This is a genomic window from Alkalibacterium subtropicum, from assembly GCF_900112455.1.
GTDB classification, from domain to species: Bacteria; Bacillota; Bacilli; order Lactobacillales; family Carnobacteriaceae_A; genus Alkalibacterium; species Alkalibacterium subtropicum.
Genome location: NZ_FOLT01000009.1, coordinates 1 through 57,671 on the forward strand (window position 1 = coordinate 1; position 57,671 = coordinate 57,671).

Consider the following 57,671-nt stretch of genomic DNA (forward strand, 5'->3'; position numbering starts at 1 on the left):
CCAAATGTTTTCTGGATTTTTTTGGGTCGGTTTGTATCTAAAGGACCATCCAAAATACAACAGACGATGGTTTTCTGATGCACATCGATACCACAACATGTTTCAATCATTACTTCCATGACCATAACCTCCATCCATAAATTAGGAAACAGACCATCTTATAAAATGTTGTAATTTTATTTCCACATTCAATGATGTATTCGGCTTATCGCAAAAGATAAGACGGTCATCCAGTTTTTTGTACAGGTTCGGCAAAACCCATTAAGAGATCGGATTAGTGTTTCCTGATTCGATTATAGAACAAAACATTTTTTCTGTCGTGGTTTAGATTGTGAAGCAATCATAATGTTTTTTGTGTCAATTACGTTCTGGGACGCATTCGGGCCCTTTCTGTTTTGTTTGAATAGCAGACTCAGCATGCCTTTACCGGTCTTCTTCACTTTTAAGGCAAGTGAGCCGTACAAGGTAGAGTTTATTCGGTCTAGTTGGTTCCATGGTTTCTGGTTCGACAGTTAGGAACAGGAGGCTCGCTCCTAACTGTCGAACAGGATGAACTTCGACAAGTAGGTTCGCTAGGCCTGTCTCTAAGTGTCGAGAGTGCAGCCTATTCGGTAGAAAGTAATGGATCAAAACGTCCTACTTACCGAATGCGCCCTTCTTCGGCAAGTAGAACGACCGATTTTTTTCAAAGTGTCGAACCGGTGCTTACTTCGGTAAGTAGTTGAAGGATTAGGCCGGCTAGTTACCGAAGATGCCCGACTTCGACAGTTACAGTTCAAAAGACTGATCTAACTTACCGAACCCGTAGAAAAAATCTATAAAACATCCAAATAATAGGACCCTTTAGCTGGTCAGCACGTGCATCAGCAGCTTCTGTCCAGACTCTCTCCTATTCGTGTGCTTCCCACACGCAAGGGCCGATCGTCATCTCACTGAAAGTTGCTTGAAAGGAGCCTTTTAAAGGGCTGCAGGCGTAGATGCCAAATGAAATCGTCTCGTTACCTTTATCCATATGGCAGATACGGATCTGCTTGAAATCCTCGCCATTCAGGCTGTATTCGATCCGGAAGTCCGGTCTCCTGCAGCTGAGCCGGTACCAAATCGTATTTATCTTAGCATCGATATCCTGACTGGCCCAGTCCGAGTATCCTTTATTAGTCACGACGCTTCCCAGGCGCTGGTATTCGGCATTTTCGTATTCTGAAGACGCCTTGATCCAGTTATCTGAATCCAGATACACCACGATTCCTGCCTGGTCAAAGCGGTGGATGCTTTCGTTTTCCACTTTTGTAACGAATGAAAAGTACGGTTCGTCGGTCTCGGTCTGAACCATCGGCGCGTTGTCGTTCTGAAAACCGTAATAGGTCCGCTGCCAGAGATCCGTCCCCGCTTCGGTATGGATCACGAGTTTTTCCTCGGTCTGGTTCATTTTTTCCGGCGCATTATGTGTCATTAGGTCTCTATCCAGGAAATATTCTGTCATGCGTTTGTTCCTCCCTCAACTTGTTTCAAAGTAATGATAGTATTATTGTAGCGTGAGTGGGTGGAAAAATAAAAGAATCACACTTTCAAATGATGAAAAAAGCAGAGCGTCTGCTCTGCTTTCCTTTTTATCTCAAGCAGTTCAGTCGAGAAGCAGCGAAAGTTCTGAAGATCAGCAGGAAACTTAAGGAGTGGCGACTATAAATCAGCTCACTCCTTGAGTTTACGCCCAAACGTAAGGAGTTTGATTAGAAAATGCCCCTACTCTGAAGATCGAACCCAAGCTCTTCAAGAACAAAAAACAGAACCTGAGCTCTGTTTTACTTATTATCTTAACAAGTCACGGATGGAATGGGCTTCACTTGTTACGATTACTAAAAAACGTGAGAAGTGGGCCCTCGTATCTACCAAACTTGTTCCATTAAGACAGCAACGTGACAAGTGATCGTTACACTCCTGCTCGCTTGTCACGTTTAATGCCTAGAGTCCCCTTATAATGAAAAAAGCAGAGCCTGAGCTCTGCTTTCCTTATCATCTTCTTTAATAAAAGACCCAGTACAGATAGCCGATGATGAAAATAAAGTTGCCGGTCATCGCGGTGATGATGGCGTTGAAGGTCAGCTCCAGGTGAGAGATGTCATCCAGGACACCGGATTCTTTAATGACCCCATTATATAGGCCCGTCCCGGCCAGCAGCATAAGGAGGTACACGAGGCCTTTTTCAAAGTAACCGGCGGTGAAGATCTCGGTTTCATAACCGAAGATCCAATCCACTGACAGTGGACCGAAGACGCCGGAAATAAAGATGAACAGGCCCATCACTAACAGCAGGATCTCTGAGAGCTTGTCTTCTTTCGGCGGCTTCTCCTCTTCTGCCCGCTCGTCCTTGCCGAACAGGATGGTCGAAAACTTCAGGAAGTAGGTGATGGTCCCCAGATTGATCAGATTTAGACCGAACTGGATCAGGGGGTCTTTACTGCCGTATGCGATCATGTACTTGGAGATGCTGCCGTTGAAGAACGGCGCGCCGGTCACACCCAGCACACCGAAAAGAATCGCGGCACCGACCAGCGGCATCGCTTTTAAGACCCCTCTTATTTGCCGTATATCCCGGGTGCCGTAATAATGATAGACAGTTCCGGCTGCCAGGAACAAGGTCGATTTGAAGATCGCATGACTGAAGATGTGGAACAGGGATCCCCAGTACGCTTTCTCGGCCCCCATCGTCAGGCCGATCATAATCAGGCCGATTTGAGACACGGTCGAGTAAGCCAGGATCATCTTGATGTCATTCTGCCCCAGTGCCATGACAAAGCCGAAAATGGAGGTCGCGAAACCGATCACTAGAAACAGCTCCTGGATAGCAATGGCGGCAGAGAACATGGTTGAGAACCGGATGAACAGGTAAACGCCTGTTTTGATGTAAAGCCCGCTCAAGATCGCTGAGACGACAGGCGGTGCACTCGGCGTCCCGTGGGCTTTCGGCAGCCAGCTGAACAGCGGCACGACGGCCGTCTTCAGACTCAGCGTCGTCATCATGAAGGCGAAAGCCAGGAACAGCGACCTTGAATCCTCCACCAGCGGCAACACTTCTGCAATGGCGTTCATCTCTAAAAGACCCGTCGTCCGGTAAAGCATTCCGATCCCAAACAAGAGGAAAGCCGTCCCGATGACGTTGACGAAGAAATAGATCATCCCGTCATAGATCGCCTGCTTCTCTTTGTTGATCATGATCAGGATGGATACGGTCACGGTCGACACTTCTAAAAGCACATACAGGTTGAACAAGTCTGTGCTTAAAAACAGGCCGGTGATCAGCGCCTGCAGGACTAAAAACAGGAAGCCGAACGTCGTGGTGAAGTAGACTTTGTGATAGGCATAGATCATCATGACCAGAAACAGCGTCGAGGTCATCAAGACAAAAACCGTCGAAATCGCATCAGCCATCAAGGTAATGGCCAGGCCTTCGGGAACGTGTGACATGTAATTGAACAGGGTGCCATTGAGCCGAACATCGATAAAAATATGTAAGGCATAGAAAAGTAAAGCCAGTTGAATGAGTATGGTGAGTAGACGTGTGTCTTTTTCTTTGAATAAGAGCGTTAAAACGCCGGCCACGATGGGCCCCACGATTAATAAATACAGCAACGTTATCCCTTCTTTCTCAAGTTAAATGATGACTGCCATATAGGCCGCCAGTGCAATGAAAAAACCGACGAGTGCGGTGATCATGGCGTTAAAGGTCAGTTCGATCCCTCTGATACGCGAGACGACATGCGCCTCTTTGATCCAGCCTTTGTAGATCGCCCAGGCGGCAACGGCGAGCAGGACATAGATTCCTGCCTTTTCAAGATAGGACGTCAGCGAAATGTCAAAAGAGTAGCCGTAAAGGATCTCGATGACCTGATTGCCTAGTAGCCCGGTCAAAAGTGTCAGGATACCGAAAGCAAATGTCACCCACTGGGCCCAGTCTTTTTTCAGACCGGCTTTCTGCTTGGCCTCGCTCAGCGTGGTCGGACCGGATAAAATCGACGCGAATTTGATGCTGTACAGGATCGTTCCGAAATTGATCACATTGAGTAGGACCTGCACGTACGGCGAGTCGCTGCCGTAGCTGATCATATATTTGGAGATGCTGCCGTTGAACAGCGGGGCTCCTGTGATGCCTAAAAGCCCAAAAATGATGGCCCAGCCGGTGACCGGCAGTTCTTTCAGGCCCCCTTTGATATCCCGCATCATCCGGCTCTGGTAATGACTGTTGATCGTCCCGACAGCCAGGAACAAGACGGTTTTGAAGAGGGAATGCGCGAACATGTGGAAGATGCTCCCCCAGTAACTCTCCTCCGTTCCCAAAGCCAGACCGACGACGATGAGTCCCACTTGAGAAATAGTCGAATAGGCCAGCAATACCCGCAGATCCTCCTGGGCGACAGCGAAAACGAATCCCAGGATGCTTGTGGCAAAGCCGATCACTAGGAACAATGGCGATAAATCGATGGCCGGCCGGAACATCATAGTGAGACGGATGAACAAGTACAGTCCGGTCGTTTCGTACACACCGGACAAGATCGCCGGGATGACTGAAGGCGCGCTCGGTGTCCCGTAAGCGATGGGCAGCCAGCTGGATAAAGGAAACAAAGCAATTTTGAGACTGATCGTCGTTAAAATAAAAGCGAACGGAATGATCATCGTGCGCGGGTCGTTTACTCGTGCCATCGCATCTTCCAGCGCATAGATATCGAGTGTGCCGAAGGTTTTATATAAAAAGCCCGTCCCTAAAAGCCAGAAGCCGGAGCCGATGACACTGACAAAGAGGAAAATCATCCCGTCATAGATGGCCTGCTTATCTTTCCTTAGCATGATCAGCAAGGCGATGATCACGGTCGACACTTCGATCAGGACGTAGATATTGAAGAGATCGGTCGATAGGAACAACCCGATGATCAAAGACTGCAGGGACAGATACAGAAAGCCGAATTCGCTCGTAAAGTAGGTTTTATTATAGGCATAAAGCAGCAGCCCGAAAAAGAGCAGCGTCGTCAGCCAGACCAAAACGATGGCGATCCGGTCGCCGTAAAGCGTGATCGCGATAGCCCGGTCGTAGCCCCCTAAATGATCGATGAGGGTCCCCCCGTTGGCCACCCGTCTGAAGAGATCGGTCGCATAGACGCCCATCCCCAGCTGCACGGCTAGAATAATGCGACGGGAATCGCGGTCAAAATACATGATATTGATGATGGCGATCACGATCGGAATCAGCACCAGCCAGTACAGCATCACGAACGGTCCTTTCTCTTTAAATGATTTTTGTATAAAAAAAGAGAGAGCCTCTGACTGACACATCCTGTGACTGTTTCATTAAAAGGTTTAGACAAACGGTTTAATAAAGCGCGTATACGTTTTTTAGGCGTAACGGTTCAAGAATGTATAGATCAGTGGCTCTCCCACTTAGTTAGTGTAGCTTTTATAAAATGATATTTAAGCACAAGACTAAAGCAATAAAGTAACCGGCCATCGCCGTGATGATCCCGTTAAAGGTCAGCTCGATGTGACCGATACGCTGGATAAGCCCCCCGTGTTTGATGATCCCGTTATAAAATCCGATACCGGCAACGATCATCAGGAGATAAACGATCCCTTTTTGGGTGTATTCAGAAGCGTTCACGTGGAGTTCAAAGCCGAACAGGAACTCGGACAAGGCTTCACCGAAGATCCCGGTCATGAGAGACGTCACGCCAAGGAACAGAGCGGCTCCTATGGCATAAATGTCAGACTTGACACGCGCGCCTTTGGTGTTTTCACCAAACAGCATGGTGGCATATTTAACGAAGGACATCGTCGTCCCGATGTTGATGATATTTAAGAGGATCGTCGTCCCATAGTCATGCGTGCCGTGGGCGATCATGTACTTGGAGATGCTGCCGTTGAAGAACGGCGCACCCGTGATCCCCAGCATGGCAAAGGTCGTAGCTAAAGCCACCCAAGGCATCCGTTTGATGAGTCCTCTGATCTCGTAAACGTCGCGCGTGCCGTATTCATGGTAGATCATGCCGGCAGTCAGGAACAGGGTCGATTTGAAGATGGCATGGTTGAAGATATGGTAGACCGCACCCCAGAAGGCGTAGTCAGAAGCCATGTTCAGCCCCACCATGATGAGTCCGACTTGCGATACCGTATGATAAGCGAGGATCAGCTTGATGTCGTGCTGGCCGAGCGCCATGATGAAGCCGATGACGGACGTGAAAAAGCCGACCCAGAAAAAGAACTGGTGCATATCGATGACGGGCGCATACATTTCATTGAATCGGATGAACAGGTATACCCCACTCTTGATGTAAAGGCCACTCAACACGGCCGATACGACGGGTGGTGCACTCGGTGTCCCGTGGGCTTTTGGCAGCCAGCTGAACAGCGGAGTGACGGCGGTTTTCAGAGAAACGGTCACCATCATCAGACCATAGGGTAAGATCATGGCCTTGGGTCCTTCAAGCAAAGTCATCGCTTCGCTGACGGCACGGATATCCAGAAGACCGAACGTACGGTAGATCATCCCGGCGCCGAACAGCAGGAAAGATGACCCGATAACATTGACGAAGAAGTAGATCATCCCGTCGTAGATCGCCTGTTTCTCCTTGTTGATCATGATCAGGATCGCGACCACCACGGTAGACACTTCTAAAAAGACAAAGATATTGAATAAATCACTCGATAAATACAATCCCATCATGAGCCCTTGGAGGACCATGAACAGGAAAAAAAACTTGGATACAAAATATTCAGCATTGACTGAATAGATCAGAAAAGCAATATAGATCACTGCGGTCATCAGGACCATGAAGATCGAGATGGAATCAGCATACAGACTGAGCGCGATGCCATCGGTGTAGCCGCCGGTGTTCCATACAAGCGGACCTGATTCTTTAACAACTAAAAACTGACTGAAAGCATAAGCCGCATACCCGATCTGGAATATAAAGAGCAACGGTTTTGCCCACTGATCGCGGATGATATAGGCGATCACGCCGACGAGTATGGGTGCTAATACGAAAATACCTAACACTTAATGTCCACTTCCTTGCTGATTTCTATTTCTTGACCAGTGTGTGATGCCATGTTTCTGTTTATAGTGCATGAACATGGTCAGTCCGATCGCGGTGACCCCGATACCGATAACGATCGCGGTGATCATCAAGGCTGAAGGGACAGGATCGGCAAAGGCTGCTTCACTTGTCTGGCCGATCGGTGGCACACTGCCTTCAGTGTAATTGATGGTGATATAAAATAAAAAGATGCCGGATTCCATGATCGACATGGACATGATCGTCTTAACGATCGTTTTCTTCGTCATCAGGCCAAACAGACCAATGAAGAACAAAAGAATTCCAACAATCTCTCCAGTTAAAAAATCCATTGGTTTCAACTTCCTTCTTTTGAATTGAGTGTGATGGGTGTCTCGTCTGTTTAAAGCCCTTCGTAGAACACGAAGCGGTAGAATATGATACTCAGACCGGAGAACACTTTCAGACCGATCAGTGAGTTCATGAAGATCATATAGATCGAATGAGACAGCACGGTATCTGCCGGCTGAAGCTGCATGAACACATACAGGACCGGTGTCGTAACGATAGCCAGGAAGAGGAATTTCTCTAGTCTTTCAAGCATATCCAGGTCCAGATCAAAGTTCGGATAAACCAGATAACGCGTGATCAGGGCTGTGGCTAAGATAGCCCCACCCTGGAACCCGCCGCCCGGAGAGACGTGTCCGTTGATGATGATGTAAAGTCCGATAAGTAAAACAAACGGATAAATGATACCGACCATGCGGATAACGATTTCCGAGTTGTTCTTGCGGTTGAAGTCAGCTTCTTCAAAACGGTACTGTTCGGCATGTTTGTTGGCCCAGGATACATTGATGACCTCCATAACTGAAACCATCAGCATCAGTGCTTCAAACAAAGTATCGAAGACTCGGTAATTTAAGTAAATAGCGGCGACAGCGTTCTGGGCGCCTGTTTCTGCCAGAAAGTCAGCCGTAAAGTAATCCATCAGCGGCGTGTCGATTTTTTCTGAATGATTCAGGAAAAGGAAGATAACGACAAAAGCACCGAAAACGGCAAAAAGGATACGTAAAATGTATATGGCCTTATTCGTCTCTTTCATCGTCTGTCACCTCGTCTGTATAGATTACACGGATGTCAGATATATCTCTGATGACTTCATCCATGTTTGCGATAATGTCCTGAAAAACAGGATCTGTTGATTCACCGTATAAATACGTCAGCTGACCTTTACGGTGAATAAAGAAGTCGTGAGCGTCCTCACGCATGATCTTCTCGATCGGGTGGTTGGTATACGCCAGCTGTGGCTCGATCTCTTCCGTACGTTCAAGGAACAGTTCCAGTGGACGCACAACGTTGTTCATGATCTCATCGATGCTCTTGTCATCGAAGACTTCAACGTCTTCGTTCACATAACAAATATCGTAGACCGATACTTTTTTCGTCGCAACCAGGTACATGACCGTTGACAGTCCAACGCCGATCGCCGCTTCAGCCAGCGCCACATCCGGTGCATTGAAGTGCAGGTAAGTGATGGCCATCAGGAGCGAAAAGACGCCGAGGTAAATAACTGAACGTTTGATATTATCGGAAAAGACAGAGTAGCTCGCAAAAATAAGTAAGGCAATGAGTAAAAATGCTTGAAACATACTGCTTATCTCTCCTTTTTGATTCGGTACCCACTGATATGGGCAGAGCGTGTGATCGCATGGGTCGCGATCGGGTTAGTGATGACATACAAGGCTAATACCAGCAGGAGTTTGCCTGAAAAGAAGTCAAATCCGTGCTTGAGGATCAGTCCGAGCATGATGGTGATGAAGCCGACGGTATCCACTTTAGCCGAAACGAGGATACGTGAAAAATAATCGTTGAACTGATAGATACCAAATACTCCTAGTGCCATAAAAAGGAGACCAATGATGATGATGGTATTGGCGATCCATATTATAATCTGTGCCATTAGATATCTCCTCTTCTTTCAATAAATCGTGACAGCATGATAGTGCCGATAAAGCCAAGCACCCCGTAAATCAGTGCGGCATCGACCATGTAGGAACGGTCGATGATGATGCCGATCAAGACAGCCATGACGATGACTTTGGATGAGAAAAGAGCATAGCCGAGCATGCGGTCCCATACGGTCGGTCCGATCAGAACGCGTCCTAACCCAAATATCGAAAAAGCTGCCACAATGGCTAAAACAATTTCATCAAAATTCATGAATTCTCCTACTTTCTTTTAGTTCATGTGCAGTCGCTATGCTTTTCCTTCGATCGTACTTTCGTAATGCATAAGGATCGCTTCCAGTTTTAATGGGATCACGTCCCGTGCATCTTCGTCTTTAGCCGGCGCATTCAAAGCAAGGACACGCAGCTGACTGCCGCTTTTCTCTACCGTGACTGTACCAGGGGTCAACGTAATGGAGTTTGCCAGCAGATCGATCAGCAGTTCGTCCTTCAGTTTGGTCTCGCATTGGATGATCTGCACGTCTGCTTTTCCCGTAATGATGTTCGGGATAACATCGATACCAGCCATAATTATTTCCACAAGCAGGCGCAGGGCATATTTGAAGAGGGTGAACAGACCGATCATATAAGAGTGTTCATAGTTCCCTTTCAGCAGGAACCGGTCGGTAAACAGCACCACTAAAACAGCCATCAGCAGTCCGACAAATAACGTCGCGAACGACAGTTCTTCAAAGAGAACCACCCACACAACGGATAAAATAATAATGACTTCTTTATTCTGTACAAGGTCTTCCCACATAGTTTTTATATAAGTTTTCACAAAAAAACCTCCCTTCCGACATGAGTAGAGTAATCTATCTCGAAGTGAGTCGATGAGCGAGTTTGAATCCCGGCTTTTCAACTGTACTTCGATTGTAGCATGTTTCAAATCATATGCAATGGATTTTATGAAAAAAACCACGGTCTCTCCCATTGAAAGCGATTTTATTTTACAATCCGACTATCCCTTTCTCTTTTTTTTCTTCTTATTTAATAGTCTATCAAAATTCACAGGTATCTGAAACAATTATCCCCCACCGCTCGTCTCTCTTTTTAAATGCGCATAAAAAAAAGAAACCGCCGAAAATTTCCCTTCAGCGGTTTCTTTGAGCAGCGCTCTCTAGCGCGCTTTAAAGCTTCGGATGTGCGAGTCATTCGGTCTTATTTGACTCTTTTCAGGAAAGACCCTGGGACTTCTGACGTGTAGCGGACCAGTTTGTTCGTTCCAGGATGGACCAGCACGAGCGTCGTTGCGTGCAGGCCGAGACGCTTGATGGGATTGGTTTCAGCATCGTAAAGTTTGTCGCCGGCGATCGGATGACCGATGTCTTTCAGATGCACGCGGATCTGATGCTTGCGCCCCGTTTCCAGTTCCACTTCCAGAAGAGAATAATTCTCGTTGCCCAGGACTTTGCGGTAATGGGTCACGGCATGTTTCCCGCCATTATCTTCCTGGTTGGAATACATTTTGATGCCCTTGCTTTCTTTGAGCCAGGACGAGATCTCGCCCTGTTCCTGCTCAACAGCACCTTCTGCCAGCGCCGTATAGATACGCTCTTTGACGGTGTTTTTCCAGTCGTTCTGGAGTTTCTGCTGGATCTCTTCTGATTTCGCGTAAAGCATGACACCGGATGTGTCTCTATCCAGACGATGGACCACGAAGATCTTGTTTTCCGGATTCTCTTTTTTGACGTAGTCGCTCAGCTGATTATAGGCTGTCGGTTCAGTCGGATCATCTGCCGCTACAGACAGGAGGCCGGCTTCTTTATTGATCACGATGATGTCTTGGTCTTCGTGCAAAATCGTCAGGCCGGAAAGCTCAGAGCGTTTCTTGCTTTCTCGGTTACTCATGATGCCGACTACTTGACCGGGTTTCAGCGGATGATTGTGCTGGGTGACTTCTTCCCCGTCGACCGATACTTGCCCGCGGGTCAGGATGGATTTCACTGCATTGCGGCTCTTGTTGGTGATGGTTTGTAGAAGAAACGGCAGCAGGGTCGTTTCTTCTTCGATCGTGTAGTTCGTGACCCCACGTTTATCGATCTGGGTCGTGCCCTTGCGAAGTTTGTCTGTTTTTTTCTTTTTATGATTCGGACGGTTGCTGCGCTTTTTTTTCATCGTTCTTCACTCCTATAGTTGTTGACTCTTTAGTAGTATAACAGAAAAACTGTTTAAAATAAGCGCGAAACTTGCGTAAGGCAAGAATTATTGGGCGTGACCGGTCAAGAGCAATCAAAAAAAGCCGACTTCGACTGGTGATCGAAATCAGCTTTCTGTACGGATTTTGAAGTGTCGGTCTTATAAAATCTGACTCAGGAAGGCTTTGGTCCGTTCCTCTTTCGGATTTTCGAAGAATTCTTCCGGTTCGGCCATCTCAATGACTTCCCCTTTGTCAAACAGGACCAGGCGATCCGCTACTTTACGGGCAAAGCCCATTTCGTGCGTGACGACGATCATCGTCATACCGGATTCGGCCAGATTCTGCATGACATCCAGGACCTCGTTGACCATTTCCGGATCGAGTGCGGAGGTCGGTTCGTCAAATAGCATGATCTTCGGCTGCATAGCCAGCGCACGGGCGATAGCCACACGCTGTTTCTGACCGCCGGACAACTGTCCCGGGTATTTATGAGCCTGTTCCGGGATACCCACCCGATCTAAAAGATCCAAAGCGATTTGCTCCGCCTTGTCTTTCTTCCATTTGCGTACCCAGATCGGTGCCAGAGATACATTTCTTAAAATCGACATGTGCGGGAACAAGTTGAACTGCTGAAAGACCATCCCGGTTTCTTTGCGGATCTCTTCCACATTTTTCAAGTCATCGGTCAATTCGATCCCGTCGATCACGATCTTCCCGCTCTGAAACTCTTCAAGAGCATTAAGCGTGCGGATAAAGGTCGATTTCCCGGAGCCGGACGGGCCAAGGATAACGATCACTTCCCCCTGCTTGACCGTAAGATCGACGTCTTTTACGACATGAAGATCCCCGAACCATTTGTTCAGCTTTTCGACTTTGATGACATCCTCTCGTTCTGCCAGGGGTTGGGTCGGTTTATGGATTTCTAGTGTCTGTTCCATGTGACTTCCTCTCTTTCTCTCGTTTACTAATAGGTTGTTATCGATTTTAAAAAGCGATCAGCCGTTGCCTTTCGCTAGACTTCTTTCCAGATATCGGCTGACATGCGCCATCAAGTAGCAGAATACGAAGTAAAAGGCAGCCACAAAGAGATACAGTTCCATGTATCTGCCGAGGTATTCCGGATTATTGGAAATACGTCGTGCTGTCCCCAGAAAATCGGCCAGACCGATGATCGCGACTAAGGATGTATCTTTCAGTATCGTGATAAACTGACCGACCATGGCCGGAATGACAGCCTTCAGCGCCTGGGGTAGAATAATGAAAAAAGTCAGCTTGAATTTATTCAGTCCCAGAGCTTGTGCCGCTTCATATTGACCCGATGGAATAGATTGCAGTCCGCCACGTATATTTTCAGCCAGATAAGCTGCTGCGAAGAATGTATAGGCGATGATCGCCCGGCTGACATTATCGATGCCGGTCTCGCCGCCTAAAAAGAGCGGGATCAGCAGCTGACCGATAAAGAGCACCATGATCAGCGGAATGCCGCGGACCAGTTCGATATAACCGATACAGAAATACTTGACGACCGGCAGACTGCTGCGGCGTCCCAGGGCCAGGAGTACGCCCAGCGGGAAGCAGCCAATGATGGAGATCATGGCGATGATCACCGTCAAAAGCCAGCCCCCCCATTCCCGACTCAAGACGGGGTCGAGCAGTCCTCCGAAACCGGTCAGGAGACCGAGTGAAAACGGAATGAACAAGGCCCACAACACTAAGGTAGGCAGCTTGAGTTTAGCTACTTTATCTCCGGCAGCATAACCGACAGCGATGAGTGCGATGGCTGTAGCTAAATTAAGCGACGTATTCAGGGTGGTCCATGGAATCAGGGCAAAAACAAGATAAACCGTTCCGAATGTAAATGCGACTGATTTGCCTGCGCCCTTCCATAAGCCGTAAGTCAACCCGATCAGCAGAGAGGCTAAATCAAGTGACAGCCATAGGCGCCAGACTTCATCAACCGGGTACTGGCCGATCATCAGCATCCTCAGGTTGTCGTAAACGACATCCCAGCTGTTGGCCAGTACAAATGTCACGACCTGATAGACAAGGAACAATGAGAAGATGGCTGTGAGTAAAGTCAGCAGTGTATTTTTCCAGCCGTCAAACAGATTTTTTCTCAGCGTTTCAGCAAATGATGAATCATTTACTGGCTTCAGACGGATGCCGTCAGCGACTTCCAGTGACGTATTATAGTCCCCTTCCTGCTGGTAATTGTTCATATACATGGTTTACACCTACCTTTCGATCAGTTGGAATTTTTTATTAAAGAGATTCATGAACAGCGACAAGGTCAAATTGAAGAACAGATACACGCCAATGATGACGATAATCACTTCAAGCGTTCGTCCTGACTGGTTCATGACTGTGTTTCCGACGCCGACGATTTCCTGAAACCCAACGGCCATGGCCAGTGACGAATTTTTGATCAAATTCAGATACTGGCTGGTCATTGGTGGAATGATGATGCGGACGGCTTGAGGAAAGATAACAAGACGCATGGCAGTCGAAGGTTTGAATCCCAGGGCCTGAGTCGCTTCTGTCTGTCCGTTTGGCACTGCTTGGATCCCTCCGCGGACGATTTCTGCAATGTAGGTCGACGTGAAGATCGTAAGAGCTAGTAGAATAGATAAAAACGGCGTCGACAAGAGCAGTCCGCCCGTAATAGCTGTTCCGGTCGTTTCAGGTGTCACCAGTTGAACGGGACCTTGTCCTACAATGAAGAAGGTGGCAAGGTTCAAAAGGATGAATGCGCCTGCTGAAGATAAGAAAGGATGCATCTGCTTTCCTTCCGTCACTGCTATATTCATCAGCCATTTGAAAACGATAAAGCTGAAGATGGCATATGCAACAACCAGGATCATCCATAACCAGGTGGTGGCATGGGTGGTGTACCATGGGATAACGGCGCCGCGGTTAGACAAGTAAAACGGGCCGAAACTAAGGGCTTCCTGAATAGTTGGCAGTGACAAGAAAACAGCAAAGTTGAAAATGAATATCTGTAAAAGCAATGGGGTGTTACGGAAAATCTCGATATAGACCGACGCGACTTTACTCAACAGCCAGTTGTCCGACATTTTCGCGATCCCTACCAGCACACCTAAAACGGTAGCTAAAATGATCCCGAACACTGAAACCCTCAGGGTGCTCAAAAGGCCAACGATCAGTGCCCGGATATAAGGGTCACTGGTGCTGTATTCGATGAGTGATTCATTGATGTTAAAGCCCGCTCTCAGATTCAGAAAGTCGAAACCGAAACGGATCCCCATGCGATTCAGTCCAATGATCGTGTTATGAACAAGGATCCAGATCAGCGTCCCCATGATGATGACGAATAGGATCTGAAAGATGACAGGAACGACTTTCCGGTTACGCCATAAAGGGGTCGTTTTCTTTTTGTATGATTCCAAAATGTTTCACCTCTTTTTTAAATGTGATCATCTGATAAAAAGATCTGAACGTCTAAAACGAGCAGGTCTCTTTATCAGATGAGCGGTCCCATGAAAATACAGAGTTGGTACCTTCATGGGCTCACTTATCTATGATGCTCTCCTTATCTGAACGGCATGGAATACTGCAGACCACCGTTTTGATACAGTGCGTTCATGCCTCTAGGAAGATTGAACTCGGTATCCGGGCCCAAGTGACGGTCATAAATTTCACCATAGTTACCTACTTGAGAGATTGCCTGATAGGCAAAATCATCTTCAAGTCCCAGCATGGTACCCAAACCGCCTTCAATGCCCAGCAGACGCTGAATGTCCGGATTGTCACTATCCATAAAGTCATCGATATTGTCCTGAGTGATCCCGAACTCTTCAGCCTGGATCAGAGAATAAACGACCCAGGTCACGATATCGTTCCACTGGTCATCCCCATGTAAAACAGCCGGAGCTAACGGTTCTTTGGAAAGGGTCTCTTCCAGGATCACATGGTCAGACGGATTCGACAGTACAGCGAAACTCGAAACCAGTCCGGAACGGTCTGTGGTCCAGGCATCTACTGAGCCTGCTTCATAAGCAGCAATGAGTGCATTTCGGTCATCATATGTCTGAGTATTGTACTCTATGCCCAACGCATCCATCTGATCGGCAAGGTTCAGTTCGGTCGTGGTCCCTGTTTCGACACCGATCGTCATACCCGACAGGTCCTCAAGTGTGGTGATATTGGAAGCAGCCGGCACCATCATGCCCTGACCGTCAAAGAATGTGACTGGGCCAAAATCAAGACCGACATCAGTGTCTCGGCTGGTTGTGAGTGTGGTGTTTCTTATAAGGACATCCACTTCACCAGTCTGTACGGCGATGAAGCGTTCCTGAGAAGACAAGGGTCTGTAACTGACAGCTTCTGCATCGCCCAATACAGCCGCGGCGATGGCTTTCCCCATATCGATATCAAAACCTGTATAATCACCGTCGCTATTAACATAACCAAACCCAGGCAGCGAATCGTTGACCCCGAGATTTAATTCTCCGCGGTCCATGACAGCATTAAGCGTTTCCCCCGAAGCGGACGTCCCATTGCCGCTTTCTGCTGCTGTCCCCTCTGTTTCTGCACTGGCACAAGCAGATAAGCTTAAAACTGCCGCAGCACCCAAAATATACTTAACGTATTTGTTCATCTTCATTCTCCCCTTTGTATGTGTTGACTGGATACATTCAGCGTCCCCATCAGATCATGTCTTTTTTTGTGCCTGAATTCACAAAAGAAGCAGGAAAAAGTCACTGCATGTAAGTGACATTGCGGGTGGATATTCAGCGGATGTATCTTTCAATAAACTTATTGTACCTATACCATTATAAAAAATAAAGTTTTTTATTAGAGTTTTATCATTTATAACTCATTTTAAACTTACTATTTTTTAATAAAAAGCGGGGATAAAGCTGTTTGAAATCGTTTCCTTTAAAATGTGAACATTTTGTCACTTTTATAAAAATCATATCCTTTAACGTTATTTTTTGATTTTATCGTGTTAATCAGTGACAGAAAAAGTAAAAACGTGTGACCCCTCTTTAAAAGGATCACACGCTGTCTGATTTTGTGCTTGAACTATACCACTTTCACTATTTTTTGAATGGACGATGGTCGTCAATAAATTTCCCGACTGTCCGCGTCACTTTTTTTACAAAGGGGACGGACAGGTTGGTCTCCTCCATTTGTGAATAGGTGCTGTAGGCATCGTTGAGTGCATCGTCATTGTCGAATTCCAGTTCTTTCGTTTTCAGCTCTTTTCGGTCGAGCTTGAGATTCTTCTTGAACTGGCTGCGCATCAGGCGCTCTAGAAGGCCCAGGTCGATGCTTTCGCCCTCTTTTTCCTTGGTCGCAATGATGCTCAAGACTTCGATGTAACTGAGCGCCAGTGCACTGGTCACGATGGATGCCGTCGTGCCGCTGATGATCCCGCCGATGATCGTTCCGGCTCCGGGAATGAACTTAAAGGCATTGGCGACCAGCGTTTTTCCGATCATCGTGGCCGATCCGGTCCCGCCGACTGCCGCAATGATGCTGACGATGGTCGTCTTGTCCATGGATATACCAAAGATGGCCGTGATGTGTGCCAGCAGGGTCACCTGCATCGGGACCAGGACAGACGCATCTGAAAAAGGAATAGGTGCGAAGCCGACACCGAATGTCGTCGCGACATAGCGTGAAGCCCAGCGTCTGGCGGCCTTGGCCTTGCGTTCGATATCGGCCTGCTGGGCATTGTTAAAAGCTTCTCTACTCTCCTTTGGGATGAGCTGCAGCGTCTTTTCTATCAGCTGTTTCAGCCCGAAACGCGGGATGACATAGTCGTCTGATATTTCATAGGGTTCCGACATCACGTTCTGAACAGCAGCCACCGGAAGATTCATTTCCTCCAGATAACGACTGAATTCATCTGCCGGCTTGCCGATCGACTGCGTCAGTACCAGGATCACAGGCAGGATCTCTGAAATCTCTTTGATCAGCTCGACCTCCGTGTCTTCTATCCGTGACGAATTCGCCTGGATACAATAGTAGACCGCGTGGATCGCCTCTCTGGAATCTTTCTTTTCCTGAACCAGATCAAAAATCTCTTTCATCACCTGCTTCTGTATCTTCTGCTGAAGTTCCAAGCCCCGTGTATCATACAGAACGATCGGGATGCCTTCTTTCGTGATGCGCCTTAAATGCTTCGTGACTGGCTTGCCAATACCCGTGTCTGCCAGCTTTTCGCGGAATACATTATTGATCAGCGTACTCTTCCCCACCCCGGTCTTCCCCGCGATCAGGATATTGACCGGATTCATTTTCTCGATCTCTGCCTCCGTTTTCTCCAGGATCTCCTGAATCATATTATATTTACTCTTTGATTGTTTCATCGTGCCCCTCCTAGCTCGTTTAACACTAGTTTACCATGAAGGGCCCGATTTGACGAAAGAGAACAGTCTTTCGCTGAGTTTGGATAGCGGCTTTCTGTTAGGTTTGTGGCCGTTCGACCTGTTGGGATAGAAATGAGGAAGGAACAAGCCGAAAAGCTCAAAGTTCGGCTTGTTCCAGCAGGCCAAGGCGTAGAATGAACCGAAGCTGAGGTAACTTCGACGCCTTCGCTTTTGAAAAACGTTTATACCGACCGAACTTACCTAACTTCAACACTTACGATGAATCAAGTTGTTTGAATAAGCTGAAGCTGTATCCGGTTCGGTTCTTACGTTTGTGAAAGCAGTCTGAATCGACCGATGTCGCCAAACTTCGACACTTACCTTTTGAATAGCTATGCCTAAGAGCCGAACATGGTCCCTGTTCGACACATAGGATGGAGAAAACTGTCTCTATTTACCGAAGAAGCACACCTTTGACACTTACGTTTGGACAAACAGTTCCTATCAGCCGAAGATGTCCGAACTTCGACACTTACGTTTGAAATATCTGAGTGAACCTGCCGAACATACCGAACTTCGGTCGTTAGGATTACTTTATCCGCACTTAATGACCGAACTAAAAAAAAATAAGGATATCAAAATGAGCAGGCTCATTTTGTTCCTTTTAAATCAATAAAAAAAGCTTCTAAAGAAGTCACCAGCCTGACTGGGGTCTTTAGAAGCTCATAACGTATAATTCTTTGGGTTAACGGTATTCTGAAGGGACGCTGTCGAGTTCTTCGGCAGCTGTGATGTGCCATTCGCCTTCACCATACTGGAGATAAACACGGTAAACGGTATTGCGTCCACTGTCAGAAACAACTGTAAAGGCGCGTCCGGGACCATCGTTCCCTACCCACCAGGTGATCATGTCGCCCTGGCTGATGCCGCTGACTGCGCTGGCATTTTGCGCGATGGCATTGCGGTCACTGGATCCGTCGCTGAAGTTGATGTTGTAACTATCGTTCAGCGGCGCATCGGCATTGATATCGGCATCGGAGGGCTCATCTGCTGCCTCTTCTTCCGGTTCGTCAGTTTCTGCCGGTTCTTCGGTCTCTTCTTCTGCCGCTTCATCGGTTTCGTCTTCGACGTTTTCTTCCGGTTCATCTTCGGCTTCTTCAGTGGCTTCCTCTGCTTCCGTATCGACATCCTGATCAGCTGTTTCTTCATCTGCCGCTTCTTCAGTATCCTCTTCAGCCGGTTCTTCGTCAGTACCCTCTTCAGTTGCAGTGTCTTCATCCGTGTTGTCTTCGTCAGTTTCTGAGACCATTCCTGACTCTGGGTCGCCGTTCGGTTCTTCATCCGTCACCACATCATCCTGATTGGCAAAGATAAAGATGACCAGCCCGCCTAAAATGACCAGCAGCAGTCCAATGACCACATAATAGATTTTTTCGATCTTGCTGTTGTTTTTTGGAGTGTTTGGGTTGTTTTTATTCGCGCGTGTTTTTTTCATCGTGCTCTTCCTTCCTTATCTTATGTAACAAACTCTGTTTAGAGTGTACCATATTATAACGATTTTAGTGAGTAATTCAGATAACAAAGTAAAGACAAACATTTCGGAAGTGTTTCTGTTCGCCCTTCCTATATAGAGCTTGTATATGATCTGACTGTTTCTTGAGCAATAAAAAAAGCTCTGTGCCGCTTCCTTCTATCGAAGAAAGAAATGACACATAGCTTTGTCTGCCTTTATTTTTGATAGGTGATTTTTCTGAGCGGGATCGTGATGAGCGGTGCGATAATTGCAGCAGCAATGGCTTCTGCCACCCCGTTCGTTCCGACGATCACACCAAGCGCGCCGATCAGATTACTCATGTCGACATCGATCGCCTGTGCATAAGCCTCTCCGTAAAAGAGATAAATGAACAGCAGGACGAAAACGGTGTTCGTAAAGGAGCCAACGACAGATGCACTCGCCAGGGCCAGTTTATCTTTTTCCGAGAAGAGACGCTTAAAGAAGGCGTACGCCCAGCCGGTAAAGAGACCGATCAATATGCGCGGAACCACCGCGATCATTGGATTGGTCCAGAGTAAAAGATCCAGTGGTGAGGCCGGCATGGTATAGGCCCGGATCATTCGGGTCACGCCCCATATGCCCCCAATGATCATGCCGTCGGTTGTGCTCATGGTCAACGCGGCCACGATGACCGTGATATGAATGATCGTTGGATTAAGCGGTGGGATCGGGATATTCCCTAAGAATGGCACAAAATTCTGAATAAGAATAATGGCGGTCAATATACCAAGTAAGGCAATGCGACGCGGTTTAGATTGTTTACGGTTCAAAGTCATAAAAAGTTTCTCCTTTTATTTTTTATATGGGCACGATCAGTTCATGCGGTTGGTCATGCTGCGGTTCAGCCGTCCGAGAAGAACGGTCAGCATATGCGCTTCTTCTTCTGTCCATCCGGAAAGGACGTTCTGGAATTTCTCCTCCAGCTGGGTATGATAGTTTTTAAAAACATCACTGGCCTGAGCGTTCAGTTTAAAATAAACATAGCGTTTATCGGTCCCTGACGTTTTGGTCACCAGATCCTTGCGTACCAGAGCGTTCATCTGACGGCTGACCGTCGACTTGTCCAGACGGCTTTTCTTCGTGATCTCTTTTAAGGTCATTTCATCTTCACCAATAAGTTCGATCAGGTTGATTGTAGAATGAGACAATCCCAGTTCATGCAGCAAGTGATCCGTTAAGTACTTGTAGTGATGATTGAATTCGGTTACTTTATCCAGTAGTTGAAGTGCTTTTTCTGTGCTGTCCATGTTACCCCTCTTTCATTCGCTGTTTATTTGCATAAGTCAACTATAGCACGATGTCCCTGAATGAGCAACGAAAAGATGAAAGTTGGTACGACCCTTTATTTAATGCTATACTGAAAAAGAGTTTTTTATAGATAGGAGTGACACCTTATGTCTTTTGACGGTTTATTTGTCCATGGTTTAAGAGATGAACTAGAAGAAGAACTGAACGGCGGACGCATCACAAAAATCCAGCAGCCTTATGACAACGAAGTGATTCTGCGTATCCGTGCCAACCGAAAAAACAAATCCCTGCTGCTGTCTGCCCATCCACAGTATGCCCGTGTCCAGTTGACGGATATCCCTTTCGAGAATCCTGCTCAGCCCCCGAACTACTGCATGGTCCTCAGGAAGTACTTGGATGGCGCAATCATAGAAGCGATCGAGCAGAAAGAGAACGACCGTATCCTGACCTTCACCTTCAAGCGACGCAATGAACTCGGTGATACAGAATACCTTTCCCTTATCGTAGAGATCATGGGTCGACACAGTAATGTCCTACTTGTCAACACTGAAGATAACAGGCTGGTGGATGCGATCCGTCATGTCCCGGCGAGTCAGAATACCTACCGTACCCTGCTTCCCGGAGCTGAATACAAAGAAGCGCCCAGTCAGGACCGTAAAAACCCGTTTGACTATGACGGCCCCTTCCCTGTAATGGAACTGGATCATAAGAACAAAGTAAAATGGATCCAGCAGACATTTCAAGGCTTCGGTAAAGATTCGGCCCATGAACTGGCGTATCGCATGGACACGCATAGTGACGATGCCCCCAGTGTTGTCTTCCAGCATTTCATGGCGTCATTTAAATCTGGCAAGCTGGAACCGACCCTGACGAGAAACGGACAGAAAGAAACCTTTACCCCTCTTCCTTATCTGCATCTTGAAGGCGAAAAGCTGCCGTTCGACTCACTGAGTGAACTGATGGACCGCTATTATCAGAATAAAGCGGAACGCGACCGTGTCCACCAGCAGTCCAATGATCTGAGCCATCTGGTCAAAAATCTGTATCAGAAGGACAAGAAAAAGATCCAGAAACTGAAGAAGGAACTGCAGCAGACCGAGAAAGCCGATGAGTATAAAGTCAAAGGGGAAGTCCTGACGGCGTATCTCCATGAAGTGGATCAGGGCGACGAAAAAGTCACCCTTCCCAATTTTTATGAGGACGAAACACCGCTTGAGATCGATCTGGATCCGCAAAAAACACCGGCTGAGAATGCCCAGTATTACTTCTCGCGTTATCAGAAGCTGAAAAGTGCCAAGACGCACGTGACGAAACAGCTGAAGTCGACCCGCCACGAACTGAATTACTTCGATACCCTGCTCACGCAGCTGTCCATCGCCTCCATATCGGACATCGAAGACATTCGGGACGAACTGCGGGAAGGCGATTATCTTAAGAAGAAAAAAAGCAAGAAAGACCGCCGAAAGAAAAACAAGAAATCGAAACCGGAAGCCTTTGTTTCCTCCGACGGCGTCAGTATGCTGGTCGGCAAGAACAATACTCAGAATGACGAACTGACACTGAAAAAGGCGCACAAAAAACACTGGTGGGCGCATGCCAAGGATATCCCAGGTTCCCACGTCATTATCGAGGACGAAGATCCTTCAGAAAAAACCCTCGAGGAAGCCTGTGTGCTGGCTGCCTACTACAGCAAGTATCGCCTGTCCTCTTCCGTTCCGGTGGATGTGGTTCAAGTCAAGCATATCAGAAAACCGAACGGTGCCAAACCCGGCTATGTCATTTATGAAGGTCAGTCGACCTATTATGTGACCCCGAGTGATGAGAAAGTTCGCGAACTTAAACCGAAAAGCTAAATAGTGAGGAAAGCCGTATTCAGGCTAGCGAACCTGAATACGGCTTTTTCCTTTTGTTCGAATTTATAGGGATGAAACTGGCCCGGCCAGTTTCGACATAACATGGTTTCATATGTACGATACATGCTTCACGCGCGTATCGGCATTATAGAGAGCAAGTCAGCGGTGTATTCGACACGTAAGATTTGATTTAAGCGTTCAACCTGTCGAAGGTGCCGGTATTCGGGAAGTAGATTTAGGAAGCGTTCTTCTACTTACCGAAGTCGGCATGGGTTCGACACATTGGGATCAAAAACACACCCTACTTACCGAATCAGCGTCTATTCGGTAACTAGCGCGTTACCATGAAATCCTATCTACCGAACAGTGCCCGACTTCGACAGTTAGGGCGATTTAACGCTTCTAACTTACCGAATAATGCTCTATTCAGCACTTAGGTCACCGAACTGCTGCCCTACTTGTCGAATACAGACTTTAATACTGAAAATCGGCTATCATAAGCAAGCATTGCTTCTCAGTCTCTCAAAATAATGCCTGTTCCCTAGCTTTCTGATGGATGCGCTCCATACAAGAACGTGAGCCACAAAAAAAGCAGCAGTCCCGTCATGGTTAACTGGACTGCTGCTTTTATTTATCCATTGTTTACTTAGTGATTTATTTTTCCTGTTTAAGTGGTTTGTAGACTAAGACGAAAGCAAAGGCTGCTGCAGCTGCGATCATACCAAACAGTAAGATCGAGTTGGATTCGATACCTGTTGCAGGCACGTCATCTTCTTCCATGTCTACTTCCTGAAGTTCAAAGTTTTCAGGAACGAGGACTGTGTCGATCACGTGAATGACACCATTTGAAGCTTCGATGTCTGTTTCTACGATCATGGAGTCGTTCACCATAGGGTCACCGCTTAAGTCGAATGTCAGCATTTCTCCATTGACTGTTTCGGCTTCCATACCGTCAGTTAAGTCACCGGCCATGACAGCGCCAGGCACGACGTGATAAGTCAGGACGTTTGCCAGATCTGGTTGAGCCAGCAGTTCTTCCGCTGTAATGTCTAAAGCGCCCAGCAGATCTTCAAAGGCTGCATTCGTTGGGGCAAAGACTGTAAAGGGTCCATCGCCTTGCAGGGTTTCAACGAGTTCAGCTTTCTGTAGTGCAGAAACTAAAATACTGAAATCATCATTTCCTAAAGCGATCTCGACGATGTCCTGTTCTTCATCCATATGGTTGTCAGCGAATGCGGTTGGGGCTAGAGCGAATGTGAGTGCGAATGCGGTTACAAACGACAAAATGCCTTTGACAAATTTTGACATGATGAATCTCTCCTTCTTTGGTATAAGATTGTAAAATTGACTCATCAACTTTACAACCCTATAATAAAGATATACGATAAAAGAATCAATTATTAACACCTCGAATTGACGATAATTTGTTTATTATTTCTTAAAGGAGGGACGACGATGAAAAGAAAAGCACTGCTGCTTGCCTTGGCCACAGTGTTTCTCCTGCTGCTCAATATCAGTATCCGTTCTCACCTGGAACAGTCTTCCACGGCCGATGTCCCTTCCCTGTCAGCTGATTTCAATGAAGCGCCATCCGTTGAATCCTCGAGTAGTTTAGTAGTAGACCAGGATCTTGACGATCCGGGATCAGAAACGGACGCCTTTTCCTTTCTAGCCAATCCGTCAGCTGATTATTATGAAATGAATGCAGATTATGTCGGCTGGCTCAAGATTGGCGGCACAGTCATCGACTACCCTGTCGTGAGAGGTCAGGACAATGAATTTTACCTTGAACATGACTTCTACAAAGAAGAACACATTTTAGGCTCGATTTTCATGGATTACCGGAACATCGGAATGGGCCTGGACGATCACACTATTTTATATGGTCACTATACTCAGACCGGTCTGATGTTTGCGGATCTGGACAAGTTCCTGTCGGAAGACTTTACCAAAGAAAATCCGACGATCAGTTTCCAGGATCCCTATACGAAACGGACCTATAAAATCTTCTCGGTGCACGTCACGCCTGCCGGTTCCGATTATATCCGGACTTCTTTTGATGGTAACGAACTGAAAGCATACTATGAAGAGTTGAAAGCCGATTCAGTCTATCCGATCGAATCCGAATTTAAAGCCGACCAGAAACTGCTGACCCTGATTTCCTGTAACTATTCAGTGGATGACGGACGTGTGTATGTCCATGCGTATGAAGTCACCGAAGAATAACGATATAAAGGCACCCCTTGGAGCATCACTCCCGGGGGTGCCTTTTTCTGAATTCATGATTCGGCACATTCTCATTTCAATAAAAAAAGAGCCGTGTTCAAGTGACCACTCACTCGAACACGGCTCGATCTTAATACTCATATTTTTTATACCTGTGGATCGGTTATTTTTTCTGTTTAGCAGGCTTGGCCATGACAAAGACGAAAGCTGCTGCCGTAGCGATCATTCCGGCTAGTAACAGTGTATTGGATTCAATACCTGTTTCAGGGACCTCGTCTTCTTCCATATCGACGTCCTGAAGTTCAAAGCCTTCCGGTACCAGGACAGTATCGATCACGTGAATGACACCATTTGAAGCTTCGATGTCTGTATCAACGATCATGGAATCATTGACCATTGGATCGCCACTCAAATCGAATGTGACGGTTTCGCCGTTGACAGTTTCTGCTTCCAACCCGTCAGTCAGGTCGCCGGCCATGACTGCGCTCGGAACGACGTGGTAAGTCAGTACGTCTGCCAGGTCAGGCTGGGCCAGTAATTCCTCGGCTGAAATATCCAAAGCGGCAAGCAGATCCTCAAACGCTGCGTTGGTCGGTGCGAAAACAGTGAAGGGTCCGTCGCCCTGTAGCGTTTCGACCAGTTCGGCACGCTGCAGAGCAGAAACGAGAATACTGAAGTCGTCGTTACCTAAAGCGATCTCGACGATATCCTGTTCGGCTGCTTCATGATTATCTGCGAAGGCGGTCGGAGCGAGGGCAACTGTGAGAGCGATAGCGGTGACAAACGATAAAAATGCTTTGACAAGTTTTGACATGATGAATCTCTCCCCTTGTTGATGTATTGTAAAATCGAATGAACGACCTTACACCCTTATAATAAGTAAGCTGGATAAAAAAGGCAATCAATAAAACTTCGAATTCAAAATATTTTTTAAAAAAAGATTTTTACGTGGCGAAAGGATTACTGCTTCGGGATGTGACCCTGTCATATCCGTTAGTAACATTGGCTAAGCAGATTTTTTGTCAGTATGGATTGCAGAACGTCTGGAATGATTGAAGACCAGCACGCTTTAGAGAAACACAACGATCCGAACGGATTTCTGTCAATAAGATACGGCAAAATAAATAAAAAGCTGACAGTGAGAACCGAATCCTCACTGTCAGCTTTATCTGTTACTCCGGTTTGATGATCTCTACGGCATCTTTGCCGTCATATTCTTTCATGGAGACTTTGACCTGCTCCTGCTTGGACGTGGGGATATTTTTTCCGATAAAATCAGCTTTGATCGGGATCTCGCGGTGTCCTCTGTCCGTGAGCGACGCGACCATGATTTTTTCCGGGCGTCCCAGGTCGATGACGGCATCCATGGCCGCACGGATCGTCCGTCCGGTATAGATGACATCGTCAACTAAAATCACGACTTTGCCTTTCACATCAACAGGGAAATCCTGTCCTTTGACTTCCGGGTCTTCCACCTCTTCCGGGAAATGGCGGTCATCACGGTACAGCGTAATGTCCAGTTCCCCTACAGGGACAGCAGTGCCTTCGATCTCTTCGATCTTCTCGGCGATCCGTCTGGCGATATAGACCCCGCGGGTTTTGATCCCCGCCAGGATAAGGTTATCGGTCCCCTTGTTCCGTTCGATGATTTCATACGAAATACGGGTCAATGCCCGGTTCAGTGCCACGGCATCGAGGATAGATACAACTTTTGACATCAGTCAGTCTCCTTTCACTTTTTTAACGTCGTCTTACCCAGTCAAGTGTCTCATTGAATGCATCAGGCAAGGGTGCAGTGAATGTCAGACGTTCGCCGCTTCTCGGGTGGACGAATGACAAGGATGCAGCATGAAGGAACTGCCCTTCCCCTTCCAGTGTTTTTCGTGGACCATACAAAGGGTCGCCGGCCATACGGTGACCGATATATTCCAGATGCACGCGGATCTGATGTGTGCGTCCGGTTTCCAGGTTCAACCGCAGCAGTGTATATTCGCTGAAACGCTCAATCACTTCAAAATGCGTGACGGACTCTTTGCCGCCTTGAATGACGGTGAACTTCTTACGGTTTTTCGGGTCTCTGCCGATCGGGGCATCGATGGTCCCTTTGTCGTTTTCGATAACACCGTGGACCAGTGCGATGTATTCGCGTTTTGCCGTCTTCTCCTGCAGCTGTTCAGCCAGCTTTTCGTGCGCCAGATCGTTTTTAGCCACCATCAGAAGGCCTGAGGTGTCTTTATCGATGCGGTGAACGATGCCGGGGCGAATTTTTCCGTTGATCCCTGATAAATCTTTGACATGATAAAGCAGCGCATTGACGAGGGTCCCGCTTGCGTGACCGATGGATGGATGGACGACCATTCCGGACGGTTTATTGACGACGACCACATCGGCATCTTCATAAACGATATCGATAGCGATGTCTTCCGGCTGGGCGTCGATCTCTTCAGGTTCTTTCACCGTCACATGAATGATGTCCCCGTTTTGCAGCTTGTAGTTGGCCTTTGCTTCCTCGTCGTTGACAGTGACCAGGCCGTCTTTGATCCAGGACTGGACCTGACTGCGTGAATGTTCGCTTAATTCTTCGCTTAAATATTTATCGAGGCGTCCAGTTTCATTTGATACATGAAATGTTTTTGTCTTATCCATTTATTTCGTTCCAACTTTCTTCTGTCTGTATTCTTTCCATTCGTCAAAGAACAGGTAAATCAGCATCAAGGCGACGCCCACGGTCAGTGACATATCCGCCACATTGAAGATCGGGAAATCGATAAATTCGACGCGGATCATATCGACCACATACTGCAGGAACAGCCGGTCGATGAAGTTACCGATCGCTCCGCCCAGGATCAGACTCAGTGAGAAAGCAAAGAACTTGTCATTCTTACCTTGGGTATGCATATAGTAAATGATGACGCCCACAACGATCAGAGTGACGATATAAAAGAAAATCATCTGGCCTTCCAGTATGCTCCAGGCTGCACCTGTGTTCTGATGATAGGTGAAGGATAATACAGAAGGGATAACTTCCAGTGTTTCATGTAAGGGGATGTTCTGAACAGTCAAATACTTCGTTAACTGATCGATCCCGACAATAATCAGTGAAATAATATAATATATCAGCATAGTGAACTCCTTTGTTAGTGTACCTTCTATTATTGTACAATATTTTCGAGTCAAAACCTACCTTGATTTGCTTATATCCATATAAATACTGGGATAATCAGCCATTTCTTTTACATTATTATTAGATTAATACGATTTCTGTATAAAAGCGTTTTATTTATGGTAAAAATTTGCTATACTCTACAGGATACTTTAAATTATAATTATGAGACTAAAATGTTAAAGGAGATTGCTATATGACAACTAAAAAGTGGGTCCTTTTCACACTCTCAGCGGTACCTTTAGTACTGGCTGGCTGTGACTCAGAGAACTTGGGCGAAGTGCAGGAAGCGACGAATGAGATCGAGAGTATAACAGATGAGGCTGTGGAAGATTTGAACCAGCTGGCACAAACAGAAACGGAACTGCAGGAACTGTTCAGTGAAACACTTGAAACAGATGAAGACCTGGCTACGCTGCAGGATGAGTCCTCCCCTGTCTTTGAAAACATCACAGCCAGAGAAGAGATCTTAGCCGAGCTGGAAGCCGTGGAAAATGATATGGAAGTCCAGCAGGAGATCCTGGGCACCTACGACGGGGAATCTCTTGAGCAGGAACAAATCGTACAAGTCGATACGGTCGTGGACGATTTTGAAGCGAGTCTTTCTACTTATATCGATGCATACTATCAGACTTTAGAAAGTGAAAGAGACTTTTTTACTGAGATCGCTGATGAAGAAGCCACTTATGACGACTTTGTCAATGGCATCGAAACACTCAATGAGGAACGCGAAAGCTTGAGAGAACCGGTGATGAACCTGGATGAGATCTTGGTCGATCTGGATGAAAACTTGACTGAACTGCAATCATCTATTGAAACAGAACTCAGCGAAGAGTAAGGAGACTGACCGATGAAAAAACTGATACTCTCTACCCTGCTTGCTTCCACACTCGTTTTGACAGCCTGTGAAGCGGCAGAAAGTGAAGAAACCCCAGAAACAGAAGAAGAAACTGTGCAGGAAGACACGAGCGATCAAGAAACAACGACGGAAACCGATGACACTTCTGAAGAAGAAACTGACGAATCCGAAGAAACTGTTGATGAAGAGGAATCTGAAGTGGCAGAAGCGCCTGAATACTTATATGAAGTAAGTGACAATTTTGCCTACATCAATGTGCTGGATGGGAAAGAAGCAAACAAGCAAGTCGCCCTCTTGACCTTTGATGATGGCCCTAATGAACATACTTTGGGTATTGCTGAAATTTTAGCTGATAAAGACGCCCCGGCTATCTTCTTTGTGAACAGCATGTATCTTGAAGATGATGAAGGTAAGGACATTCTGAAAGAAGTCCACGAAATGGGCTTCACAATAGGTAATCATACCCATACGCATGCAAGTCTGCCTTCTATTTCTGAAGATAAACAGACCGAAGAGATCATTAAAACAAATGACATGGTCGAAGAAATCATCGGCGTACGCCCCCGTTTCTTCCGGGCCCCATTTGGACAAAATACTGATCATTCGAAACAAGTTGTTAAAGACGAAGGCATGGCGCTGATGAACTGGACGTATGGTTACGACTGGGAAGCCGACTATCAGAATGCAGATGCTTTGGCTGATATCATGGTCAATACGAATCTGCTCGTATCAGGTTCCAATCTGCTGATGCATGACCGCGAATGGACGAAAGAAGCTACCCCGGCGATTATCGACGGCTTGAGAGAAAAAGATTACGAACTGCTGGATCCAGAATTGATCCAGACTGGAAATAGTGAAAGTGAGGAAATGACCAATGACTAAAATGCTGAAAAAGACACTCATGGGTTCTGCGGCTGTTTTAGCCTTAAGCGGAATCGCCAATACAACAGTCAATGCAGACGAACACGAAGAAACAGAAACAATGGAAACCACCTACTTAACGGTCAATACAGAACCTTTACTTAGGGTACCTGAAACATTCCCGAGTCAGTTCAAATATGACAGCGGTGTGGACATCGCCTATCCTGAAGACGGTGTCAAAGGTGTCTTCGTAACGGCCCACTCTGCCGGCGGTGCACGCATGGAACCGCTGACGAACTTGCTCAATACCACCGACTTGAACGCGATGGTCATTGACGTGAAAGAAGACAATGGCGATATCACGATGCCACTCGAATCTGATCATGAACTCGTCAATAAGTTTTCCAATAACTGGATCGATCCGGAAGGTCTGATGTCTCATCTTGAAGAAAACGAGATCTATCCGATCGCGCGTATCGTCGTCTTCAAAGATTCTGAGCTGGCTAAGGAACGCCCTGATCTGTCCTTTAAAAATCCCGACGGCTCTGTCTGGTCAAACCGTGCCGGTCACAGTTTCGTCAACCCGTTCCAGAGAGAAGTCTGGGACTACAACGTTGAAATTGCTAAAAAAGCTGCCATGATGGGCTTCAAGGATATCCAGTTCGACTACGTCCGTTTCCCAGAAGGGTTTGAACTGCGTGATGAAGAACTCGATTATTCCCGCGGGGACTATGCTGACAATGATATGGATAATGTCCAGCAGCGTGTCGAAGCCGTCACGGACTTTGTGGCGTATGCCAGAAAAGAACTGGAAGCCTTTGATGTCGATGTCTCTGTCGATATCTTCGGTTACTCAGCAACTGTACCGGAAGCGCCCGGCATCGGTCAGAACTTCTCACGTATTTCTGAGAATGTCGATGTTATTTCATCCATGATCTATCCGAGTCACTGGGGACCAGGATCTCTAGGCATCGCCAAACCGGATCTGGAGCCATATAATACTGTTGCCAATTATATGGAACATGAGAACAGAGTCCTCGGCGAATTAGGCGAAAACGCCCCTGTCTCCCGTCCATGGATCCAGGACTTCACTGCTTCCTATTTAGGCTCGGGCTGGTACAAGAATTATGGTGCTCAGGAAGTGAGCGACCAGATTCGTGCCTTAAACGATCATGGTGTCAACGAATTCCTTCTATGGGATGCTGCCAACACTTATTCTGAAGGTGCGCAATACAGTTTCGACTAAACTTGATACTATAAGGAAAGCTGGGACCGCGGTCCCAGCTTTTTTATGACTACACGTACAGCGCGATGTTCATGATTCTTCTGAACTGGCGCCAAAACACGTGGGTGACCTTCCATGCGGTCCTGATTAGACCGCAGCCTGATCATTCATTTTAGAATGGGTAAATATAGTGACTATAGCAGCAACTCGAGGCAATTTTGGTCTGTCGAGTTCGAGATATATGCCTGTCTATTTCTAAAAAGGTATAAAGCGAGCAGACTCTTATTCCAAAATAGTCTGCTCGCTGTTTTCATACTTTTCAATTAAAACAATTAATGCACTTGCACCGTTTCGCTGATGTCCAGCATCACAAGACGGGACTCCAGTACAGGCTTCTGAAGGATCGATTCCAATGCCCGCTTGTAGAGTGTCAGCTGGCCGCGATACTTTTTGAGCATCTCGTCCCCCGCCATCTGGCCTAAATGAGCGACCCGGTCCGTTTTGTAGTCGAACAGAATGATGCCGTCTTCCCTTTCGATATAGCCGTCAATGATTCCGTGGATAAGCACGTGATCATCCAGTGCTTCCATATCGTGGAAGATATCCTGTGCTTCCATGAGCAGCGAGAAGGGCACTTCTCGTTTCATGTCTGAAGCGTGTGCAATAATGTACTCTCCGAATGCTGTCCTAAAGAAACTGAGGATCTCTTCTGTACGTATCAGTTTCGCCAGTTCAGGCGTGAAAACCTTCTCCTTTACTAAACGATCGATGACAGCATAAACGGAGGCTCTCGCCGGTTTCTCACTCAAGTCAAGCGTCTGCAGCACCAGATGCGTCGCCTGACCCACTTCTGCCGGAGTCGGCTTAAGATCTTCCTGGATGAAGGACGGTCGGCTCAGCTGATCTTCGACATACCGACTCACTTGTCTCGGTTTGGTGACATCGATCTTGACCATCTGACCATCGTCCGGTTCTTCAAACAGGCGTTTGATTTCTGAGACCGACTGATAGCTGGTGGTCTGTGTAGCGATTTGATAAGCATACGGCTTGTTCATCACCATAAGCGCTTCGTCGACCGCCTGCTTGATTTCCTCATCGGCCTGCGCTTGGATGGTGCCTTCTTTCAGCTTCGGATACCAGTCAGATGTTTCTGACTTCTGATGTGACAACAAGGCTTCTTCCAGCTCTTCCTGTGAATAGAAATGCACACCAAAGGATGTATCATAATGATGGATCTCATCATTTTGAGCAGCGATCGGCCGTGATTCATCCATCTGTTCATGCCGGATGATGCTGAAACCGATCCAGTCCATAAAGCCGCGGGCACCTAAACGCATGTCTGAAGGCAGGACACGTTTGGGATGGCCGCCGACCAGTCCCCACCGTTCAAGAGCAGCCGCTTCATTCTTGTATGATCCAACCAGCAGGAGTTTCTGTTCAGCACGCGTCAGTGCGACATAGAGCACACGCATCTGTTCAGACAGCAGTTTGGTTTTCTTTTTATATTTCAGCGCTTTTTCAGGCAGTGTCGTTTTCTTCTCACGAGTATTCAAGTCACGGTACTCTGCCCCTACACCATATTCTTCGTCAAAAACCGTGGCCCCTTGTGCATCTCTGACATTGAACCGTTTTGTCATGTCCAGTACAAAGACGATCGGGAATTCGAGTCCTTTACTGGCATGGATCGTCATGACGCGCACCGCATTCTCACTGTCAGAGATTGCCTGCGGTTCCGCCAGATCCTTATCTTTCTTCTGCATTTTTTCTATGAAGCGGATAAACTGAAACAGGCCCTTGAATGACGTCTTCTCATACGCGGCTGCCCGTTCATACAAGGCATGCAGATTGGCCTTACGTTGTCTGCCGGAACTCATCCCGCCGACATAATGCAGAAAACCCGTATCTTCAAAGATCATCCAGATCAAGTCGATCAGTGAACGACGGTGTGACTGTTTGCGCCAGTTTTCCAGCATGGCCAGAAAAGTCTGGACCTTCGCCTGCAGTTCGATATTTTTAATGTCCTGCCAGTCATCTTTCGCTGCAAACTGACTCAACGCATCGAAGTAAGACGACTGTTTATCGATGATCCGGATGCGGGTCAGTTCCACCTCGTCCAAGCCGACGATCGGCGAACGCAGCACAGCAACGAGCGGAATATCCTGCTGCGGATTGTCGATGATTTTGAGAATGGACATCATGATAGTTATTTCAGTGGTCTGGAAGTAGTTCTGTGTATCTTTCACTGCAGTTGGTATGCCCAACTGTTTGAAAATATCCTGGATATCCAGATTATTTTTCTTTGTAGGTGTCAACAATACGATGTCTTTTAGTCCCAAAGGCCGCATGACTTGGGCTTTCTTGTCGTAAATCTCATATCCTTCGGCCAGCATTTCCAGGATCTTGTTGGCGACCATAAAGAGTTCGCCTTTCGTTTTCGTATCGATATTGAAAGACGTCGACAAGGCTTCCGGTTCGTCCTCTTCTTCAGACTCTTCTTCTTTCGATTCGTAGATCAGGATCTCCGTCTGAAAATCTTCGGAGTCTGGAAAGGCAATAAAGCCATTGATCAGTTTGGCCGAGTCATCATACGTCAGGTCCCCGACCTCTTTATCCATCAGCTGATCGAAGACGAAATTGGTGAATGACAGGACATCTTGGCGTGACCGGAAATTTTCAGCGAGAATGATCCTTTCGCCTGCTTCTTTCTCGGCATAGCGTTCATACTTATCGATAAACAGACTTGGATCTGCCAGACGGAAAGAATAGATCGACTGCTTGACGTCGCCGACCATAAACTGGTTCCCGTTTTTCGGGTCCGGTTGTGTGACCCAAGTCAGTATTTCTTCCTGGATCTGATTGATATCCTGGTATTCATCGATCATGACTTCTTTAAACTGATGACGGTAATGTTTGGCTGCTTCAGAAGCTATTTTGCCTTCCGCCGTCTGCTCTGACAATATCCGGAGCGTCAGGTGCTCGAGGTCGTTGAAGTCCAGCACTTTCCTCTCAGCTTTAAAAGCCTGATAGCGTTCGTAAAAGAGCGTAGTGACACGAGCCATTTCTTCTACCAATCTGCCGACCTTCGACATGCTTTCCAGCTGTTCATCCGGAGAAAATGCGAACACATCATTGACCATGTCGGTATACAAGTCTTTGGCCTTGTCCCTGAAAGGTTTCATCTCTCTACCGATTTCCTTCACCGCTTCGGGCGTGTCTTTTTTGTTGGGTGCATACCATCTGCTGTGACTGAAATCATTAATAAGCTCATAGGCTTCCTGCAGATTATTGTCTTTAACAAGTAACTCAAGCTGGCTGATGTGATTGAGATCCTTTTCTAATATCCCGAGGGTTTTACCTAGCGCTTCTTCACCGTTGGCCATAGCAATGGCATCTTCCAACAGTTCTCTCACACTGTACACCGTACTGAGGAGCTGTCCTTTAATGAGCTGCTGAAAGACAAAGCTTTGGCCCAGATCATTATTTTCCACCGAGTACATTTGACTCAGTCCCGACAGCCATTCCAGCGGATCCGGATTGGCCCGTGAGAACTCATATAATGACAGGACCAGGTCAGTCATGCCATCATCGTTTTTGTCACTCGAATAAGCCGCAGCCAATTCTTCGAACAAGGCATGATCGTTCCCGTAAAGCTCTTCACGCAGTTCGTCCCAGACGTCCTCTTTCATCAGAGCGATCTCGGTATCATCCGTCAGTAGTCGGAAGACGGGGTCAAAGTCGATCAGATAATAATAGCGTCTGATCACTTTCAGGCAGAAAGAGTGGAGCGTTGAAATATCTGCATGTCCCAGCATAGGGATCTGTCTGATCAGATGATGTTTCTGATCAGGATCCTTGCACGCGTTGATTTCTTTCTGGATGGCCGACTGGATGCGCTGTTTCATCTCTCTCGCCGCTGCATTGGTGTAGGTGACAACTAATAGCTGATTGATATCTGTCTGGTTTTTTATCTTTTCGATCACACGCTGGACGAGGACAGTCGTTTTCCCCGATCCGGCCGAAGCAGAGACCAGAAGGTTTTTGCCTTCATCATGGATCGCCTGCCACTGAGGATCGGTAAATTGGGTTCCTTCCGGTTTTTCAGGTATTATTTTCATCCGGCATCGTCCTCCTTTCCAGGTTCGATAATCTGATATTTCACTTTGAGCTTGTCGATCAGTTCATTCTGGTCTTTGATCTTAGGCAGATTGCGGTAATAGTTCTGGTTGTCAGGAAGCAGCACATCGAATTGCGAGATCGGATGATACACGCCGCCCACAGTTGTTGGCGTATGTCCCTTCTTCTCGTAAAACGGCGCCAGCTGATTTTCACCGGACAGGATCAGGTTACCTGCCTCTCTGATTTTGGTCCGGTGGTGTCTCAAGAGCAGCTCCAGGTCATCCAGTGTGATGAACGAGCCTCGCAGCTGGCCTTTCACCAGTTTCTTCAGCGGATAGACCAGCGAGGAGACCCCGTTATCCAGTGTCTTGTCTATACTGGACAGCAGATCGTCTTCGTTCAGCAGGATGCCCTTCATTTTAAACTCTTTAAGCATTTCTTCCAGCCAGTTTTTATCTTTCACTGAGCGGCCGTCAAGCAGGGGATTCTTCACTTGGGCGTAAAAGGCCCCGGCCGGTTTGGCTTTTCTGCCGAATAATTCTTCTGAATGCTCGACTGCTGTATCCAGATAAGTCAGCAGCTGCATCATCAGACCGTGATATATTTCATCAAATTCAAGTTTTTTGGCTCCAGATTTATAGTCGACCACACTGATGTAGAGCTGATCATCGATTTCCAGAGTATCCAGACGATCGATCTTGCCCCTTACATGGAGTTTGCCGCCGTTGTTCAAAGGGAAGGACAGTCCGGGAACGCCCTGTTTTGCTGCGATACGTCCGAAAAGCACTTCCGATTGCTGCGGGGTCATGCGTGAGCGGCGCGACTGATTGGAGATCGCCCACATCATCTGTCTGATGGTGTCACTCAACTGTCTGCGGATAAACTTCATCCGGTTCGACATGGAAAGCAGCCGGAATTTATTTTTCTCATACAGTTCCTGCAGCACCTCATCGGTCAGCTCATTCAGTTTCTTGTCATTCAGGTCGCTCACATTCAAATTCCGGTTCACGATCGTCTTGAATACACTGTCCAGAGCATCATGGAAAAAGGTCCCGGTTTCAGCCGGAGTCAGTTCCTGAACGGTCCGTTCTTTCAGTTTCAGTCCATAGCGCAGGAAATGACTGTAGGGATCAAGGTAAAAACTCTCAAGCTGAGAAACGGATAGATACAGATCCTTCCCGTAAAGTTCCTCCGCCAGTCCGCGGTCCAGGCGCTTGGGAATATTGGAATACTCTAGACTGCTCAATATTTTCCGTTCGATCGGATGCGCATCTTTAAAGAGCGACTGATACAATTTCATCCAGAAAAGTGACGGCTGGTGTTCTTTGTCGATGCCCTCACGCAGGACATTCACCAGATGGCCCATCGTCTCCCGCCGTGAACCGACAAAGGAAAGAAGGGTCTCTGGAGGTTCCTGTCTGAGGTTCCCTGGTTCAGCTTTTATCTGCTTCACAGGGACAGACAGCTGGCGGCTGATCCGTTCGATGTAGGGGCTCAGCTGGTTGTCACCCGAACCGTCGTTCTTGACCGGATAGCTGAATATCAGTCGTTCCGAGGCATTCATGAAGGCTGTGTAAGCCGCAAAAGGTTCACTCGCCAGGCGCCCGCTTGTTGTCGGAGCCAAATATTTGTCGTCAGGCAAGTAGGCCGACAATGCCTCCCTGTCTTCATCCGTCAATATCGAGTCATTCTCCTGACTCATCGGCAACTGGGTATCGGTCATCCCAAGAATGATCACGACTTTTTTAGTGTTGATCCGTGATTTATCGAAGGTGGTGAACATGACCTGGTCGATGCTCGGCGGAACGATACTGTAAGTCGCCTGTTCGAAGCCTGTTTCCAGAATAGACAGGAAAGTATCCAGATCCCAGGGTTCATCTCCCAATACATCGACGAATTCATCGAGGAGCTGGATGAACGTCTGCCATACCTGTTCGTGTTTTCTAGCCTCTTCCAGTTCGCCCTGTTCGATGGCCTGGTCACGCCAGTAAAGCAGCTGATCATTGAAGCCCTGCTCATCAAGAAACTGATACAGCAGGCGGGCAGCCTCGCGGTTTGTTTCTAACTTGGACAGCTTCTGATAAAATGGCAGCAGGATCTTTCGCACCTGATCTTTAGCTTCGTTGGCCTGACGCTGCATCTGTTTGTCCGCATCCAGCTGCTCATCCATTTCTTCCAGATGGAAACGGGCATAGATCCATTCTTTATCTTCGACCCATTCCCGTCCTTCATAGCCATAGGCCAGCATGACATTCTCTAAAATATCCAGTCGCGTCCGCCAGTCTTCTGCTTTGTCGTTCCAGAAAGCCAGTTTCTCCAGATTATCTTTCGGCAGCTGTTCATTTTCGATTAAAGGAATAAAGAGCTCGGTTTTTAAGAAGCGCATGATATCATCATAACGCCAGTAGCGTTTGTGTATCAGGAACAGACTTTGGATCGCTTCGACCAGTGCATGTCCCGACATATGATCAGCCTGATCCACGAACAGTTCGATTTCGTTTTCCGCAAAGGTCGCTTCAAGCATCCATTTATAATCATCAAGCACCCGGGACACCACGAGGATGTCTTTGTATCTGTAATTGTCTGTTGCAACTAGTTTCTTTATCGTAGTTGCTGCATGCAACACTTCAGCTTGTTTGTTCTCTGCTGCCCTTATTTCAATGCATTCCTCCATGGAAAAGTCTTTAGGCAACGGCTTTTCCGGCGACAGGTCAAAACTGTCGACCCAATATTTTTCCAGTTTATTCAGTTCGCTACAATGCTCGCTGCTGGCTTCATCCAGCACAACATCATACTGGATCTGAAGATCTCTCTCACGTGCCTGCTGGTACAGACGATAGTAGGTCATGCCTGTTTCATAAAAGAAATCCGTCAGGTCAGGTGGTTCGACGGCATGTTTTTTATCCAGGATCAGAGAGACTTTGACATCCTGCGCCTGCTCGACGAGTTCCAGAATCAGCGCCTGTTCCTGAGCAGAGAAACTGTTGAAATGCTCGATAATGATCTGCGTCTGAGACAAGTCTCTCTCTTTGACTTCCTGGATCAGTGCTTCGAGCATATCTTCTTTTTCGATATATTTACCAATAAGCTGATCCATGAACGCTTCATATAATCTCTTTATATCTGTTAATTTTAGTTTCAGGTCACTGTTCACTGCTTCATCGGACCATTGATCGATAAAAAGCTCTCCCAGATCTTCGGGATGCACACGCCCATTCCTCATTTCCATGAATAAGGTCGTGGTTTTATCAACGAATCCCTGCTGGTGGCTTTCTCCTCTGAATATGGTCAGATCTTCTTCATTTTCTTTCAGTATCTTGCGTATCAGCATGGACAGCCCTGTCTCTGTCAGCTGAGAATGACTGAATACAGCCGTATCCTGAAGGTAATACCAGGCCAGCCGACTGAAACTGAAGACCTGCAGATTGATCATACCGGCGTAGTGGTCATGCTTCTCCGTATCTGACTGACTGGCTTTGATGTATTCCAGTATATTCATCTCAGACTCAAATTTGATGTGATCCGGGACGAGATAAAAGACCTGGTTATCACTGTCTTCACGGGACCACTCGACAAGCTGGCTGTAAATGTGCGCTTTCTTGTTTGTATGTAACCGTCCCAGTATAAACTGCAAACTCATAGCCGCACTCCTTTCTCTATCCTGATGGGTCTATCATCACTGATCGTGGATCGACTCCTGTAAGCATAAAAGAAGAAAGGAAAGAAAGCCTCTCAGCTTTCGATCCTTTCGACCCCTTATTCAGCTGCCAGACGTGCGATTTCAACGAGGACATCTGTCGCTTTTTCCATACTTTCGATGGCGACAAATTCATAGCGGCCATGGAAGTTTTCTCCGCCGGCAAAAATATTCGGCGTCGGCAGACCCATAAATGAGATTTTCGAGCCGTCTGTCCCGCCTCTGATCGGTTTGACGTCTGGTTCGATATCCAGGTTCTTCATCGCTTTATCAGCCAGTTCGACTGGTCGCATGTCTTCTTCGATGACATCACGCATATTGTAGTAAGAATCTTTCATGATCACTTTGACACGTTCTTCTTCAAACGGTGCGTTCAAGCGGATCGCGATATCACGCATGAGCTGTTTGCGCTTGATAAACAATTCTCTATCATGATCACGGATGATATAGTTCATTGACGCCCCTTCAACTGTGCCTGTCAGTCCCATGAGATGGAAAAACCCTTCACGACCTTCAGTTTCTTCCGGAACATCCTGACTGGGCAGGGCTTCGTCAAAGGCAATAGCCAGTTTCAGGGCATTGACCATTTTCCCTTTCGCCGTACCGGGGTGGACGTTTTTGCCTTGGATCAGTACATTGGCACCTGCGGCATTGAAACTTTCGTACTGCAGTTCGCCGACCGGTCCGCCGTCGATCGTATAAGCAAAATCTGCGGCAAAGTGATCCACGTCAAAACGGTCTGCGCCGACGCCGATCTCTTCATCCGGGCCAAAAGCAATACGGATCTTGCCGTGCTTGATGTCCGGATTGCTGATCAGGTGTTCCATTGCGGCAAAGATCTCTACGATACCTGACTTGTCATCGGATCCAAGCAAGGTCGTGCCATCTGTGGTGATCAGGGTCTGTCCGATGTAGTTGTTCATATTCGGAAAATCTTTCGGTGATAGTTTGACCCCCAGTTTTTTATTCAGAACGATCTCTCCGCCGTCATAATTTTCATGTATCTGGGGATCGACGTTTTCAGCATTGAAATCAGCGGTGTCCATATGTGCGATATAGCCGATGACCGGCACCTCTTTGTCCGTGTTCGACGGCAGGGTCGCTGTGACAAAACCGTTGGCATCATTGTATTCCACTTCTTCCATACCGATCTCCTTCAGATCTGCCATCAGTTTCCTGGCAAATGCGACCTGTGTCTGCGTTGAAGGAACCGTAGTTGATGAGCTGTCTGACTGTGTTTCGATTTTGACATATTCTAAAAAACGATCGACTAAGTTCTTGTACATGTTATCCCGCCTCTATTTGATATAAGTAAATACGTCTTTCTGTGTTTCTGCTTTCAGTATTTCTATGTCCCACTGATTGTACTCTTTACACTGGTTCAGATATTCATACAGTTTCGGTACAGCGATGGCTTCCATATAATGGCCGGCATCGATAAAGTCCAGACCGTACCGCAGCATATCCTGAGCGCCATGGTAGGAAATGTCTCCGGTAATATAAAGGGTCGCCCCTTTTTTGAGCGCTTCTTTGTAGTACTTTTCACCGGACCCTCCTAGAACTGCTATTTTGGTGTGCTTTCTGTCGGCATTGACCGACCCGTACCTCACGCCGTCAACATCAAACTGCTCTTTCACTTTTTCGGCCAGGTCTGATGCGGAAAGGGGCTCCTTCAGCACACCTACACGTCCAAACCCAAAGGGCTCTGACAGATACTCGAGAGTAAAAATATCGTACACGGGTTCTTCATATGGATGGGCTGCTTTCAAAGCTGCGATACTTTTCATGACATCAGCATCTTTGACCATCATTTCGATACGCTCCTCATGGATGCGCGCTGCTTTGCCGATTTCGCCTTCTGCCGGGTCTGCCCCCTCTTGTGGCGTAAAACGGCCATAACCACTCAGTGTATAGGAAACATCCGTGTACGCGCCGATTTCACCGGCTCCGACAGCATGGAGGGCTTTGCGGACATCATCAGAAGCGTGATCCGGGACATACACAGCCAGTTTCTTGAAGCCACGCTGCAAACTGACTGACATGACCTGGCGATCGTCTTCACTGATACCCAAGCTGTCCGCCAGCCAGTCGTTCATCCCGCCGGCTGCCGCATCCAGATTCGTATGGGCAGAATAAACGGCAATGTCCGATTTGATCAGGTCGATGTACTGCTTTCTTCTTTCATCTTCCTGATTCAGCGTTTTCTGAGAGGTGAAAATTGCCGGATGATGGGTCACGATCAGGTCAGCCTGTTTCTGTTTGGCTTCTTCGATCGTATCTTTATCGACGTCCAGGGCGACGAGCACGCGCTTGACTGATTGTCTGACGCTTCCAAAAGATAAACCGATGGGATCCCAGCTCTCTGCCAAGTCCGGGGGCGCAAGCTGATCGATCTGACTGATGACATCTGATACATTCACGTTGTTCACTTGATCATCTCCTCGATTAACTTCAACCGTGCATTCAATTCTTCCAGTTTTTCTTTATTTTTTCGTTCCGCCTTTTCCATCTGTTCCAGGACGTATCTTGTTTTCCCTGCTTCGCCTTTCCATTTCTCTTTAAAAACGGACGATTTTTCCTGACGAAGGAAGGGGCCGAACAAAAGATCCTTCTCATCGTAAGCCGGCTTGTCAGCTGACGGTTTCGCTTTGATTATTTCATAGCGCTTCCCGTTTTCTTCCAGGATCGTTTCTGCTTCGATGGCATAGGACTCATTCATCAGATACTCACGCACTGCCCGTTCATTGACGTTCGGCTGCAGGATCAGCGTTTCCTGACCCGTTCGTTTACCCAACTGTCTGCCTTCTTCCAGTATACGCACGATCAGTGGGCCACCGACACCCGCGATCGTTATAGTGGTGATTGCGTCATAGTCATTTAAGACCTGCAGGCCATTGCCCAAACGCACACTGACGGTTTCTTCCAGATCCAATCGGGACACTTCGTTTACGGCATTTAAAAACGGTCCTTCAACGACTTCGCCGGCAACAGCACAGTCGATCTGCTTGTTCTGTGCCAGATAACACGGCAGGTAGGCGTGATCGGAACCGATATCGGCCAGCCTTGCCCCTTTTTCAACGTAATCAGCAACGACTTGGAGCCGTTTGGATAAATTTACTGAATTCATAGGTCACCTCTTCTGTTCTACTCTCTTTATTTTACCAGTTTTTTTATAGAATTGAAAAGAGAGACTGATTTTTTTACAGTAAAGGTGTTTATGTAAAAAAAGTCTATTGCCCGCATCAGAAACCAGGCAATAGACTCAACCACCGTCTACTGGATTTTATTTTTTGTAAGCGTCCATGTCTTCATCTTCACGTGAAAAGTCACGTCCGCCAGTCAGCGGATCATTGATATCTCCGCTCGTATTGTCATCTTGTTTGGTCAGGTCACGCTTGCCGCCACTCGGATTCACTTTTGTATCCGGATCTGTGTCCCTGACGCCTTTGTAATTGTCCAGATCAGCTTTCCCGTTGGCTGTATCCGTTTTGTCTGACGTATTTCTATCAGTCTTACCCAACTTGTCGTGATCTCTGTCTACGCTGTGAGTCGCCCGGTCGTCTTCTGCTCTATTGACAGGCGTGGTTCGCGGTGTTCCTCCGTCCGTATCATGGACTGCAGCTGCAGAGTTGTATTGGTTCAGATCTTCCCCTTTATAGCCATCCAGCACCACAACGACTTTACCGCTTTTGATGTCGTCTCTGTATGGATAAAGCAGATCGTCTTCCTGATTATAGCTGGCATCTCTGCGCCGTTCATCGTGATCATAAGTGTCTGATGAAAAGGCATCTTTAATCTGCTCCCATAAGGACTGATCGTCTTTGTTCGTTTCTCTGGTTTCGCGTGTCGGGGTCGTATCTGCTTCAACGTTTACTGCCTCATAATCACTCTGGGTCTGGGTCACGTTTTCATTTGCATAAAGTATGATGTTTTCTTTCTGATAGCCCGCATCTTTCAGCTTGTGGACAATATTTAAGGCTTCATCACGTGTGTCATAGCTGCCTACAACCGTTTTATTTTTCTCCTGCATAACGATTCCTCCTGTTGTGAATTTAAGTGAGGCCATCTCTTTTCCCACTTGTTTTTATTATAAGTCACGCCTGCTGATAATTCTAGAAATAGCCCTTATACTAACCCCTGCAAAGGACTGCCCGTTAATATAGAGCAAAAAAATCTATTGCCTGCTGTTTAAATCAGCAGGCAATAGACAAGGGGGAACGAGTGATCATTTTTTGTAGCGGTCTCTGGTTTCCTCAGAACGGTTAAATTCTCTGTTCTCAGTCGTCTGATCTTTGTTCAGATCGGTCGTCCTTCCGGTGTCAGAAGGCATGGCTGAGGTGTTGCCCGGATCATCGACATTACCTGTATCCGAAGGCATCGCGGCAGTATTGCCTGCATCTGCGGCTCTTTCTGTTGGCTGACCGCGATAGTTTTCGACCACCACGACAAAATGCCCTTTGGCAATGTCATCTCTGTACGGATAAAGGATATCATTTGATTGATCGTAGTTGGCACGCTTGTGTTCTTTTTCGTGATCATAGGTATCTGTCACAAATGCATCTTTGATTTTGTCCCACATGGACTGATCTTTTTCATCTTTATACTTTTTCGTTTCCGCTGTGTTATCCGGATCGACCACCACATCATGGGCTTCGTAATGCGTCAGAGCATTAGACTGTTCTTCGTTGGAATACAGGATGATATCGTTTTTCGGATAGCCTTCATTTTTCAGTTTGCTGACAACATCCAGCGCTTCATCCTGAGTGGGATAGCTGCCTACCACTGTCTTGTTCGCATTTACCATCAATATAACCTCCTGTTAAAGTTTAAACTCTCAAATGTGTCTCTATACTCATTATAAGAAGTATGCGCTTAAAAAACGAATAATACGTCTTTTCCCGATACATGACATTACTCGTAATGCGTCGCTGCCGTTTTTTCCTTCTGACTGAAATTGCGCTTTAGGATCTGGCGTATCCGCTTGGCTGTGAGTTGCCCCCCACACCACTCATATACCGAAGCCGTGGTCACTTTTTTCTCCGGGAACAAGTACTTCAGTTCACTGATATTGTGAAGACAGCTCTCTTCAATAGTCGTTATACGCTGACATTTTCTGCACAGGCAGCTCCTTTGGGTCAGCTTTAAGTCGGTACTGCCACATTCCTTGCAGAAAAGGCTTTTTTTCAAGGCGCTGTAGTCACAGGAAGGTAATTCTTTTTTATATGAAACGTTTTTTCCATGCAGTTCCAGAAGCTTTTCTGCCAGTATTTGGTGGTTCTTGTTTAAATGCGTTGCTATACTGCTCAATTCTGAAAAGTGTCTTTCAATCTGATTTGAAAAAACGATTGGATCAGATTGCGAGGCATGATAAAGAAAAAATGAAGGATCGACAAAGACGGCCGAACCCTTTACAGCCTCATCGCATTTCAGTTCTTTGAACAACTGACTGAATTTTATCAATGAACGACTGATCTGTGACAAAGGATTAAGCACTTCCTGACCACTCATCGTCAGTAAACGTCCCGCCTGCATATCATAGTTCCCCTGATAATTCTTCACTTCATAAATCCTTACCCCTTCTGCCGTAATGATAAGTGTATCGATCTGAATCATCGTTCCGTTGATTACCAGCAGTACATCATTGAGGATCAGGCCTTCGCCGCTAAAATACTGTTCGACTTGATCATCAAAATAGCGCTCACCTTCGAACCCCTTTTCCAGATTATACAATGAACGCTTCTGATCGATGGGCAGAATCATCCGTTTATTCAATAGCTGCAGATAATGCAAAAGTTCTGGTTTGTCACGTTGCTTTAGTATTTCCATTGTTTTCTCCTCCTTAGTTAATACTATTTACCAAAGATGAAAAAACTCACGAAATTTGCCACATTTTTTATTTTCACCTTCAGTAGAGATGGTGATAATGGGAAGAGAGGTAGAAGTTAGACTAACTCGAGGAAGAAAAAAACAGTGAGTCATCATAAAAGAAAATGCTTTTGACCAGTCGAAATCAGCATCTGCTGGGTGGGTCATAATTAAGGTGTGTTCTATCTTCTCTTATTTTGATTAACCAGTGAGTGGTCAAAACAAAGCCCGTTTAGTGACCACTCACTGGCCATACCTTTACGGGTAGGCAACAAAAGACCATTTTGATGCCTACCCGATATTGAATGTGTTACTGACTGGTCACTATCTGCCTCATATAAGACAAACCCCATCTTATATGAGACATGAGCAGGTACAAGTGAGACCTTATAGTGACTAGTGTGAAAAGAATAGTGTCGGGTAGGCAGAAGGTATATTCTTTAAGCTATCTGAACATCCTTTATAAGCTGAGCAGACAGAAGTTCACCCGCACTTGACAAAAAAGTTGAGATAAGAACCCGACAGGTCGTGATCAGGCGCTCCGCCTGATCTTTCATCTTCGCTTCAAGCTTTATGAAGGGACAGACGCGCTTAAAGGCGCGTCTGGTCCAATCAAATCTGCTCAATGCTGACGAAACGGGACGATCGGCCCGTTTCAACATAACAAGAAGACCGAATGCTCTATGTAAACACATAAAACACTCGGTCTTTTTAAATTATTCAGTTAAATGCTGATCGGGAGAATCTTATTCTTCTGAATCGTCTTCGTCTTCACCGATAACTTCTGGTTCAGGCATTTCGTCGTCAGCAGTTGGTTCAGGCTCTTCTTCGATTTGAGGAGCTGAAACAGATACTACTGTTGAGTCTGTGTCTGAAAGCAATTCGATGCTGTCGTCGATCGCGATATCAGAAACATGTTTCGTGTCGCCGATTTCCATTTCTGAAACGTCAACAGTGAATTCTGAAGGAGCTTCAGCAGGCGCCACGTTCACTTCTAATTCAGAGATAGATTGTGATACGATACCTTCTTTGATTTCTTCTTCGCCTGTGATATAGACTGGGATCGTCATGTTGACTTTTTGACCTTTAGTAAAGGCTAACAAGTCCACGTGATAGATTTCAGGTTTCAACGCCGCGTTTGTTTTTTCTTTAACGAAAACATGGTAAGTGTCTCCATCCACTTCGACGTCGAATACGCCGTTTGCGCCAACTTCACGCAAAGTCATTTCGAATTCTTTTCTGTTCAATAAAACAGCTACGGTTTCTACTTCTCTCCCGTAGATCGCTGCTGGGATCATGCCTTCTTCTCTTGCTCTTCTTGAAGCTGAACTTCCTGTTTCGGTACGTTTTGTCGCTGTTAATTTCATAAAATTTTCACCTTCCACGATTTTATTTTAAGTAAATAGCATATTTCATTAACTGAACAAGCCAGAAATCAGTATACCAAAATTGTGAACAGATTGCAAAGAAAAGCGACAAGAACTTTTACTTTACAGTCGATTTCCCGCTTTTCCTGCTTCTCTGTCCTGACATTTTTATTCTAAAAAGTCTTTCAGTTGCTTGGAACGACTTGGGTGACGCAGTTTTCTCAAGGCTTTCGCTTCGATCTGACGGATACGTTCACGTGTAACACCAAAAACTTTACCCACATCTTCCAGTGTACGCTGACGCCCGTCATCCAGACCGAATCTCAGACGCAAAACGTTTTCTTCCCGGTCCGTCAAGGTGTCCAGCACATCTTCCAGTTCGTTCTTCAACAGTTCATACGCCGCATTGTCAGCCGGACTTGTAGCACCGTCGTCTTCAATGAAGTCGCCTAAATGTGAATCGTCTTCTTCACCGATCGGCGTTTCTAAAGAAACAGGTTCCTGTGAAATTTTCAGGATATCTCTGACTTTTTCAGTCGGCAGGTCCATTTCTGCACCGATTTCTTCCGGCGTCGGTTCTCGGCCCAAGTCCTGCAGCAATTGTCTCTGGATACGGACCAGCTTGTTGATCGTTTCGACCATGTGCACAGGGATACGTATCGTACGGGCCTGGTCGGCGATCGCACGGGTAATGGCCTGTCTGATCCACCATGTCGCATACGTGGAGAATTTGAAGCCTTTTTCATAGTCGAATTTCTCGACGGCTTTCATCAGTCCCATGTTCCCTTCCTGGATCAGGTCCAAAAAGCTCATCCCGCGGCCGACATAACGCTTGGCGATCGATACGACCAGTCTGAGGTTGGCTTCAGCCAGTTCCTGTTTCGCCAGGGTGTCGCCGGATTCGATGCGCTTGGCAAGAGAGACCTCTTCGTCGGCTGACAACAGATCGACACGTCCGATCTCTTTCAGATACATGCGGACAGGGTCATTGATCTTCACACCAGGAGGAGCGATCATTTCTTCTTTCTTCGCTTTTTCAGCTTCTTTTTCCTGTTTCTCGAGTTGCTTCGTCAACGGATTACCCTCTTCGTCAACGACCCCGATCCCTTCATCTTCCAGTTTCTGAACCAGGTCATCCATCTTTTCTTTTTCCAGTCCGAAAGGTTCTGCCAGTTCATCTGTGATCTTGACGTAGGAAACGGTCTGTTCTTTCTTTTTCTTCAAGTCTTTAATAAAACGGACAACTGCGAGTTCGTATTTTTCTTCAGGCTTTTTCTTGTTGTTCTTCGTTGTTTTTGCCATAAAATGACATGCCTCCTGATTTATTCTATTTATTTATTTTTTAATTGACGGTATAAGTTGATGATCTCGATACTTAATGACTGCTGTCTCTGTTTGTCCCCGGCTCTTTGGGCATCGACCAGTTCTTCCCGCTTGTTCTTGATGCGGTCTTCCAGCGGCTGGCGATTACAGATCAGATTCAGATAATCTTCGATCTCACCTGGCGCGATGTCTTCAGATAGGGACAGCCACATGATTTCAGATGCTCGGCTTTTCAGCTTCTCGTCCGGAAGGAAATCAATGAAAGACTGCACATTCGGATGATCATGTGAATGATAAAATTCTTCATAAAGAATAAATAAGAGCTGGTTCGATTCCACTGAAAAAGCCAGTTCCTTGTCTAGGGCATTCAGTTTCTGCCAGACGTCATTATCGGTGAACAGACGATACAGCAAGGCGTTTTCAGCTTTCATGGCCGCTGTCTGCTTCGGTTTGTTCTGACGAAGCACCACGGTCGGTTGTTCAGGTGTTTTTACCTGCTGCCGCTCAGTGCGCTTCTTCTGCTGCTTGCGGCGTTCTTTCTGATTTTCGATGATATGTCCGTGCATCTGTTCTTTTAAAGATTCCGTGGACAGATCGAAGGTTTCGGCCAGTTGATTGAGATACATTTCCCGCTCAACGGCCGATGTGACCCGTGTCAGTTCATTTAATACCGTATCGATATATTTCAACCGGTCACTTTCATTATTTAAGTTGACTTCTTTTTTGTGGTATTTCATCAGAAAACTCATTAGGGTGTCCCGGCCGTGTGCCAGGAAATCCTTGAAAGCCTCTGCGCCTTTTTTCTGAATAAAATCGTCGGGATCCATTTTTTCCGGAAAAGCGGCGATTTCAATAGAGAAATGCGTTTCATTGGTAATGAAATCCGTCGCTCGCTTGATCGCGTCCAAACCTGCCGAATCTCCGTCATAGGCGATCACGACATGATCCGTCACCTTGTCCAGTGTATGGACCTGTTCTTCTGTCAGGCTCGTCCCCATCGTGGCAAGGCCATTTCTAACCCCTGCCTGCCAGGCTGAAATGACATCCATAAAACCTTCGAACAGGAGGACTTCACCTTCACGACGGATGACCGGTCTGGCTTTGTCATAGTTGAACAAAACCCGGCGCTTGTTGAACAATTCCGTCTCCGGGCTGTTCATGTACTTGGCCGTCCGTATCTGTCCGTCTTCATTATCCATAAAGGCCCGGCCAGAAAAGGCTACGGTATGACCTTTGTCATCTTTGATCGGGAAAAGGATGCGGTTCGTGAAGCGATCGTAAAACGTGTCATCGTCCCTGTCAGAGAATAGACCTGTTTTTTTCAGGATCTCTGCTTCACTCAACCCTTCATTTTCCAGATACATTTTTAAGGCTTCTCTTTGCGGGGGAGAAAACCCGATTTTGAATGTGTCGATACTTTCTTCAGTCATGCCCCGGTCCAGCAGATACTGGTATGCCGCTTCTCCGGCTTTTGTATTCACTAGGACATGATGATAGAAGTGTTCTGCTTTTTCATAGACCGAAAGCAGCTTCCCTCTGGTTGAATCGGCATTCGGCCGGTTCTTTACTGCCTGATCAAACAAGGTCTGGTCGACAGGGATTTCGGACAGTTCGGCTGTTTTACCGACGGCTTCCACGAAAGAGATCCCTTCGATCTCCTGCAGGAAACTGAAGACGTTCCCGCCTCTGCCGCAGCTGAAACAATGATAGATCTGTTTCTTTTCACTGACCGAAAAGGATGGCGTCTTATCATCATGGAAAGGACAGGAAGCAAAGTGATTCTGCCCGGACTTTCTTAACTGAAGATATTGAGAAATGACTTGAACAATGTCTGTCTGTTCTCGAATAGAATTAATTGTTTCATCAGGTATTCTACTCATTCTTCATCCCCCTTCGTGTCCTGTTGCATTATAGCAGTTAATGAAAAGGCACACTAACCCTATAATAACCAATCTTTAGTATACCAAAGTTTCTATATTATGTAAATAATTCAGCTTCCAAGTTGCAAAAGAATGCAGAGATCTTCACAGTACTGAGACATTGTCTCGGTAACCTATAAAGTGGAGCGGCTTTGACACCACTTCCTGTGCTAGTAAGCACTTAACGAGTCACTCAACTTTCTTTGACACTACTTCCTGAGAAAACATCTGACGAACTAGTCGCTTAAGCTCCTTTGACACTGCTCCCAGTGACCGAAGCATTCAAAGTTTTTCCGCTCCCTTATTACCACCAGATAAAAAAGGAAAAGGCTGGAACAGGAATTCCAGCCTTTCTCAAATTATTCTGATTCAATTATCAAGCTTTGACTTTTCTGGCGAGCTGAATCATGCGGCTGCCCATACTCTTCCACATAACTTGAGCAATCAGGAAGTCGACCATGCTGTGAACAACAGTCCCGACACCGACCAGTAAAAAGACAGCGTAGAAAAAGCCAGCCTGGTAATCTCCGCTCCCGATCAGTCCAAAGAAGAACAGAGAGACAACGGCAACTTCTGCTAAGGCATGGAGGATCCCGATCGTAAAGGAAAACAGTTGGCTTTTAAGCGGTGAGGCAAGGACCTCTTCGCGTCTGTACTGCAGATAAAGTGCGCCGATGAGTGCAAAGACGACATGGCTGAGCGCCCGAAGTGTGATGACGATCGGAAAACCTGCAAGCAGAAAGCCGACTGCCGATCCCAGTGATACCATCACAGCAATGAATGGCGACAAAAACATGGCAAAAAAGATCGGAACATGGCTTGCCAGCGTGAACGAAGCCGGTTCGATCAGCACTTTGATCGGCATGACCATAGGGATCATGATCGCTATGGCTGTCAGCAATGCGGTGAGGGTCAGTCTGAGTGTGTTGGTTTTTCTTAGTGCGGTTGTCTGTTTGATAAAAAACATCTCCTTGTCTTATGTATATATAGGTGTCTTTACACCTAATAATTATACGGAGGATCAAGGAGATGTCAATAGGTTATTCGTAAATAAAGCCTTTTTCTTTCAGCTTCGCGATCAGTGTATCACGGGTCGTTTCATCTTTGGCCCGGATCGTATGCGTATGGATGCCGTGTGTGAGTGTCGAAAGCAGGGAGGTATCTGTCTCGTTCAGTCTTTCGATAAAATCATCCGCTTCCAGTCGGCTGGATATATTGAGATCGCCCCGGATCATGCCATAAAGTGGATGCTCGACGATGACGTCCAGGACTTCACAACCCGTGTCCACGATCGTATAGAGCTCTTCTCTCGTTTCTTCACGGCTGTGCACGCAGACCAGCTGTGTCGTTACGCCTGGTGCAGCTGCCTTTCTCATCATATATCCTTTGGGGGTGGAATATATGTCCTGCCCGGCAGCACGGAGCAGCGCGATATCACCGACAATGACCTGGCGGCTGACATTGAACTGCTCTGCGAGTGCACGCGCGACGATCGGCTCGGCACTGTTTGTTAAAAGCATAAGAATCTCTTCGCGTCTTTGTTCTGCTTCCATAGTGAACCTCCTTCAAAAACATTCTAGGAAAACTGGGCATCGTACAGCGCTTTATAGGCGCCGTCGCGTCCGATCAGGTCATCATGGCTCCCCTGTTCAACGATGCCTTTTTCAGCCACGACAACGATGCGGTCGGCATTTTTGATGGTCGCCAGTCGATGGGCAATGATCAGGGTCGTTCTGCCTTTGGACAGACTGTCTAAAGCTTCCTGGATCGCCTGCTCGGTCTCTGTATCCAAAGCCGAGGTGGCTTCATCTAAAATAAGGATCGGCGGGTTTTTCAGGAAAATTCGCGCGATAGACAGACGCTGTTTCTGGCCGCCGGATAATTTGACGCCCCGTTCTCCAATGATGGTGTCCAGTCCTCTCGGCAGCTGACTGACGACGTCTTCCAGATTGGCCATTTTCACGGCTTCAGCGATTTCAGCATCTGTTGCATCCAGTTTACCATATACGATGTTTTCTCTGATCGTTCCCGGGAAAAGGAAAACGTCCTGCTGGACCACACCGATCTGCTCGCGCAGGGACTGCAGTTTGATCTCTTTAATGGAATACCCGTCAATGGTTAACTGTCCGCTGTCGACATCATAAAAACGCGGCAGCAGATTACAGATCGTCGTCTTCCCTGCCCCGCTTGGACCGACAAAGGCAACCGTTTCGCCTGCTTTGATCGACAAATCGATGTCTTCCAAAACGACCTGGTTTTCTTCATAACTGAAGTGGACATCCTTGTATTCGATTTCCCCTTTTAACGCGGTCACATCATGGGCATAGTCGGTATCTTTCACCTCAGGGCTTCGTCCCATTTCTTCAAGCAGACGTCTGAAGCCGGCGATCCCTTTCGGGTAGCTTTCGATCATGTGATTCACTTTTTCGATCGGCCGGACGAATACATTGGCGAAGAGAATGAAGGCCACGAGATCCCCGTAGCTGATTTCGCCCTGTATCGTGAAGTAGGCGCCGAAAAACAGAGTGAACAGACTGATCAAACGGATGAAAAAGTAGTTGTAGGAATGGCTGATGGCCATCGTTTTGTAGAACAGATACTTTGATTTTTTGTAAGCCTGGTTCAGACGGTCGAAACGTCCCTGCTCGAATGCTTCATTGGAAAAAGCCTGAACGACACGGATCCCGCCGACAGAGGCTTCGATCCCTGCTGAGAAGTTTGCCAAATCATCATAGATCTGCGTGTTGACCTGCGTCATGCGCTTGTTGAAGAAACCCAGAGCCACCGCTATAAAGGGCACCAGGAAGAAAGTCATCAAGGCTAGCGGGACATGCACGTTCAGCATCAGACCAAAGGCCCCCAGTAACGTAAAGATCGTGATGAACACGTCTTCCGGCCCGTGATGCGCCACTTCGGCGATCTCGAACAAGTCGGAAGTGAGCCGGGTGATGAGTGTTCCCGTCTCCCGGTCATCGAAATACGAAAACGACTGCTTCTGCAGGTGATCGTATAAGTCCTGACGCATGTCTGTCTCAATATTCGTCCCCAGCTTGTGTCCGTAATAGGTGACGACATAATGCAGGGCCGTATTGAGCATATAGACGAGGAGGAGGCCTAAAGAGACCCAGATGATCAGAGGCCAGTCTCCACTCGGGAGTATTCGGTCAACGACCTGCTGGACCATGATGGGAAAAGCAAGCTCCAGTACGGCCACAACGGTCGCGGCGGAAAAGTCCAGGGTGAACAGTTTCCCATAGGGCCGGTAATAGGAAAAGAATTTTTTTAACATAAGATGGAACTCCTTCATTTTATTTCCATATAACCTTCCTGATAAACGAAAGAAGACAGTTCGCCTGCCTTCTTTGTCTGTTTATTTTATAACGAGTGTGCTGAACTGGGCAAAGGGTCGGGCCAGTTTATGGATCCGGTCCAGAAGAGCCAGGCGATTCGCTTTAACTGCCTCGTCATCGGCCATAACCATGTTTTCATCGAAGAAGGCATCGATCAGCGGATGAAGCTGGACGAACTGCTTCCAGGTCTCTTCGGCACTGATTTCTTTTTCATTCAGCATTTGTATAGCCGTCACGGCATCATAAAGCTCGCGTTCAGAGTCGGATTCGAATTTTTCAGCATCCACTGATACATTGGGATCCGCTTTTTCAGCCAGATTGGCGACACGGGTCAGCGACTCGACGACCGGCTTGAACTGCTCAGTCTGCTTCTCTGCTTTCAGGACTCTGGCCTGATCGATCAAGGCAACGAGGTTGTCATGAGACGCATTCAGAACGGCTTCTCTGACATCATAGTCTTTTTCCAGACCGGCATATTTTGACAGCCATAAATCCAGACGGTCCAGAATGAACTGGCTGACATTCTCTTTGTTCTGTTCATATAACGCTTTGGTTTCGATGTTTTGAACATGATGAATGATGGCGTCGATCCACTCGCTGATAGACAACGGGAGGTCGAAAGCTTCGACCATGCGCACGATCCCCATGGCTTGTCTTCTCAAGGCGAACGGGTCGTTGGAACCGGTCGGGATCAGTCCGATGGCGAAGAAAGACATCAGAGAATCCATTTTATCAGCAAGCGAAAGGATGGCCCCGACCTTGCTTTCAGGCAGGCCCCCTTCCATGCTGTCCGGCAGATACTGCTCAGCTAAAGCCTGGGCCACGGTATCTGACTCCTGACGTTCACGGGCAAAGATGCCGGCGATCTGACCCTGAAGTGAGGTGAATTCTGTAACGGTCTGCGTCACCAAATCGAATTTGCAGATGCGGGCAGCGCGTTTCACGTCCCCTTCCTGTTCCGGTTTCAAAGTAAAATACGGAACAAGGCTGTCTGCGATCCGTTCGATGCGCTCCTGTTTCTCATAAAGCGACCCGATTTTTTCATGGAAAGAAACCTGTTTCAGTTTTTCAACGAAATAGTCGATGGCATGCTTGTTGTCTTCTTCATAGAAGAACGCCGCATCAGCCAGTCGGGCACTCAGCACTTTTTCGTTCCCTTTGCGTACAAAGCCGAGCCCTTGGTCATTCCCGTTTCTCACAGCAATGAAATACGGCAGGAATGAGCCGCCTTCGCCTGCCTCGCGCACAGGGAAATAACGCTGATGGTCGGCCATGGCCGTTTCCAGTACGATCTCAGGCACCTTCAGATACGCTTCGTCGAAGGAACCGGAAAAGACCGTCGGGAACTCCACCAGATCCGTGACTTCATCGACTAAAGCCGCGTTAGCTGTCGGATCCTGCCAGCTGTTTGCCTGACACATCTCCTGGATTTGTGTGACGATCATCTTTCTGCGCGCGTCTCTGTCCACGATGACGGCTTCCTGATTCAGAGCTTCTTCGTAGTCTCTGGCATGGTCCAGAGTCACTGAATGGCCCAGGAAACGGTGGCCGCGGGTTTCTCTGCCTGAAGCCACATCAAACAGTTCCATGTCGACGACGGCTTCATCTAAAAGAGCCACCAGCCAGTGTACCGGACGGATGAATTTATAAGAATGATTGCCCCACTTCATCGATACCGGGAACGTCATGGACGGCAGACGGTCGGCCAGCGTTTCAAGAACAGCTTTTGCCGACTGGCCTTTGATTTCTTTTTCGATAAAGACGTACGCTTCACCTTTCACTTCCTTGAAGACGATATCTTCGACCGAAGCTTTCTGCCCTTTAGAAAAGCCGATAGCGGCTTTTGACCAGTTGCCTTCATCGTCCAGGGCAATGCGTTTGGCCGGACCTTTCACAGTTTCCGTGCGGTCGGCCTGCTTTTCTTCCAGTTCTTCCACCCTGACAGCCAGACGTCTTGGCGTGCTGTACACGTCGACTGTGCCATGTTTCAGGCCGTTTTCTTTCAAGTGCGTGCTGACCATTGATTTTAACTGACTGGCAGACGCTGAGACGACTTTGGCCGGCATCTCTTCCAGTCCGATTTCAAGTAAAAATGTGTGTGTCATTAGTTTTCCTCCTTAACGCCGTACTTTTCGATCCATTTAGCCGTTTCACTGTCTTTGATCAGCGGGAAGGAAAGTTTTGCGCGTTCTTCTAAAAAGGCTTTGGCGATCAGACGTGCCATATGACGGATGCGTTTCAGATAATCCGGACGGTCCGTCGCAGAAACAGCGCCTCTGGCATCTAGCATGTTGAAGGCATGGCTGCATTTCAATACATAGTCATAGGCCGGATGGACCAGGTTGTTTTCGATCTGCTTCAAGGCTTCCTTCTCATAGGCCTGGAATTGGCTGAATAAAAAGGCTGTGTCGCTCTGGTCGAAAGAATAAGCGGAATGCTCATACTCAGGGTGCTTGAAGATTTCGCCGTATTTGACACCCGGGGCCCATTCGATATCGTAGACACTGTTGACGTCCTGGATATAAGAAGCCAGACGTTCCAGTCCGTAGGTCAGTTCACTCGTCACTGAGTCCACTTCAAGACCGCCGACCTGCTGGAAGTAAGTGAACTGCGTGACTTCCATGCCGTCCAGCCAGACTTCCCAGCCCAGACCGGCACAGCCGAGTGACGGATTTTCCCAGTTGTCCTCAACAAAGCGGATATCGTGTTTCAGTGGATCGATACCAAGAGCTTTGAGACTTTCAATGTAGAGGTCCTGAATGTTTTTCGGTGAAGGCTTCATGACGACCTGAAACTGGTGGTGCTGATACAAACGGTTCGGGTTCTCGCCGTACCGTCCGTCAGCCGGTCGGCGGCTCGCTTCAACATAGGCGGCATTCCAGGGCTCAGGTCCGATGGCGCGTAAAAATGTATACGGGCTCATCGTTCCGGCCCCTTTTTCCGTGTCATAGGCCTGCATCAGCATGCAGCCCTGTTTTGCCCAGAATTGCTGCAGCGTTAAGATGATATCTTGAAAAGTTTTGACTTCTTCCATTTTTCTCTCTCCTTTTATAAAAAACAAAAAAAGACTCGTCTCTATACTGATACGCGTGTTCAGTATAGGGACGAGTCTTCTCGCGGTTCCACCCTACTTCTGACTTCTTTAATGAAAGCCAGCACTTTTAAATGGACACTCCGGATGCCTTTCAAAACAGTGATGTCTGTGGCTTCCACTCGCCCACAGTCGCTAAAATCATCCGCTGTTCCTACTCTTTCCTTCATCATGTCTTTTTGTCTATTGTCTAATCGATTTCTATAGTCTATCTTATCTTAATTAAATGATTTGTCAATCTTAAACTTTGACGCCCGTTGCACCGTCTTCTCAATCCGCTGCGTCGGCAGGAGGTTTCATCAGATTCTCCCATTCTTTCATACTGTCGATGAATTTGCGGCTTTTAAGCCGTATCCCGACCAGTTCATCATAAAGCTGATCGATCACCGCTCTGATTTCTTTTTTCGTTTCGTCTTTGACCGAGATCGAATTGATCTTGTCAAAAGAGATCACTGAAAACAGTCGGATAAAATGGATCGCTTTGGGACTGGCGTGGTAACGCCGTTCATCTTCGTGAAAATGTTTCGGGCACAGCAGGCCGTGGTGCAGGCTTGAATAATCAAAGGCCCCTTCTGTGAGTCCGCAGATCACGCAGCCGCGCAGTTCAGGCATGACCCCGAAGTACCTCAGAAAACGGACCTCGAAGATGTTCATGATCACTTCAGCATCCAGCCCTTCGTCAACGGCCTCAAGCCCCCTGTTGAGCTGTTCATACAAGCCGGGATCGACCTGCCTGTCTTCCAGAGCGGCATCTGCGAGCTGCAGGATATAGGTGGCATAAGCATTTTTAAAGATATCCTGCTGGATCGAAGCGAAAGGCGACACATGCTTGGAATCCCGCAGGAAACTCAAACCCGTGTCTCTGATATCGGCGATATAGGTCGCCTGAGTAAACGGCTGGATGGCCGGTCTCAGCTTGTTATTGGGATTCTTCGTGCCGCGGACAAAAAACATCCGTTTACCGTATTCGCGGGTAAAAAGCTTGAGGAGATAGTCCCGCTCCCGATGTTTTCTGACAGACAGCACGATGCCCTGTACTTCTTCTAACTGAGACACTCAGTCACCTTCTCACTTTCCAGTTGAACTTAATACTCGTCTTTATCGTAGCCGAAATCTTTCAGATTGGTCTGCTTGTCGCGCCAGTCGCTCTGAACTTTGACGAACAGCTCGAGATAGATCTTGTCTCCTAAGAGTTTCTCGATATCCCGGCGCGCATTGATCCCGATATCCTTGATCATTTTACCTGATTTACCGATTATGATCCCTTTTTGCGACTTGCGCTCCACGTTGATGACGGCCCGGACTTCCACTTTGTCATCGGCATTGCGCTGCATGCTCTCGATCACGACAGCAATGGAATGCGGCACTTCTTCACGGGTACGCTCCAGCACTTTTTCACGGATCAGCTCAGAGACGATAAAATACTCGGGGTGATCCGTCACCTGATCTTCCGGATAGAACTGCGGACCTTCAGGCAGATAAGTACGGATCGTATCCACTAAATGACTGACATTGTTGCCTTCCATCGCCGAGATCGGCACGATCTCTGCAAATTCCATCTGCTTATTGTAATCGTCGATGATCGGCAGGAGTTCATCCGGATGGACCTGATCGATTTTATTCAGGACCAGAAAGACCGGACTTTCCACATATTTCAGTTTTTCAATAATGTAGTTGTCGCCTGCCCCCCGTTTTTCGGCCACATTGACCAGGAACAGCACGACATCCACTTCGTTGAAGGTGCTCAGAGCCGTTTCGACCATGAAGTCCCCCAGACGGTGTTTCGGCTTGTGGATCCCGGGGGTATCGATAAAGACGATCTGTTCTTTATCGGTGGTGTGAATCCCCTGGATCTTGTTGCGGGTGGTCTGGGCCTTGTCGCTCATGATGGCGATCTTCTGGCCGACCAGTCGGTTGAGCAGCGTTGATTTTCCTACGTTCGGGCGGCCGACGATGGAGACGAATCCTGATTTATAGGCTGTTTCCTGTTTGCTCAAACCATATCCTCCGCCTGGAACGCACCCGGCAGCAAGTCGGCTACGGTGGTTTCTTTGACTTTTCCGTCTTCGTTTGTCAGCAAGACTTTCATATCCGGTTCAAAGAACTCGACCATGACCTGACGGCAGGCACCGCAGGGTGAAATCGGTTCGTCCGTCCCGCCTGTGATGACGAAATAATCAAAATCTTTTTCGCCTTCTGAAACGGCTTTAAAAATCGCGGTGCGCTCGGCACAGTTAGACAGGCTGTATGATGCGTTTTCAATATTGCAGCCCGTGTAGGTCTTCCCGTCTTTAGTTAAAAGGGCAGCCCCTACCGGGAAATGTGAATAAGGGACATACGCTCTTTTCAGCATCCCGTCAGCTTGTTGTACCAAATCTTTTTTCTTTTGTTCATCCATTTATATCGCCTCTTTATCTTAGTATTTGTAG

General features: G+C 47.2%; 49 protein-coding genes (1 of these 49 running past the window's edge). 5 read left to right on the plus strand and 44 right to left on the minus strand.

What is annotated here, in order from left to right:
• Positions 1 to 889: 889 nt before the first annotated feature.
• The 19 genes from BM049_RS08685 to BM049_RS08775 all read right to left on the minus strand — a co-directional run bounded on the left by BM049_RS08685 (position 890) and on the right by BM049_RS08775 (position 20,326).
• Entirely contained in the window at positions 890 to 1,483 is a 594-nt protein-coding gene (locus tag BM049_RS08685) for a DUF1349 domain-containing protein (RefSeq protein ID WP_425426047.1), read from the minus strand.
• Positions 1,484 to 2,022: 539 nt separating this feature from the next.
• Positions 2,023 to 3,630, minus strand: a complete 1,608-nt coding sequence (locus BM049_RS08690) for a complex I subunit 5 family protein (RefSeq protein WP_245751905.1) — start codon at positions 3,628 to 3,630, stop codon at positions 2,023 to 2,025.
• 21 nt (positions 3,631 to 3,651) lie between these two features.
• Positions 3,652 to 5,259, minus strand: coding sequence for a complex I subunit 5 family protein (locus tag BM049_RS08695; RefSeq protein WP_177188661.1), 1,608 nt, complete (start codon positions 5,257 to 5,259; stop codon positions 3,652 to 3,654).
• Between the two features lie 187 nt (positions 5,260 to 5,446).
• Positions 5,447 to 7,042, minus strand: coding sequence for a complex I subunit 5 family protein (locus tag BM049_RS08700; RefSeq protein ID WP_091530626.1), 1,596 nt, complete (start codon positions 7,040 to 7,042; stop codon positions 5,447 to 5,449).
• Complete coding sequence (locus BM049_RS08705) at positions 7,043 to 7,393, minus strand: cation:proton antiporter subunit C (RefSeq protein WP_091530628.1); 351 nt, start codon at positions 7,391 to 7,393, stop codon at positions 7,043 to 7,045.
• Positions 7,394 to 7,443: 50 nt separating this feature from the next.
• Complete coding sequence (locus BM049_RS08710; protein WP_091530631.1) at positions 7,444 to 8,142, minus strand: MnhB domain-containing protein; 699 nt, start codon at positions 8,140 to 8,142, stop codon at positions 7,444 to 7,446.
• Entirely contained in the window at positions 8,126 to 8,689 is a 564-nt protein-coding gene (locus tag BM049_RS08715; protein WP_091530633.1) for a Na(+)/H(+) antiporter subunit B, read from the minus strand. The genes BM049_RS08710 and BM049_RS08715 overlap by 17 nt, the downstream gene beginning before the upstream one ends.
• A 5-nt stretch (positions 8,690 to 8,694) precedes the next feature.
• Positions 8,695 to 9,000: a cation:proton antiporter gene (locus BM049_RS08720; protein ID WP_091530636.1), complete on the minus strand. Its 306-nt coding sequence runs from the start codon at positions 8,998 to 9,000 to the stop codon at positions 8,695 to 8,697.
• Complete coding sequence (locus BM049_RS08725) at positions 9,000 to 9,260, minus strand: MrpF/PhaF family protein (protein ID WP_091530639.1); 261 nt, start codon at positions 9,258 to 9,260, stop codon at positions 9,000 to 9,002. Before BM049_RS08725 ends, BM049_RS08720 begins: the two co-directional genes overlap by 1 nt.
• 36 nt (positions 9,261 to 9,296) lie before the next feature.
• Positions 9,297 to 9,827, minus strand: a complete 531-nt coding sequence (locus tag BM049_RS08730; RefSeq protein ID WP_245751907.1) for a Na+/H+ antiporter subunit E — start codon at positions 9,825 to 9,827, stop codon at positions 9,297 to 9,299.
• A 380-nt stretch (positions 9,828 to 10,207) separates the two neighbouring features.
• Positions 10,208 to 11,164 carry an RluA family pseudouridine synthase gene (locus BM049_RS08735; RefSeq protein WP_091530642.1) on the minus strand — a complete coding sequence of 319 codons (957 nt, stop codon included), beginning with the start codon at positions 11,162 to 11,164 and terminating at the stop codon, positions 10,208 to 10,210.
• A 180-nt stretch (positions 11,165 to 11,344) separates the two neighbouring features.
• Positions 11,345 to 12,124 (minus strand): amino acid ABC transporter ATP-binding protein, encoded by a 780-nt coding sequence (locus BM049_RS08740; protein WP_091530644.1) that lies wholly within the window; start codon positions 12,122 to 12,124, stop codon positions 11,345 to 11,347.
• Positions 12,125 to 12,181: 57 nt separating this feature from the next.
• The gene (locus BM049_RS08745) at positions 12,182 to 13,411 is read right to left on the minus strand and encodes an amino acid ABC transporter permease (protein WP_218147236.1); all 1,230 of its coding nucleotides are present in this window, start codon (positions 13,409 to 13,411) and stop codon (positions 12,182 to 12,184) included.
• A 9-nt stretch (positions 13,412 to 13,420) separates the two neighbouring features.
• Complete coding sequence (locus tag BM049_RS08750) at positions 13,421 to 14,593, minus strand: amino acid ABC transporter permease (protein WP_218147237.1); 1,173 nt, start codon at positions 14,591 to 14,593, stop codon at positions 13,421 to 13,423.
• A gap of 143 nt (positions 14,594 to 14,736) precedes the next feature.
• A complete protein-coding gene (locus BM049_RS08755) occupies positions 14,737 to 15,804 on the minus strand; it encodes an amino acid ABC transporter substrate-binding protein (RefSeq protein WP_218147238.1) in 1,068 nt (355 codons plus the stop codon).
• 442 nt (positions 15,805 to 16,246) lie between these two features.
• The gene (locus BM049_RS08760; RefSeq protein ID WP_091530649.1) at positions 16,247 to 17,524 is read right to left on the minus strand and encodes a YcjF family protein; all 1,278 of its coding nucleotides are present in this window, start codon (positions 17,522 to 17,524) and stop codon (positions 16,247 to 16,249) included.
• A gap of 745 nt (positions 17,525 to 18,269) precedes the next feature.
• Positions 18,270 to 19,019, minus strand: a complete 750-nt coding sequence (locus BM049_RS08765; protein ID WP_091530651.1) for a DUF1510 family protein — start codon at positions 19,017 to 19,019, stop codon at positions 18,270 to 18,272.
• A gap of 233 nt (positions 19,020 to 19,252) precedes the next feature.
• Positions 19,253 to 19,855 carry an ECF transporter S component gene (locus BM049_RS08770; protein ID WP_091530654.1) on the minus strand — a complete coding sequence of 201 codons (603 nt, stop codon included), beginning with the start codon at positions 19,853 to 19,855 and terminating at the stop codon, positions 19,253 to 19,255.
• Positions 19,856 to 19,891: 36 nt separating this feature from the next.
• Positions 19,892 to 20,326: a MarR family winged helix-turn-helix transcriptional regulator gene (locus BM049_RS08775; RefSeq protein WP_091530657.1), complete on the minus strand. Its 435-nt coding sequence runs from the start codon at positions 20,324 to 20,326 to the stop codon at positions 19,892 to 19,894.
• 147 nt (positions 20,327 to 20,473) lie between these two features.
• Here BM049_RS08775 and BM049_RS08780 point away from each other — a divergent pair, with 147 nt between their 5' ends.
• Positions 20,474 to 22,180, plus strand: coding sequence for an NFACT RNA binding domain-containing protein (locus tag BM049_RS08780; protein WP_091530659.1), 1,707 nt, complete (start codon positions 20,474 to 20,476; stop codon positions 22,178 to 22,180).
• 654 nt (positions 22,181 to 22,834) lie between these two features.
• On the opposite strand, the gene BM049_RS08785 is transcribed toward BM049_RS08780, so the two are convergent.
• Complete coding sequence (locus BM049_RS08785) at positions 22,835 to 23,488, minus strand: fasciclin domain-containing protein (RefSeq protein WP_091530661.1); 654 nt, start codon at positions 23,486 to 23,488, stop codon at positions 22,835 to 22,837.
• A gap of 147 nt (positions 23,489 to 23,635) precedes the next feature.
• Here BM049_RS08785 and srtB point away from each other — a divergent pair, with 147 nt between their 5' ends.
• On the plus strand, positions 23,636 to 24,406 hold the full coding sequence (srtB, locus tag BM049_RS08790) for a class B sortase (protein WP_091530663.1): 771 nt from the start codon (positions 23,636 to 23,638) through the stop codon (positions 24,404 to 24,406).
• A 163-nt stretch (positions 24,407 to 24,569) separates the two neighbouring features.
• On the opposite strand, the gene BM049_RS08795 is transcribed toward srtB, so the two are convergent.
• The 4 genes from BM049_RS08795 to lspA form a co-directional block, all read right to left on the minus strand.
• Positions 24,570 to 25,220 carry a fasciclin domain-containing protein gene (locus tag BM049_RS08795; protein ID WP_091530666.1) on the minus strand — a complete coding sequence of 217 codons (651 nt, stop codon included), beginning with the start codon at positions 25,218 to 25,220 and terminating at the stop codon, positions 24,570 to 24,572.
• Between the two features lie 358 nt (positions 25,221 to 25,578).
• Positions 25,579 to 26,124 (minus strand): bifunctional pyr operon transcriptional regulator/uracil phosphoribosyltransferase PyrR, encoded by a 546-nt coding sequence (gene pyrR, locus BM049_RS08800; protein WP_091530668.1) that lies wholly within the window; start codon positions 26,122 to 26,124, stop codon positions 25,579 to 25,581.
• 22 nt (positions 26,125 to 26,146) lie between these two features.
• Positions 26,147 to 27,052: an RluA family pseudouridine synthase gene (locus BM049_RS08805; protein ID WP_091530670.1), complete on the minus strand. Its 906-nt coding sequence runs from the start codon at positions 27,050 to 27,052 to the stop codon at positions 26,147 to 26,149.
• The gene (gene lspA / locus BM049_RS08810) at positions 27,053 to 27,529 is read right to left on the minus strand and encodes a signal peptidase II (protein WP_091530673.1); all 477 of its coding nucleotides are present in this window, start codon (positions 27,527 to 27,529) and stop codon (positions 27,053 to 27,055) included.
• A 236-nt stretch (positions 27,530 to 27,765) separates the two neighbouring features.
• Between lspA and BM049_RS08815 the strand changes: the two genes are divergently transcribed.
• The 3 genes from BM049_RS08815 to BM049_RS08825 are packed head-to-tail and all read left to right on the plus strand — an operon-like array spanning position 27,766 to position 30,535.
• A complete protein-coding gene (locus tag BM049_RS08815; protein WP_091530676.1) occupies positions 27,766 to 28,407 on the plus strand; it encodes a YkyA family protein in 642 nt (213 codons plus the stop codon).
• Between the two features lie 12 nt (positions 28,408 to 28,419).
• Positions 28,420 to 29,310 carry a polysaccharide deacetylase family protein gene (locus BM049_RS08820; RefSeq protein ID WP_091530679.1) on the plus strand — a complete coding sequence of 297 codons (891 nt, stop codon included), beginning with the start codon at positions 28,420 to 28,422 and terminating at the stop codon, positions 29,308 to 29,310.
• Positions 29,303 to 30,535: a putative glycoside hydrolase gene (locus BM049_RS08825; RefSeq protein ID WP_245751908.1), complete on the plus strand. Its 1,233-nt coding sequence runs from the start codon at positions 29,303 to 29,305 to the stop codon at positions 30,533 to 30,535. The genes BM049_RS08820 and BM049_RS08825 overlap by 8 nt, the downstream gene beginning before the upstream one ends.
• A gap of 311 nt (positions 30,536 to 30,846) precedes the next feature.
• Here the strand turns inward: BM049_RS08825 and addA are convergent, their stop codons facing one another.
• The 20 genes from addA to BM049_RS08930 all read right to left on the minus strand — a co-directional run.
• Positions 30,847 to 34,629, minus strand: a complete 3,783-nt coding sequence (gene addA, locus BM049_RS08830) for a helicase-exonuclease AddAB subunit AddA (protein WP_091530680.1) — start codon at positions 34,627 to 34,629, stop codon at positions 30,847 to 30,849.
• Positions 34,626 to 38,270 carry a PD-(D/E)XK nuclease family protein gene (locus tag BM049_RS08835; protein ID WP_091530683.1) on the minus strand — a complete coding sequence of 1,215 codons (3,645 nt, stop codon included), beginning with the start codon at positions 38,268 to 38,270 and terminating at the stop codon, positions 34,626 to 34,628. The genes addA and BM049_RS08835 overlap by 4 nt, the downstream gene beginning before the upstream one ends.
• A gap of 116 nt (positions 38,271 to 38,386) precedes the next feature.
• Positions 38,387 to 39,613 (minus strand): peptidase T, encoded by a 1,227-nt coding sequence (pepT, locus tag BM049_RS08840; protein WP_091530684.1) that lies wholly within the window; start codon positions 39,611 to 39,613, stop codon positions 38,387 to 38,389.
• Positions 39,614 to 39,625: 12 nt separating this feature from the next.
• The gene (locus BM049_RS08845; RefSeq protein ID WP_177188662.1) at positions 39,626 to 40,756 is read right to left on the minus strand and encodes a Nif3-like dinuclear metal center hexameric protein; all 1,131 of its coding nucleotides are present in this window, start codon (positions 40,754 to 40,756) and stop codon (positions 39,626 to 39,628) included.
• The gene (locus BM049_RS08850) at positions 40,753 to 41,454 is read right to left on the minus strand and encodes a tRNA (adenine(22)-N(1))-methyltransferase (RefSeq protein WP_091530689.1); all 702 of its coding nucleotides are present in this window, start codon (positions 41,452 to 41,454) and stop codon (positions 40,753 to 40,755) included. The genes BM049_RS08845 and BM049_RS08850 overlap by 4 nt, the downstream gene beginning before the upstream one ends.
• Positions 41,455 to 41,610: 156 nt before the next feature.
• The gene (locus BM049_RS08855; RefSeq protein ID WP_177188663.1) at positions 41,611 to 42,357 is read right to left on the minus strand and encodes a general stress protein; all 747 of its coding nucleotides are present in this window, start codon (positions 42,355 to 42,357) and stop codon (positions 41,611 to 41,613) included.
• Between the two features lie 195 nt (positions 42,358 to 42,552).
• On the minus strand, positions 42,553 to 43,131 hold the full coding sequence (locus BM049_RS08860) for a general stress protein (RefSeq protein ID WP_091530695.1): 579 nt from the start codon (positions 43,129 to 43,131) through the stop codon (positions 42,553 to 42,555).
• Between the two features lie 107 nt (positions 43,132 to 43,238).
• Positions 43,239 to 44,153 (minus strand): nuclease-related domain-containing protein, encoded by a 915-nt coding sequence (locus BM049_RS08865; protein ID WP_091530697.1) that lies wholly within the window; start codon positions 44,151 to 44,153, stop codon positions 43,239 to 43,241.
• A 785-nt stretch (positions 44,154 to 44,938) separates the two neighbouring features.
• A complete protein-coding gene (locus tag BM049_RS08875) occupies positions 44,939 to 45,559 on the minus strand; it encodes a 50S ribosomal protein L25 (protein ID WP_091530703.1) in 621 nt (206 codons plus the stop codon).
• A gap of 168 nt (positions 45,560 to 45,727) precedes the next feature.
• Positions 45,728 to 46,861: an RNA polymerase sigma factor RpoD gene (rpoD, locus tag BM049_RS08880; RefSeq protein ID WP_091530706.1), complete on the minus strand. Its 1,134-nt coding sequence runs from the start codon at positions 46,859 to 46,861 to the stop codon at positions 45,728 to 45,730.
• A 29-nt stretch (positions 46,862 to 46,890) separates the two neighbouring features.
• Entirely contained in the window at positions 46,891 to 48,762 is a 1,872-nt protein-coding gene (dnaG, locus tag BM049_RS08885) for a DNA primase (protein WP_091530709.1), read from the minus strand.
• Positions 48,763 to 49,177: 415 nt separating this feature from the next.
• Positions 49,178 to 49,768, minus strand: coding sequence for a hypothetical protein (locus tag BM049_RS08890; protein WP_091530712.1), 591 nt, complete (start codon positions 49,766 to 49,768; stop codon positions 49,178 to 49,180).
• Between the two features lie 73 nt (positions 49,769 to 49,841).
• The gene (locus tag BM049_RS08895) at positions 49,842 to 50,354 is read right to left on the minus strand and encodes a transcription repressor NadR (protein ID WP_091530714.1); all 513 of its coding nucleotides are present in this window, start codon (positions 50,352 to 50,354) and stop codon (positions 49,842 to 49,844) included.
• 23 nt (positions 50,355 to 50,377) lie between these two features.
• Positions 50,378 to 52,090, minus strand: a complete 1,713-nt coding sequence (locus BM049_RS08900) for an ABC transporter ATP-binding protein (protein ID WP_091530716.1) — start codon at positions 52,088 to 52,090, stop codon at positions 50,378 to 50,380.
• An 81-nt stretch (positions 52,091 to 52,171) separates the two neighbouring features.
• Entirely contained in the window at positions 52,172 to 54,256 is a 2,085-nt protein-coding gene (gene glyS / locus BM049_RS08905; protein ID WP_091530718.1) for a glycine--tRNA ligase subunit beta, read from the minus strand.
• Positions 54,256 to 55,185: a glycine--tRNA ligase subunit alpha gene (gene glyQ, locus BM049_RS08910; protein WP_091530721.1), complete on the minus strand. Its 930-nt coding sequence runs from the start codon at positions 55,183 to 55,185 to the stop codon at positions 54,256 to 54,258. Before glyQ ends, glyS begins: the two co-directional genes overlap by 1 nt.
• A gap of 327 nt (positions 55,186 to 55,512) precedes the next feature.
• A complete protein-coding gene (recO, locus tag BM049_RS08915) occupies positions 55,513 to 56,298 on the minus strand; it encodes a DNA repair protein RecO (RefSeq protein WP_091530723.1) in 786 nt (261 codons plus the stop codon).
• Positions 56,299 to 56,327: 29 nt separating this feature from the next.
• Complete coding sequence (era, locus tag BM049_RS08920; protein ID WP_091530726.1) at positions 56,328 to 57,239, minus strand: GTPase Era; 912 nt, start codon at positions 57,237 to 57,239, stop codon at positions 56,328 to 56,330.
• Positions 57,236 to 57,640, minus strand: a complete 405-nt coding sequence (locus BM049_RS08925; protein WP_091530728.1) for a cytidine deaminase — start codon at positions 57,638 to 57,640, stop codon at positions 57,236 to 57,238. The genes era and BM049_RS08925 overlap by 4 nt, the downstream gene beginning before the upstream one ends.
• A gap of 13 nt (positions 57,641 to 57,653) precedes the next feature.
• Positions 57,654 to 57,671 carry the 3' end of a diacylglycerol kinase family protein gene (locus BM049_RS08930; protein WP_091530731.1) on the minus strand. Its footprint extends 378 nt past the window's final position, so only the last 18 of its 396 coding nucleotides appear in the window; its start codon lies off the right edge, out of view; its stop codon occupies positions 57,654 to 57,656.

What these genes read in the sequence shown, in the direction of transcription:
- BM049_RS08685 (WP_425426047.1), bottom strand. Translation starts at nt 1,483, where the DNA reads ATGACAGAATATTTCCTGGATAGAGACCTAATGACACATAATGCGCCG.
- BM049_RS08695 (WP_177188661.1), bottom strand. Translation starts at nt 5,259, where the DNA reads ATGCTGTACTGGCTGGTGCTGATTCCGATCGTGATCGCCATCATCAAT.
- BM049_RS08705 (WP_091530628.1), bottom strand. Translation starts at nt 7,393, where the DNA reads ATGGATTTTTTAACTGGAGAGATTGTTGGAATTCTTTTGTTCTTCATT.
- BM049_RS08710 (WP_091530631.1), bottom strand. Translation starts at nt 8,142, where the DNA reads ATGAAAGAGACGAATAAGGCCATATACATTTTACGTATCCTTTTTGCC.
- BM049_RS08715 (WP_091530633.1), bottom strand. Translation starts at nt 8,689, where the DNA reads ATGTTTCAAGCATTTTTACTCATTGCCTTACTTATTTTTGCGAGCTAC.
- BM049_RS08720 (WP_091530636.1), bottom strand. Translation starts at nt 9,000, where the DNA reads ATGGCACAGATTATAATATGGATCGCCAATACCATCATCATCATTGGT.
- BM049_RS08725 (WP_091530639.1), bottom strand. Translation starts at nt 9,260, where the DNA reads ATGAATTTTGATGAAATTGTTTTAGCCATTGTGGCAGCTTTTTCGATA.
- BM049_RS08735 (WP_091530642.1), bottom strand. Translation starts at nt 11,164, where the DNA reads ATGAAAAAAAAGCGCAGCAACCGTCCGAATCATAAAAAGAAAAAAACA.
- BM049_RS08740 (WP_091530644.1), bottom strand. Translation starts at nt 12,124, where the DNA reads ATGGAACAGACACTAGAAATCCATAAACCGACCCAACCCCTGGCAGAA.
- BM049_RS08745 (WP_218147236.1), bottom strand. Translation starts at nt 13,411, where the DNA reads ATGTATATGAACAATTACCAGCAGGAAGGGGACTATAATACGTCACTG.
- BM049_RS08755 (WP_218147238.1), bottom strand. Translation starts at nt 15,804, where the DNA reads ATGAACAAATACGTTAAGTATATTTTGGGTGCTGCGGCAGTTTTAAGC.
- BM049_RS08760 (WP_091530649.1), bottom strand. Translation starts at nt 17,524, where the DNA reads ATGAAACAATCAAAGAGTAAATATAATATGATTCAGGAGATCCTGGAG.
- BM049_RS08765 (WP_091530651.1), bottom strand. Translation starts at nt 19,019, where the DNA reads ATGAAAAAAACACGCGCGAATAAAAACAACCCAAACACTCCAAAAAAC.
- BM049_RS08770 (WP_091530654.1), bottom strand. Translation starts at nt 19,855, where the DNA reads ATGACTTTGAACCGTAAACAATCTAAACCGCGTCGCATTGCCTTACTT.
- BM049_RS08775 (WP_091530657.1), bottom strand. Translation starts at nt 20,326, where the DNA reads ATGGACAGCACAGAAAAAGCACTTCAACTACTGGATAAAGTAACCGAA.
- BM049_RS08780 (WP_091530659.1), top strand. Translation starts at nt 20,474, where the DNA reads ATGTCTTTTGACGGTTTATTTGTCCATGGTTTAAGAGATGAACTAGAA.
- BM049_RS08785 (WP_091530661.1), bottom strand. Translation starts at nt 23,488, where the DNA reads ATGTCAAAATTTGTCAAAGGCATTTTGTCGTTTGTAACCGCATTCGCA.
- srtB (WP_091530663.1), top strand. Translation starts at nt 23,636, where the DNA reads ATGAAAAGAAAAGCACTGCTGCTTGCCTTGGCCACAGTGTTTCTCCTG.
- BM049_RS08795 (WP_091530666.1), bottom strand. Translation starts at nt 25,220, where the DNA reads ATGTCAAAACTTGTCAAAGCATTTTTATCGTTTGTCACCGCTATCGCT.
- pyrR (WP_091530668.1), bottom strand. Translation starts at nt 26,124, where the DNA reads ATGTCAAAAGTTGTATCTATCCTCGATGCCGTGGCACTGAACCGGGCA.
- BM049_RS08805 (WP_091530670.1), bottom strand. Translation starts at nt 27,052, where the DNA reads ATGGATAAGACAAAAACATTTCATGTATCAAATGAAACTGGACGCCTC.
- lspA (WP_091530673.1), bottom strand. Translation starts at nt 27,529, where the DNA reads ATGCTGATATATTATATTATTTCACTGATTATTGTCGGGATCGATCAG.
- BM049_RS08815 (WP_091530676.1), top strand. Translation starts at nt 27,766, where the DNA reads ATGACAACTAAAAAGTGGGTCCTTTTCACACTCTCAGCGGTACCTTTA.
- BM049_RS08820 (WP_091530679.1), top strand. Translation starts at nt 28,420, where the DNA reads ATGAAAAAACTGATACTCTCTACCCTGCTTGCTTCCACACTCGTTTTG.
- BM049_RS08825 (WP_245751908.1), top strand. Translation starts at nt 29,303, where the DNA reads ATGACTAAAATGCTGAAAAAGACACTCATGGGTTCTGCGGCTGTTTTA.
- addA (WP_091530680.1), bottom strand. Translation starts at nt 34,629, where the DNA reads ATGAAAATAATACCTGAAAAACCGGAAGGAACCCAATTTACCGATCCT.
- BM049_RS08835 (WP_091530683.1), bottom strand. Translation starts at nt 38,270, where the DNA reads ATGAGTTTGCAGTTTATACTGGGACGGTTACATACAAACAAGAAAGCG.
- pepT (WP_091530684.1), bottom strand. Translation starts at nt 39,613, where the DNA reads ATGTACAAGAACTTAGTCGATCGTTTTTTAGAATATGTCAAAATCGAA.
- BM049_RS08850 (WP_091530689.1), bottom strand. Translation starts at nt 41,454, where the DNA reads ATGAATTCAGTAAATTTATCCAAACGGCTCCAAGTCGTTGCTGATTAC.
- BM049_RS08855 (WP_177188663.1), bottom strand. Translation starts at nt 42,357, where the DNA reads ATGCAGGAGAAAAATAAAACGGTTGTAGGCAGCTATGACACACGTGAT.
- BM049_RS08860 (WP_091530695.1), bottom strand. Translation starts at nt 43,131, where the DNA reads ATGGTAAATGCGAACAAGACAGTGGTAGGCAGCTATCCCACTCAGGAT.
- BM049_RS08865 (WP_091530697.1), bottom strand. Translation starts at nt 44,153, where the DNA reads ATGGAAATACTAAAGCAACGTGACAAACCAGAACTTTTGCATTATCTG.
- BM049_RS08875 (WP_091530703.1), bottom strand. Translation starts at nt 45,559, where the DNA reads ATGAAATTAACAGCGACAAAACGTACCGAAACAGGAAGTTCAGCTTCA.
- rpoD (WP_091530706.1), bottom strand. Translation starts at nt 46,861, where the DNA reads ATGGCAAAAACAACGAAGAACAACAAGAAAAAGCCTGAAGAAAAATAC.
- dnaG (WP_091530709.1), bottom strand. Translation starts at nt 48,762, where the DNA reads ATGAGTAGAATACCTGATGAAACAATTAATTCTATTCGAGAACAGACA.
- BM049_RS08890 (WP_091530712.1), bottom strand. Translation starts at nt 49,768, where the DNA reads ATGTTTTTTATCAAACAGACAACCGCACTAAGAAAAACCAACACACTC.
- BM049_RS08895 (WP_091530714.1), bottom strand. Translation starts at nt 50,354, where the DNA reads ATGGAAGCAGAACAAAGACGCGAAGAGATTCTTATGCTTTTAACAAAC.
- BM049_RS08900 (WP_091530716.1), bottom strand. Translation starts at nt 52,090, where the DNA reads ATGTTAAAAAAATTCTTTTCCTATTACCGGCCCTATGGGAAACTGTTC.
- glyS (WP_091530718.1), bottom strand. Translation starts at nt 54,256, where the DNA reads ATGACACACACATTTTTACTTGAAATCGGACTGGAAGAGATGCCGGCC.
- glyQ (WP_091530721.1), bottom strand. Translation starts at nt 55,185, where the DNA reads ATGGAAGAAGTCAAAACTTTTCAAGATATCATCTTAACGCTGCAGCAA.
- BM049_RS08925 (WP_091530728.1), bottom strand. Translation starts at nt 57,640, where the DNA reads ATGGATGAACAAAAGAAAAAAGATTTGGTACAACAAGCTGACGGGATG.